Genomic DNA, 57340 nt, shown 5'->3' on the forward strand with positions numbered 1-57340 from the left:
CTGCGCGCCGGGGCCGCCGGCCCGCCCGAGCCGCTCGCCGCCCGGGTCGCCCCGCGCGCGGGCCACGCCGAGGCCACCCTCGATCTCTCCGCCGCGTTCCCGCCCGCGACCGAGCGCGACTTCGGCAACGGGCTCACGAACGTCGTCGCGATCTACGTCTCGGTCGTGCCCGACGGCGCCCGCGCCCCGGCCGCGCTCTACGGGCGCGTGGTGGAGATCCTCTTCGACGTCTGGGAGGAGACGTACGCGGTGACCGTGAAGGACCCGCGCGCGCCGCAGGGCGTGCACTACGTGCTGCCGGACTTCGCGGCGCTGCGCCGCTTCCTCTCCGAGGCGCGCGGCGTCGACCTCGGCCCGGTGCAGGCGCTGCCCGTTGCGCCCTACCACCTCGAGGCGCGCGTCGAGGTGAACCCGGTCTCCCGCGAGCAGCTCCAGCGCACGCGCGAGTACATCGCGAACCCGGCCGCCGGCACCCGCACCTCCGGCGGAACGCGCAGCGTGCTCGGCGCGGTCGCGAGCTTCCTGCTACGCGAGCCCGATCCGGGCAGCGACGTGCACCTCTTCCGCTCGCGCACGTTCGCGCCGGGTGCCGCCGCGACGGGAGCGGGCCGGTGAGCGGCGCGCGCTCGCTGTTCCGCCGCGCGGCCGGCGTGCTGCGCGTCTCCCGGTTCGAGGCGAAGATCGCGGTCGCCCTCGTCGTCTCGGCGACGCTGCCGCTCCTCGGCGCGCTCCTGCTCGCCGGGAAGCTCGCCGAGGAGAACCTCGCGCTCGGCCTCGACCCCCGGGTCGTCGAGCGGCTCGAGGCGGTCCCCGCGCTGTACGGCGATCTCTTCCAGGCCCGCAAGCAGCTCTACGCCGAACAGGCGCGCTCGCTCGCGCGCGGGCTCCCCCAGGACCGGAGGCGGACGCGGGCCTACCTCGAGTCGGCGCTCGCGCGGACGCCACGGCTCAGGCGCGTGGCGCTGCACGCCGCGGACGGCGCGGTCGTCGCCGAGGCCGAGACGCAGGCCGAGAACCCCGAGGGCGAGTGGCGAGAGGCGCCGGCGCGGGTGGCGCTCCCCGGCGGCGGCCGGCTCGACTGCACCTTCGCGATCGAGGCGCGCTACTTCGCCGAGCTCGGCGAGGCGCGCGAGGTCGGGGAGCTCGTGCAGGGCGTCGACGCGCTCCGCTCGGAGATCCGCCGGAGCTACGTGCGCGCGTTCGCGCTGCTCCTCGTCGCCTGGGCGGCGGGCGCGGCCGCGATCGGCATCCTGCTCGCGCGCCGCACCACCCGGCGGGTCACGCGGCTCGTCGAGGCGGTCCGCCGGCTCGCCGCGGGCGATCTCGCGGTCCAGGTCGATCCCGGGCGCGCGAACGACGAGGTCGCCGGGCTCGCGCGCGCGTTCAACGCCATGGTCCGCGAGGTGCGGGAGAGCCGCGACCGGATCGTCTACCTCGAGAAGATCTCCGGCTGGCAGGACGTCGCGCGGCGGCTCGCGCACGAGATCAAGAACCCGCTCACGCCGATGAAGCTCGCGTTCCAGCAGCTCGAGGCCCGCTGGAAGGCGACCCGGCTCCGGGACCCCGACTTCGGCAAGCTGCTCGGCGAGGCGGGCGAGATCGTGCGCGAGGAGATCGGCACCCTGCAGCGGCTCGTGGACGAGTTCTCCGCGTTCGCGAAGCTCCCGGAGGTGAAGCCCGAGCCGGCGGAGCTCGGCGCCTTCGTGAAGGAGTTCCTCCGCACGAGCAAGCAGCTCGGCGCGGCCGCCGAGCTGTCCGTCGTGAAGGCGAGCGGGTCCTGCCCGGTCGCGCTCGACCGCCAGCTCATGCGCCGCGTGCTCACGAACCTCTGCCAGAACGCGATCGACGCGGCACGCCCCGCGCGCGCCCGGATCCACCTCGGCATCGCGCGCACGCGCCAGCGCGCCGTGCTCACCGTCGCGGACGAGGGGCCCGGCATCGACCGGGACCTCTGGGATCGGATCTTCGATCCGTACTTCACGACGAAGGGGGTGGGCGGGACCGGGCTCGGCCTCGCGATCGTGAAGAAGATCATCCTCCAGCACGGCGGGGAGATCCAGGTCGGCGATCGCCCCGGCGGCGGCGCATCCTTCTCCATCGCCCTGCCGCTCGCGCCGGAGGCGAAGAGCGCGGCGTGACCGGTTCAGCTCGAGCGCGCGACGCTGTAGCATCCACCGCATGGCATACGATCTCGGCGGCAAGGTCGCGCTCGTCACGGGCGCGACCGCGGGTTTCGGGGCGGCGTGCGCGGAGGCGCTCCTCGGCGCGGGCGCCCGGGTGGTCGCGACGGGCCGGCGCGAGGACCGGCTCGAGGCGCTCGCCGCGAAGGGCGGCGACCGGGTCCACACGGTCGTGCTCGACGTGCGCGACCGGGGGGCGGTCGAGGCGGCGATCGCGGGCCTCCCCGCGAGGTTCGCGGCGATCGACGTGCTCGTGAACAACGCGGGGCTGGCGCTCGGGCTCGAGCCCGCCCAGCGCGCGTCGCTCGACGAGTGGGAGACGATGATCGCCACGAACTGCACCGGGCTCGTGACCGTCACGCGCGCCGTGCTGCCGGGGATGGTCGAGCGGAACCTCGGGCACGTGGTGAACCTCGGCTCGGTCGCGGGGAGCTACCCGTACCCGGGCGGCAACGTGTACGGCGCGACGAAGGCGTTCGTGCGGCAGTTCTCGCTCAACCTGCGCGCCGACCTCCTCGGCACCGCGATCCGGGTGACGTCGATCGAGCCGGGGATGGCCGAGACGGAGTTCTCGGTCGTGCGGTTCGGCGGTGACGCCGAGCGCGCCAAGAAGGTCTACGAGGGCGTGACCCCGCTCTCGGGCGCCGACGTGGCCGACGCGATCCTCTGGTGCGTCACGCGCCCCGCGCACGTGAACGTGAACGCGCTCGAGCTCATGCCCGTGCAGCAGGCGTTCGCGCCGTTCTCGGTGAGCCGCAGGTAAGCCCGGTAGAACGGGACGGCGCCGCGCGGCCGAGCGGCCGGCGGCGCCGTCCCTTCGGGGCTCGAGCCGTCCGCCCCGCTACTCGCTCGCCTCCGCCCCCTGGGTCTCGGGGTAGCCGATCTCGTCCGCGAGCGGCTGCAGCTCGCGGCGGAGCTTCTCCAGGGCGCGGATCTCGAGCTGGCGGGCGCGCTCGCGCGAGAAGCCGAAGTGCTGGCCGAGGTCGCGCAGCGTCTCCTTGCCGTCGCCCATGATGCGCGCCTCGACGATGTGGCGCTCGCGCGGATCGAGGCGGCTCATCGCCTCGTTGACGCGCCGGTTCACGATCGCGTCCTCCTCGACGCGGGCGAGCTCCTCGTCCTGCGGGCTGGCGTCGGCGGGGGTGAACTCGAGGTGCGTGCTCGTCCCGTCGGCGACCGGGGCGTCGAGCGAGAGGTCGCGCCCCTCCATCCGCTGCTGCATCTCGACGACGTCGCTCGCCCGGACCCGGAGCTTCTTGGCGACGAGGTTCACGTCGATGCCCTCGGACTCGAGGCCGGCGCCGGGCGTCACGCGCTCGATCTCGTGCCGGGTGCGGGCGAGCGAGAAGAAGAGCTTCCGCTGCGCCTGCGTGGTCCCGATCTTCACGAGCGACCAGGACTTGAGGATGTGGTTCTGGATGTACGCGCGGATCCACCAGACGGCGTAGGAGATGAGCCGGATCTCCTTGTCCGGGTCGAACTTCTGCACGGCCTTCATGAGGCCGATGTTGCCCTCCTGGATGAGGTCGGCCATGCGGAGGCCGTAGGAGCGGTACTCGAAGGCCACCTTCACGACGAAGCGCAGGTTCGCCTCGACGAGCCGGTGGGCGGCGCGCGTCTTCCCTTCGTCCCGGAACTCGCGGGCCAGGCGGCGCTCCTCTTCGACGGTGAGGAGGGCGACCTTGTTGATCTCGCGGAGGTACTGGTCGAGGGTGCTGCTCGCGGCCGTCGTTCGATTCATCGTTCCTGCCTCCTGGTGGCGTCGGTGATGTCGCGTCCCGGCATCGAGCAACTGGCGTGCCGGGTACGATGTCCCCTGTTTTCGGCGCAAATACGGGAGATGCCGCGCCGCCGGGGCAGACGCAGACTGTAAGAACGAACGCGGTCGCCCGGTTCGAGGTCGGTAAGCGCGACAGGGGCGGCCAGCCATGGGCGCGAGCCTCCGCCGGCCACGGCGGCGCTTGCTCGCGCGCTCGCGCTCCGAGCGTCCTCGAGGAAAAGATGGCCTTCCGCCTCGGCGCGGGGCAACGGCTCACGAGAGGCCAGCCGGCGGTGCGAGCGCGGCCTGCTGCCCTGCCGCCCTGCGCCGAGAAGGCACCGATGGCCGCCCGTTTGCCGCGGGAGCAACTTGCAGGGAGGCCCGGCACGGAGCGGGCGACCATGACCGGCGAGACCATCTGGCCTGGGCGGCCCCACCCGCTCGGCGCGACCTGCGACGACGAGGGCACCAACTTCGCGGTCTACGCGCGCGAGGCGGACGACGTGGATCTCTGCCTCTTCGATCCCGCCGATCCCGCGCGCGAGGTCCGCCGCGTGCGGCTCACGGAGCGGACGGGGCACGTCTGGCACGGCTACCTTCCCGGCGTGAAGGCGGGGGCGCTCTACGGCTACCGCGCGCACGGCCCCTACGAGCCGGAGGCGGGCCTCCGCTACAACGGCGCGAAGCTGCTCGTCGACCCGTACGCCCGCGCGATCTCCGGCGAGGTCGATCTCGAGGGCCCCATCTTCTCGTACCGGCACGACGCGCCCGAGCAGGACCTCGCCCTCGACGAGCGCGACAGCGCCGCGGCGGTCCCGAAGGCGGTCGTCGTGGGAGCGGGCTTCGACTGGGGCGACGACCGGCCGCCGCGCACCCCGCTGCACCGGAGCCTCATCTACGAGGTGCACGTGAAGGGCTTCACGGCGCGCCACCCCGAGGTCCCGCCGGAGCTGCGCGGGACGTACGCGGGGTTCGGCTCGCCGCCGGCGGTCGCCCACCTGCAGCGGCTCGGCGTGACGGCGGTCGAGCTCCTGCCGATCCACGAGTACCTCGACGACCCCTTCCTGCGCGCGAAGGGGCTCACGAACTACTGGGGCTACTCCACCCTCGGCTTCTTCGCGCCGGAGCAGAGGTACGCCCGCGGCAGCCGCGGCGAGCAGGTGACCGAGTTCCGCGAGATGGTGAAGGCGCTGCACGCGGCCGGGATCGAGGTCATCCTCGACGTGGTCTACAACCACACCTGCGAGGGGAACCACCTCGGCCCGACGCTCTCGCTGAAGGGGCTCGACAACCGCAGCTACTACCGGCTCGTCGAGGAGTCCCCCCGCCACTACTGGGACGCGACCGGCTGCGGGAACTCGCTCGCCACGACGAACCCCCAGGCGCTGAAGCTCGTCATGGACTCGCTGCGGTACTGGGTCGAGGAGATGCACGTCGACGGCTTCCGCTTCGACCTCGCCGTCACGCTCGCCCGCGATCCGGAGCTCTTCGACGAGGCGTCCCGCTTCCTCGTCGCCGTCCACCAGGATCCGGTGCTCGCGCAGGTGAAGCTCATCGCCGAGCCGTGGGACCTCGGGCCGGACGGCTACAAGGTGGGCGCGTTCCCGGTGCGCTGGTCGGAGTGGAACGGCAAGTACCGCGACGTCGTGCGCCGCTTCTGGAAGGGGGACGAGGACCTGGCGAGCGAGATGGGCTACCGCCTCACCGGCTCCGCCGACCTCTACGAGGGGGCCGGGCGCAAGATCTACGCGAGCGTGAACTTCATCACCGCCCACGACGGCTTCACGCTGCGCGACCTCGTCAGCTACGGCCAGAAACACAACGAGGCGAACCTCGAGGACAACCGCGACGGCGCCGACGACAACCACTCCTGGAACTGCGGCGCCGAGGGGGAGACCGACGACCCCGCGATCCTCGCCCTGCGCGACCGGCAGATGCGGAACCTCATGGCGACGCTGCTCGTCTCGCAGGGCGTCCCGATGATCACCGCCGGCGACGAGATGGGGAAGACGCAGGGCGGGAACAACAACGCCTACTGCCACGACGACGAGGTGTCCTGGCTCGACTGGAACCTCGACGAGCGCAGCCGCGCGTTCCTCGCCTTCGTGCGCAAGCTGGTCGGGCTGCGGATGCAGCAGCCGGTGCTGCAGCGGCGCCGGTTCTTCCGCGGCGGCCACCCGTGGGACTCGTCGCTCAAGGACCTCGCCTGGTTCCGCCCCGACGGCGGCGAGATGACCGAGGAGGACTGGCAGAAGCCGTTCGCGAAGTCGGTCGCCTTCCTCCTCGGCGGCGACCAGATCGCGACCCCGGACGAGCGGGGCGAGCGGATCACGGGCGACTCCCTGCTCATCCTCCTCAACGCCTGGCACGAGCCCGTCACCTACGTCCTCCCCGACGTGGACTGGGGGCAGGAGTGGGAGCTGCTCGTGGACACCGCCGGCGCGAGCGAGGAGAAGCACGAGCACCTGAAGGCGCGCGGCACGGTGCCGGTCGAGGCCCGCTCCCTCGTGATCCTCTCGCGCCCGGCCGACCGCTGACGCGGCGCGCGAGGAACGCCGTCCCTGCGGCCGTGGAATCGCGCGGCGGCCGCAACAGGGCCTTATAATCCCTGCCCCATGGACGCGACGAAGCCGACCGTGCTCGTGGTGGACGACGAGCGCAACATCCGCCGCACGCTGCGCATGGTCCTCGAGGCGGAGGGCTACGCCGTCTCGGAGGCCGAGAGCGCGGAGGACGCGCTCAAGATCCTCGAGGGAGAGCCGGTCGATCTCGGCATCTTCGACATCCGCCTGCCCGGCATGGACGGGCTCACCCTGCTCTCCCGTGCGCGCGAGCTGTGGCGCGACCTGCCGGTCGTCGTCATCAGCGGTCACGCCGACACGAGCGACGTGGTGGACGCGGTGAAGCGCGGCGCGACCGACTTCTTCTCGAAGCCGGTCGATCGCGATCGCGTGCTCGTCTCGGTGAAGAACGCGCTCGCCCGGCGCTCGCTCGAGGAGAAGGTCCAGGTCCTCGCCGCCCGCGAGCGGAAGTTCCAGGACGAGATGCTCGGCGAGAGCCCGGCGATGCGGCGGCTGCGCGAGGACATCGCCAAGGTCGCCCCGACGAGCGGGCGCGTGCTCGTGCTCGGCGAGTCCGGCACCGGCAAGGAGCTCGTCGCGGCGGAGATCCACAGGCAGTCGAAGCGGGCGCAGGGGCCGTTCGTCAAGGTGAACTGCGCGGCCATCCCCTCCGAGCTCATCGAGAGCGAGCTCTTCGGCCACGAGAAGGGGAGCTTCTCCGGCGCGGCCGCGCGGCGGCGCGGCCAGTTCGAGGTCGCCCACGGCGGGACCCTGTTCCTCGACGAGATCGGCGACATGAGCCTCTCGGCGCAGGCGAAGGTGCTCCGCGCGCTGCAGACCGGCGAGATCGTGCGGGTCGGCAGCGAGCGCGCCCTCAACGTGGACGTCCGCGTCATCGCCGCGACGAACAAGGACCTCGAGGCCGAGGTGCGCGAGGGGACGTTCCGCGAGGACCTCTTCTTCCGCCTGAACGTGGTGCCGCTCGTCTCGCCGCCCCTCCGCGAGCGGCTCGAGGACGTGCCGCTCCTCGCCGAGCGCTTCTTCCAGCTCGCCGCGCGCGAGAACGGGACGCGCCCGAAGGCGATCGACCCCGAGGTGTACGACCGCCTGCGCGCCTACCGCTGGCCGGGCAACGTGCGCGAGCTCCGCAACGTCTGCGAGCGGATGGTGATCATGAGCGGCGACCGGATCACGGCCGCGGACGTGCCGGAGAGCGTCGGCCCGCGCCAGGCCGCGGCGCCCGCCGCCGGCGCGTCGGACCTGTCGCGCTACGGAGAGGTCCCGCTCCGCGAGCTCCGCGATCTCGTCGAGCGCGACTACATCCTGAAGAAGCTCGAGGAGCACGACTGGAACATCACGCAGGCGGCCCAGGCGCTCGGCGTCGAGCGCACGAACCTGCACAAGAAGATCAAGCAGCACGGGCTCTCCCGCGCGGGGCGGGGCGCGCCCGCGGCGGAGCCGGACGGCGACGAGGGGTGAGCGACCCCGTGCGCCCGGCCCACGCCATCCCCGGCCTCCCGCCCGAGCCGCCCCGCGCGCCCGAGTCCGAGGAGCGCGTCGCGCGGCTCGGGCGCCGCTCCCCCGGCCGCCTCGACGAGGTCCTCGCGCTGTGCCGGCTCTCCGCCGATCCCGACCTCGCCCTCGCCGGCGTCGAGCGGTACCTGGACGGCGCAGGCGAGCTCCCGGCGGACCGTGATCTGCTCGAGGCGCTCGTCCTCCTCGCCGGCTCGTCGCGCATGGTCCCGGCGCTCCTCGCGCGGGATCCGCGGCTCCTCCGCCGCGCCGCGCGCTCGCCGTTCCTCGCTCGCGAGCGCCCGGAGGCCGACCTGCACCGGCTCCTCGCCCGCGCGGTGCGCCGGCTCGATCCGGACGACGTCCCGGGCCTCCTGCGCCTGCTCCGCGCGCTGCGCGCCCGCGAGATCGTCCGCATCGCCCTGCGCGATCTGCGGCGCGCGCGGGTGAAGGAGGTCACCGCGGAGCTCTCCTCCCTCGCGACCGCCTCCCTCGACGCGGCGATCCGCTTCCACGACCGCCGCCTGCGCGCTCGCCACGGCCCGCCCGCGGGGCTCGAGGATCGCGAGCCGGGCGCGGGCTTCTGCGCCATCGCGATGGGGAAGCTCGGCGCCCGCGAGCTCAACTTCTCGTCCGACGTCGACCTCATCTACGTCTACGACCGGGACGGCCAGACCGGCGGCGAGCGGCCGGTGACGCACTTCGCCTACTTCGCGAAGCTCGCCGAGCTCGTGACCGAGGCGATCGCGAAGCCCACCGAGGACGGCTTCGTCTTCCGCGTCGACCTGAACCTCCGGCCCGACGGGCAGAACGGGCCCATCGTCAACAGCGTCCGCGCCGCCGAGCTCTACTACCAGTCGTTCGGCCGCACCTGGGAGCGGAACGCGCTCGTGAAGGCGCGCCCCGCCGCGGGCGACCTCGCGGCGGGCGACGAGCTCCTGCGCCAGCTCGAGCCGTTCGTGTGGCGGCGCAGCCTCGACCTCGACGTGCTCGCCGAGATCCAGGCGATGAAGGCGCGCATCGACGCGCGCGCCGGCGCGGAGGGGAAGGACGACCTGAAGCTCGGCAAGGGCGGCATCCGCGAGGCCGAGTTCTTCGTCTCCGCGCTCCAGCTGCTCCACGGCGGCCGCGCGGACGGGAAGGCGCTGCGGGAGCGCGCGGTGCTGCCCGCCCTCGACCGGCTCCTCTTCGCCGGCGTCGTGCCTGCGAAGGACGGCGACGTGCTCGCCGACGCGTACCTGTTCCTGCGGCGCGCGGAGCACCGCGTCCAGATGGTGGAGGGCGCGCAGACGCACCGGCTCCCCCCCGCCGGCGAGCGGCTCGGCCTCGCGCGCGGGATGGGCTACGCGACGGAGGAGGCGTTCGAGACCGCGCTCGCGGCGCACCGCGAGCGGGTGGCGAGGCTCTTCGGCGGGCTCCTCGGGGCGGCGGCCGAGGAGGCGCCGCTCGACCCGGAGCTCGCGCTCCTCGCCGACCCCGACGTCGAGGCCGCGCGCCGGGCCGAGATCGCCTCCCGGCGCGGGCTCGTCGACCCGGACCGCGTGCTCGCCGCCATCGACGCCATGGCCCGGCGGCGCACGCCCTTCTCGCCCCACGGCGACCCCGCCGCCGCGGTCGCGCTCCTCGCCGACGCGCTCGGCACGCCCGATCCCGACCAGGCGATCTCGCACCTCGCCGACTTCGCCGCCGCGCTCTCGAACCCCGGGCCGTACTTCCGCATGCTCGCCGAGCACCGGCGCGTCGCCCGGCTCCTGCTCTCCCTCTTCGGCACCTCCGACTTCCTCTCGAAGCGGTTCCTGCGCCACCCGGAGCTCATCGACCTGCTGCTCCGCCAGGATCAGGTCCTGCTCGAGAAGGACGCGGCCCGGTTCAGCGCCGACCTCGACGAGCGGCTCGCCGCGCTCCCGGCGGACCTCGAGCCGGACGACCTCCTCGAGCGCCAGCTCGGCGAGCTCCGGCGCTTCAAGAACGAGGAGATCCTGCGCGTCGCGATCCACGACATCGCGGGCACGATCGACCTGCCCGCCATCGCCCGCCAGCTCTCCGACCTCGCCGAGGTCTGCCTCGAGCGCTGCCTCGAGCTCGCGGAGGGCGAGGCGCGCGCGAAGGGGGTGCTGCCCCCGTCGCGGCTGTGCGTCGTCGGGATGGGCAAGCTCGGCGGGCGCGAGCTCGGCTACCACTCCGACCTCGACCTCGTGTTCCTCTACCGGGGCGGCGGAGGCGAGCACCACACGGCCTACTCGCGGCTCGCGCAGCGCTTCATGTCCTTCCTGCAGATGCCGCTCCGCGAGGGCCGGCTCTACGCCATCGACACGCGGCTCCGCCCGTCGGGGAACCAGGGCGCGCTCGTCATCGGCACCGAGGGGTTCACGCGCTACCACATGGGCGACGCGCTCCCGGGCGGCGGGGCGCGCGACGGCGCCGCCGGCCCGGTGCGGAGCCAGCTGTGGGAGCGGCAGGCGCTCCTCCGCGCGCGGCACGTCGCAGGCGATCCCGCGCCCTTCGCCGAGATCGAGGCGCAGGTCATCGTGCCGGCGGTGTACGGGCGCCGCGAGGATCGCGCGGAGCTCGCCGCCGAGATCCGCCGCATGCGGGAGCGGATGGAGAGCGAGCTCGCGAAGGAGGCCTCGCGCGGCAAGAACCCGAAGACCGGGCACGGCGGCCTCGTGGACGTCGAGTTCGCCGCGCAGTTCCTCCAGCTCGCCCACGGCCACGCGCACCCGGAGATCCGCACCGGCTCCACTCCGGTCGCCCTCGAGCGGCTCCGGGCGGCCGGGCTCCTGCGCGAGGCCGAGTTCGAGGCGCTCGCCCGCGGCTACGACTTCCTGCGCCGGGTCGAGCTCCGGCTCCGCATCGTGCACGACTTCGCGATCGACCACCTCCCCGAGAGCGGCCCCGCGCTGCACCAGCTCGCGCGCCGGCTCGGGTACTACGGCCCCGCGCCCGGCGACCGGTTCCTCGCGGACTACGCGCGCACCACCGGCGCCGTCCGCCAGGCGTTCGACGCCGTGGTGCGCTGAGCCGTGGTGCGCTGACGTGGGCGGGCGGCGGGCGTCCGGGCCGGTCTTCGTCGCCGGAGCGGACTCGTCTACAATCCCGCCGCCTTGCCCTCCGACGACGCCCTCGACGCGCTGCACCAGGACCTCCGGCCCTTCTGCGAGGCGGAGGCCGTGCTCGTCCGCGACGTCGTGTCGAGCTCGCCCTGGCTCTCGGAGCCGGACGAGGCCGCGCTCCGCTACGCGCTCAACCTCGCGCGCACCACGCTCGTCCGCGCGCCGGACGGCGGCGACGTCGATCTGGGTGGGCTCCTCGCCCCCTTCCGCGAGGACGTCCGCGCGCTCGCGCTGCCCGCGTTGCTCGGCAAGGGCGGCATCGACCGCGGCGAGCTCGCCCGCGTCTTGCCCGGCCTGGCGCTCCACGCGCGCGCCTGGCGCGGCCGCGCCGCCGCCGCGTTCGCGGGCCGGCTGCCGCCCGAGGCCATCGACCGGGAGGTCTGCGAGAAGGCGCTCGTGCTCGTGGCGGGCGGCGGCGGCGGCGTCGCGTGGTCCTACCTCGGCGCCTTCGCGCTCCTCGAGCAGTACGGCCTCGTGCCGCGCCTCCTCGCCGGCACGAGCATGGGCGCGGTGCTCCTCCTCTTCCGCGCGCGACGCCTCCGCTGGCACCCGGGCGACGTCGACGAGGCGATGCGCTCGCTCTCGTTCCGCTCGATCTTCCGCTTCCTCCAGACCGGCTCGCGCTACGGCCTGCCCGCCGCGATGCGGCTCTACCTCCGCGCCGCCATCGGCGAGTTCCTGCGCGGCCCCGACGGCCACCCGCTCACCCTGGGCCAGCTCGCCGTCCCGCTCGTCGTCGCCGTCACCGGCATCCGCAACGGCGCCCTCCCGCGCGACCCGAGCTACTACGAGCACCTCCTCGACCTGCACGGCCGCGAGGCCCGCCCCCACGTCGTGAAGCGGATGATGTCGGAGGCGTTCCAGGCGGTCGCCGAGCTCATCGTGCAGCGGGACCGCTTCGCCCGCGTCTACCTCGGCGGCGACGACGGGACCCGCGCGTTCGACGCCATCGACGCGGTCGGCTTCTCCTCCGCGCTGCCGGGCGTCATTCACTACGACGTGCTGCGCGACGACGAGCGCATGCACCGGCTCCTCGCCGAGCTCTTCGAGCGCCACGATCTGTTCCGGCTGGTGGACGGCGGCCTCGTCGACAACCTCCCCGCGCGCGAGGCGTGGGTCAACGTGCAGCGCGGCGCCATCGGCGCGCGGAACGCGTTCGTGCTCGCGCTCGAGGGCTTCGGGCCCAAGATCACCCAGCCGCTCTGGTTCGGCCTCGAGCAGCTCGCCGCCCAGAACGTGGCGCGCAACCGCCCCTTCGTGCACCACCACCGCTCGTTCGCGCAGGTGCTCTCGCCGGTGGAGGTCGTGCCCTCCGAGCGCGCGCTCCAGCGGGCCATCCAGGCGGGCAAGGCCGAGCTCCACCCGGACATGCCGTTCATAGCGCGCATGTGCCGGCCCTTCCCGCCGCTCGCGGCCTGACGGCGGCGTCCGCCTCGGGGCCCGCCCCGGCCCTTGAAACGCCCCACGCCGTCGGGCATGTTCGACCCTCCACCATCGCTAAAGCGGGAAGGCCGGCATGATCAAGGCGGACAAGATCTGGCTCGACGGGAAGCTCGTCGCCTTCGAGGACGCGAAGGTCCACGCCCTCACCCACGCCCTGCACTACGGCATGGGCGTCTTCGAGGGCATCCGCGCGTACCGCGGAGCCGACGGCCGCCCGGCCGTGTTCCGGCTGCGCGAGCACGTACAGCGCCTCTTCGACTCCGCGCACATCGTGCTGATGGAGATCCCATACTCGGTCGAGCAGCTCGAGCAGGCCTGCGTCGAGACGCTCAAGGCGAACAAGCTCGACGCCGGCTACCTCCGCCCGCTCGCCTTCTTCGGAGCGGGGGCCCTGGGCGTCGGCGCGGTGAACCCGGTCCAGGTCATGGTCGCCGCCTGGCCGTGGGGCGCCTACCTCTCGGAGGAGGGCATGAAGCGCGGCATCCGCGCGAAGGTCTCCTCGTTCACGCGCATGCACGTGAACGTGAACATGGTCCGCGCCAAGATCTCGGGCCAGTACGTGAACTCGTTCCTCGCCACCCGCGAGGCGGCCCTGAGCGGCTTCGACGAGGCGATCCTCCTCGACACCGAGGGCTACGTGGCCGAGGGCGCGGGCGAGAACATCTTCATCGTGAAGAACGGCGTGCTCCAGACGCCGCCGCTCTCGTCGCCGGTCCTCGCCGGCATCACCCGCGACACGGTCCTCCGCATCGCGCGCGACCTCGGGATCCCGGTGCGCGAGGAGAAGTTCACGCGCGACACGATGTACCTCGCCGACGAGCTCTTCATGACCGGCACGGCCGCCGAGGTAACCCCGGTGCGCGAGGTGGACGGCCGCCGCATCGGCAAGGGCGAGCCCGGGCCGGTGGTGAAGAAGGTCCAGGAGACCTTCTTCCGCGCCGTGCGCGGCGAGGAGCAGCGCTACCGGGAGTGGCTCACGGCGTACTGAGCCTCCGCCTGACGGGCCGTCCAGGGACGGCCCCCCTCTCCGACGCCGCCGCGCGCTCCCGCCGGCGGCGTCTCCTTTTGGGGGTGCCTCGCGCCCGCGGCCGAGGCGGGGATCTGCCCCCAACAGGGCCCCGGCTCGAGCGCCCCGTCTCTCCAGCACAAGTCATCGGAATGGCGGCGATTTCTGAAGCTCGCCCCGACGAGGTACGGGCGACCGTACGAGCGCGCGGAACAAAACCGCCCGAAGGCCCGTTCCAACCGCCAGAGTCGATGTTGGGTTGACGATGGGCGAAGCCTTCGGCTAGATTGCGCGCGGCTTCCGGCCAGGATGACCTGAAAATCACCCCACAGTACAAGCACTTGAGGCTGGTCACCGGGCAACGTTCCCGGGGAGACCGCCGGGGCTCGAGGAGCACGACAAAATGCGGACCCGATACGTCGACATCGACGATCGCATGGAGGACCTCGCCGACCGGATGCAGAGCGCACCCGAGCTCGGCGCGGACTTCCTCCAGAAGTACGAGCTTTCGTGGCTGTACCACGAGAACGCGCTCGAGGGCGTCGTCTACACGCCCCAGGAGCTCGCGGCGGCGCTCGCGAACCAGCCGCTCGCGGACGCCACGTTCGTCACCGCCCTCTCGGCGCTGCGGAACCACAAGACCGCGCTCGATCTCGTCCGCGAGGAGGCGAAGGCCAAGCGGCCGAAGCTCACCCTCGCGCTCGTGAAGCGGCTCTACGAGACGCTCTGCGGCGGACCCGAGAAGACGCCGCCCGACTTCCGGAGGGACATGCCCCTTCACCGGGCGTACTTCCACGAGATCGCCCAGCCCGCCAAGATCCCCGCCGCCCTGGAGAAGGTCCTCGAGGCGACCGAGGCGTCGGAGTTCCGTCACCTCCACCCGATCCAGCAGATCGCCCGGCTGCAGCACGGCTTCATGCAGGTGTTCCCGTACACCGACCAGTCCGGCCGCATCGCCCGGCTGCTCGCGAACCTCCTGCTCGTGCACGCCGGCTACCCGCTCCTCCTCATCGTCCACTCCACCGATCGGCAGCGGTACTACGACTCGCTCCGCTTCGCGGAGGCGGTGCTCCGCGACCTCACCGTGGAGGCGCTCGACAACGCGCTCGAGCAGGCCGAGAAGTACTTCGCCGCGAACGTCCGGGCGAAGGCCGCCCGCTAGTGATGTTCTGGGGGGGGGGGGGGGGGCCCGCCCCCCCCCCGCGCGCCGGGCCCAGGCCGCCCCCGCGAGCGGCTTCGCCGATTCCGCGTTGCCGCCCCGGCGGCTCGCTTCGCTCGCGTTTAGCACCTCGGACATCGCTCGAGCAGCGCTGCGCCCGGTCGGGGAATCCCCCGACCGGGTGTCTTATTTCACGATCCGGAGGGGCTCGGAGGAGACCGGCGCGGCGACCATGCCCTCGGGCATGGCCCCGGAGTGCTGGCAAGGGTGCGCGTCTCTTGGGCTTTTCGTCCCGGCTGGGACGATCGGGGCGAGCATGGCGATGCCACGCCCGCCTATTGTATAGATGCGCGCCCCATGTTCCTCGGAGCCCACGAAGGCATCGCAGGCGGAGTGTCGACCGCCTTCTCCCGCGCCGAAGCGGACGGGGCCGATTGCCTGCAGATCTTCACGCGCAACGCGCGCGGCTGGGCGGCGAAGCCGCTCGAGGACGACGAGGTCGCGCGCTTCAAGGGCGAGGCCAGGCGAACGAAGCTGCCCACCGCCGCCCACTCCTCCTACCTCCTCAACTGCGCCGCGCAGGACGTCGAGATCCGCAAGAAGAGCTGGGAGGGGCTGGCCGACGAGCTCGGCCGCTGCGACCGGCTCGGGATCCCTTCGCTCATCTTTCACCCCGGCAGCCACGACGACGAGGCCGCGGGGGTCCGGCTCGTGGCGGAGGCCATCGAGCGCGCGCTGGACGCGGTCCCGGGGAGGTCGCGGCTGCTCGTCGAGACCACCGCCGGCCAGGGGACCAGCCTCGGCTGGCGCTTCGAGCAGCTCGCCGCCATCCGCGCGGCGGTCCCGGCCGCGCCGCGCAGGCGCGTCGGCGTGTGCGTCGACACCTGCCACCTCTTCGCGGCCGGCTACGACTTCGGCACCGAGGCGGGCTACGCGCGGACCTTCGAGGAGCTCGACCGGGTCGTCGGCCTCGCGCACGTGCGCGCGTTCCACCTGAACGACTCGAAGAAGCCGCTCGGGTGCCGGGTCGATCGGCACGAGCACATCGGAGAGGGGGCGATGGGGCTCGCCCCGTTCCGCCTCCTCGTGAACGACGCCCGGTTCGCGGACCTGCCCGGGTTCGTGGAGACCGAGTCGCGCTGGAAGGAGAACATCGAGGTGCTCCGCGGCCTCGTTCGTCGCCGATGAAGTCCCCCCATCCCATGCGCCACCAGAATGAAGAGCCGACTCGATCACGTGCGCGGCCGCCCGTGCAATCCGCCCGGATGACGCTCTACCCGCGCCATATCGCGAGCACGAAGGCGAAGCTCGACCGTCTCATCGAGTACGCCCGCTCCCACAAGCGCGCGCTGATCCTCACGCACGACAACCCGGACCCGGACTCCATCGCGGCCGGCGTCGCGCTCGCCCACCTCCTCGACAAGCTCGCCGGGGTCGAGGCGATCGTCGCCTACGGCGGCATCGTCGGCCGCGCCGAGAACCGCGCCCTCGTCCGCGTGTTGAAGCTCCCGGTCGTGCCGGTGTCGCGCGTCGTCTTCGACGAGTACGACCTCATCTGCATGGTCGATACCCAGCCGGAGCAGGGGAACCACTCGCTGCCGGCCCGCCACTTCCCCGACGTGGTGATCGACCACCACCCGGAGCGGCCCGACTCGCACCTCGCTCCCATCGCCGACGTGGGCGGCCCGCTCGGCGCGACCTCCACGGTGCTCGCCGAGTACTTCCGCGCGAGCGGGCTCGAGATGCCCGCCCAGGTCGCGACCGCGCTCTTCTACGGCATCAAGGCGGACACGCGCGACCTGGGCCGTCAGACCACGCAGATCGACGTGGACGCGTACCTGTGGCTGTTCCCGATGGTGGACAAGGAAGCCCTCGGCGACATCGAGCACCCGCGGTTGCCCGACGACTACTTCCGCCTCTACCACGTGGCGATCGAGAAGGCGCACGTCTACGAGGACGAGGTCGTGATCTGCGACCTCGGCGAGATCTACACGCCGGACATGGTCGCGGAGGTCGCCGAGCGGTTCATGTACCTCGAGGGCATGCGCTGGTCGCTCGCCTTCGCGGAGTACGAGGACCAGCTCTACTTCTCGGTCCGGACGGGCGACCGTCGCATGAACGCGGGCCGGCTCATCCGCGAGGTCATCGAGGCGATGGGCGGCTCCGCCGGCGGTCACGGGACGATGGCCGGCGCCCGGTTGCCGATGAAGGGGCTCTCCGGCGCGGCGAAGAAGCGGCTGCGGGAGGAGGTCGTCCGGAGCTTCCTCGACGCGTTCGGGGTGAGCGCCCGGAAGGTCCGCAGCCTCGTGTGATCCGCGGTGGCGCCCCGGCGGGCTCGCTTCGCTCCGCCCGGTCGTGAATCACGCATGATCTACCTCGATCACAACGCCATCACGCCCATGCGCCCCGAGGCGATCGCCGCGGTGCACGCGGCGCTCGAGGTGTTCGGGAACCCGAGCTCGGTCCACGCCGCGGGCCGCGCCGCCCGCGACGTCCTCGACCGCGCCCGCGGCCAGGTGGCGGCCGCGCTCGGGGCCGCGCCCGCCGACCTCGTCTTCACGAGCGGCGCGACCGAGTCCGCCGCCCTCGCGATCCGCGGCGTGCTCGGCACCGCGCCCGCCGGCCGTCGCCGGCTCGTCGTCACCGCGGTCGAGCACCCCTGCGTGCTCTCGCTCGCCCGTGCGCTCGAGCGGAGCGGGACGCCGCTCACGGTCGTGCCGGTGGATCGCCGCGGCCTCGTCGATCCCGAACGGTTCCGCGCCGCGCTCGGGCCGGACGTGGCCCTCGCCTGCGCGATGCGCGCGAACAACGAGACCGGCGTCCTCCTGCCCGTCCCGGAGCTCGCCCACGCGGCGCGCGACGCGGGGGCCCTCTTCTTCTGCGACGCGGTCCAGGCGATCGGAAAGATCCCGCTCGACGTGCGGACGCTCGGCGCGGATCTCGTGGCGCTCACCGGCCAGAAGTTCGGCGGGCCCCGCGGAGCCGGCGCGCTGTGGGTGACCCCCGGCCTGCCGCTCGCGCCGCTCGGCGGCGGGGAGCAGGAGCGCGGCCGCCGGCCGGGCACGGAGAACCTGCCCGGCATCGCCGGGCTCGGAGCGGCCATCGAGGCGGCCTGTGCGCGGCGCGAGGAGGAGGCCGCACGGGTGGCGGCGCTCCGTGACCGCCTCGAGGCGGGGCTCCTCGCGGCGGTGCAGGGCGCGCGCGTGAACGGCGCGGACGCGCCGCGCCTGCCGGGCACGGCCTCGCTGACGTTCGAGGGCTGCGACGCCGAGGCGCTCCTCATGGCGATGGACGTGGACGGCCTCTGCGCGAGCGCGGGGTCGGCCTGCCACTCCGGGTCGACGAAGCCGTCGGGCGTGCTCCTCGCGCTCGGGCTCTCCGAGGCGGAGGCGCGGAGCACGATCCGCTTCTCGCTCGGCTGGACCACGAGCGCCGCGGACGTCGACGCCGCGCTGCGGATGGTCCCGCCGCTCGTGGCCCGCATCCGCGCCGCGATCCCGGCGGCCTGACGCGCCGGGGCGCGGCGTCACGCCCCGAACAGCCCCCGCACCACCGCCGCGATGGCGAGCTCGGTCCCCACCGCGCGGTCGTAGCGGAGGGCGAGCTCGGCGGCGACCTCGGCCGCGCTCTGCCAGCGCTCGTCCGGATCGGGCGCGAGGCAGCGCAGGACGAGCGCGTCGAGCTCGAACGGCAGCTCCGGCCGCACCTCCGACGGAGCGCGCAGGCGGCCCGCGAGGATCCGCTGGCCGACCTCGTTCACGTCCTGCCCCGGGAACGCGGGCGCGTTCGTGAGCAGCTCGAAGAGCACCGCGCCGAGGGCGAACACGTCGGTGCGCGGCGCGGGCGGCTCGCCGCGGATGAGCTCCGGGGCGAGGTAGTGCACCTTGCCGACCGCCCCCGGAGCGCGTCCGACCGCTCCCGCTGCGCGCGCGACGCCGAAGTCGCCGAGCTTCACCGCGCCGAGGCGAGAGACGAACACGTTGGAGGGGGAGACGTCGCAGTGGACGACCCGGAGCGGCGCGCCGTCCTCGTCCCGCCCCTCGTGCGCGTGGGCGAGCGCGCCCGCCACGACGTGGCCCACGTAGCAGCCGAAGTCGACGGGGAGGAGGATCCCCCGCGCCGCGCAGCGCGCGAGCACGTCGCGCAGGTTCCGCCCGTCCACGTACTCCATCGCGATGAAAGGCGCGCCGCCGGCGACGCCGGTCTCGAGCACCTCCACGATGGCCGGGTGTCGGAGCCGGCGCGTGACCGCCGCCTCCTCGGCGAGGAGCGCGACGTGCTCGGGGTCACGCGCCAGCTCGGGGAGGAGGCGCTTCAGCGCCACGGTGCGTCCGGCGTGCGGGCCGCGCCGGGCGACGGCGCGGTACACCTCGGCCATGCCGCCACGTCCGACGAGCGCCTCCACCGCGTAGTCGGCGAGCTCCGGCAGGACGCTCACGCGCGCCACCCGGCGGCGCGAGGCGCCGCGCCGGTGTAGGTGCAGCCGAGCGTACGAAGGGGTGCCCGCACGGGGTGATTCTACCCGTGGAGGCTGACGTCACCGCTTGACACTCCTCGCTCGGCCGCCTACGATCTGATTCGTAAAAACACTGCGCGTTCCGCGATGTTAGCTCTTTTTCTTGATCTAGATCTGCCCCTGCCGAGCTCGTGCTTGGGCCCCGCGTCGTTTGGGCCGACTTTGTGCCAAAGCGGAGCGCCCGCCCTCGTCCATGAGCAAGCTCCCAGCAGCGAGGGAGAAGCCTACGGACGCTGGTGCACCGGGTGCCCCACCTGTAGAAATACAGGTCCAAGCAACCGGGCCACACGGCTCTACGCGGGGGCTCTTTTTTTGCCCGCGGAGGCAGCGCTGAGCGGAACGCGCGAGATCGGGGCGAGCGAAGAGAAGCGCGCCCTCCGCGCCGCTCTCGTCGCCGCCCGCCGCGCCGTCCCCCCTGCCGAGCGGCTCGAGAAGTCCCGCACCATCGCAGCGCGGCTCGACGAGGTCCCCGCCTTTCGCTCGGCGCGCATCATCGCCCTCTACTCCGGGCTCGGCGCGGAGGTCGATACGGGCGCGATCGCCGCCCGCGCGCTCGCCCGCGGCGCCCTCCTCGTCTTCCCTCGCGTGGTCCCCGGCGATCGCCGCCTCGCCTTCGGGCGCTGCGCGCCGGACGCGCTCGCGTCCGGCTCCCTCGGCGCGCTGGAGCCGCCCGCCGACGCGCCCGAGGTTCCGCGCGAGGCGGTGGACCTGGTCCTCATGCCGGGCGTCGCGTTCTCGGCGGACGGTCACCGGCTCGGCCGCGGCGGCGGCTACTACGACGCCACCCTCGAGTCGATGCCGCGCGCCGTTCGCATCGGCCTGGCCTTCGAGCTCCAGGTCGTGCCCGCCCTGCCGTTCGAGGCGCACGACGCGCGCCTCGACGCGCTCGTGACGGAGGAGCGCACGCTCCTGTTCCGCCGAGAATCCCGTTGACGCGGGACCCTCCCGCTTGCGACACCTCCAACCTTGAAGGTCCTCTTCCTCGGTGACGTCTTCGGAAAGCCCGGCCGCCAGGCCGTGCAGCGGCTCGTCCCGCGCCTCATCGCGCGGGAGGGGCTCGACCTCGTGATCGCGAACGCGGAGAACTCGGCGTCGGGCGTGGGCGTCACGCCGGACACCGCCGAGGAGCTCCTCGCCGCCGAGGTCGACCTCCTCACGAGCGGCAACCACATCTGGTCCAAGCGCGAGATCGTGCCGTACCTCGAGCGCCCGGACGCCCGCCTGCTGCGCCCGGCGAACTATCCGCCCGGCACGCCGGGCCGGGGCCGTGCCGTCGTGCGGACGCCCGACGGCCGCCGCCTCGGCGTCGTGAACCTCGAGGGGCGCGTGTTCATGCGCTCGCTCGAGGATCCGTTCCGGGTCGCGGAGGAGGAGATCGCCGCCCTGCGGGCCGAGGGCGTGAAGGCGATCCTCGTCGACATGCACTGCGAGGCGACGAGCGAGAAGAACGCGATGGGCCACTTCCTCGACGGCAGAGTCTCGGCGGTGCTCGGCACGCACACGCACGTGCAGACCGCCGACGCGCGCGTCCTCGCCGGCGGCACCGCCTTCGTCACCGACGTGGGGATGTGCGGGCCGTGGGACTCGGTCATCGGCGTGAAGAAGGAGCTCGTCGTGGAGCGCTTCCTCACCGCGCGCCCCGTGCCGTTCGAGCCGGCGAAGCGCGACGTGTGGCTCCAGGGCGCCATCCTGGACATCGACGAAGACAGCGGCCGCGCGCGCGCCATCGCGCGCGTGCAGGAGAGGCTCGAGGAGACCTAGGCGATGGACCCCAACGCGAAGCTCAGGAGCGCGACGCCGGACGAGCAGTTCCAGGAGGTCACCCGCGCGGCGGTGGACCTGCACCTCGAGAAGGACCTCCGCGCGCGGCTCCAGAAGGCGTACGACACGGGCGTGCCGCTGCGGGTGAAGACGGGGTTCGACCCGACCGCGCCGGACCTGCACCTCGGCCACACGGTGCTCCTCTCCCGGATGCGCCGCTTCCAGCAGTTCGGCCACACCGTCATCTTCCTCATCGGCGACTTCACCGGCCTCATCGGCGATCCGACCGGCCGCAACAGCACGCGGCCGCCGCTCACGCCCGAGCAGCTCGCGGAGAACGCCGAGACCTACAAGAAGCAGGTCTTCAGGATCCTCGATCCCGCCGTGACCGAGGTCCGCTACAACTCCGAGTGGCTCGGCAAGATGGGCTTCGCCGACGTCATCCGGCTCGCGTCGCGCTACACGGTCGCGCGCATGCTCGAGCGCGACGACTTCAAGAAGCGCCACACCGGCAACATCCCCATCAGCGTGCACGAGTTCCTCTACCCGCTCGCGCAGGCGTACGACTCGGTCGCGCTGAAGGCGGACGTCGAGCTCGGCTCGTCGGACCAGCTCTTCAACCTGCTCGTCGGCCGCGCGATCATGCCGGACTACCAGCTCGCGCCGCAGGTGGTGCTCACCGGCCCGATCCTCGAGGGGCTCGACGCGAAGCTCGATCCCATCTCCGGCCGGATCTCCGGCAGCAAGATGTCGAAGTCGCTCGGCAACTACGTGGGCGTCGCCGAGGCGCCGGAGGAGCAGTTCGGCAAGCTCATGAGCGTCAGCGACGACCTCATGTGGCGCTACTACGAGCTCCTCTCCGACCGGACGAGCGCCGAGATCGGCGCGCTCCGGGCCGGGCACCCGAAGGACGCGAAGATCGCCCTCGCGAAGGAGATCGTCACCCGCTTCCACGGCGCGGACGCCGCGCGGCGGGCGGAGGAGCACTTCGCGCAGGTGCACGCGCGGCGCGAGGTGCCGGACGAGGTCGAGGAGCGGTCCGTCGCGCTCGACGGGCAGCCGAGCCTCCCGCTCGCGCGCCTGCTCGCGGACGTGAAGGTGGTCGCCTCCGGCAGCGAGGCGCGCCGGCTCATCGCCCAGGGCGGCGTGTCGGTGAACGGCGAGCGCGTGTCCGACGACAAGGCCACCCTCGGCGCGGGCGAGTGGCTCGTGAAGGTCGGGAAGCGCCGCTTCGTCAGGCTGAAGCTCGCCTGAGGCTGCCTCTCACCCGTTGAGCGACGCGCGGATCACCGCGCGCGCGTCTTCGGCTTCGTCTTCGGCTTGGGCTTCGCGGCCGTCTTCCGCGGCGGCACCGCGGGGCGCTTCGGAGCTGGCTTCGCGAGGGGCTTCGGCCTCGACCTGGCGGTCGGGATCGGCTTCGGGGTCGGGGTCGGGGTCGGGGTCGGGGTCGGGGTCGGGGTCGGGGTCGGGGTCGAGGTCGAGGTCGGGGTCGAGGTCGGGGTCGAGGTCGAGGTCGGGGTCGAGGTCGGGGTCGAGGTCGGGGTCGGGGTCGAGGTCGGGGTCGAGGTCGGGGTCGAGGTCGGGGTCGCGGTCGGGATCGCTGCTCGCCGGATCCCCTTCCCCAGCACGTACACCTCGTAGCTCGACTCGCGCACCGCCTCCGGGCGGATGACGTGCACCTCGTCGAAGCGCGCCTGAAGCTCCTTCTTCAGCACGGGGAACTCCCCGCCCATGAAGACCTTCGCGACGAACGCGCCGCCGGGGGCGAGCGTCTTCTCCGCGACGGAGAGGGCCATCCGCACGAGCTCGAGCGAGCGCGCCTCGTCGGTGATCTTCACGCCGATGGTCTTCGGCGCCATGTCGCTCGTGACGAGCTGGAACGGGCCGGCGTGCAGGGCGCGGATCTTGTCGAGCGCGTCGGGCGCGAGCAGGTCCACCAGGGCGGTCTTCACCCAGGCCTTGCCGAGGCGGCGGATGGGCTCGAGGTCCACGCCCACCGCGACGCCGGTCTCGCCCACCTCGTCCGCCAGGATCTGCAGGAACCCGCCGGGCGCGGCGCCGAGGTCGAGGACCGCCTGGCCCTTCCTGAGGAGGCGGTGGCGGCGGAGGATCTCGTCGATCTTGAAGGCGGAGCGCGCGCGCAGCCCCGCCTTCTTCGCCTTGCGGTAGTAGAAGTCCTTCGGATCGTAGGGCTTGGCCATGTGCTCGATTTGCCGCCCCGGGGCGGCGGCGGGTATCCTGCGCGCTCTCGCAGAGCAGTCAAGCCGACATGTCCCGGACCAAGACCGCCCTGCTCTGCGCCGTCGCCCTCACCGGGCTCGCCGCCACCGTCCGCTCCTCCCTCCGCGTGCGCTCCCTCGAGGCGGAGCTCCAGTCCGCCCGCATCGCCGGGCAGGCGGAGGGCGCCTCGTTCGTCGAGACGCTGCGGGGCGAGCACGCGGAGCGGCAGCGACTCGCGTTCGACCGCCGCCGCGATGTCGCCCTGGCGCTCGCGGGGGCCCGCCGCGACCGGCTCCTCGGGGCCCTCGCGATCGCCGCCGCCGCGCTCGGCCTCGGCTCGGGACGCGTGCTCTCGCGGCTCGCCGCGGAGGTCGAAGAGGACCGTCGCCACGTCCGCGCGGACGCGGAACGCGGACCGAATCGGTCCTGACCGCCGGCAAATGTCGATTGGAAAGGTCTGGATTTTCCCCAGGAAATTCGCGGGCCCACGCTTGACTCACCGAGGTCGGGCGGGGCATAACGCCTCTGCAACCCACCGCCTCGCAAACGGCGAAACGAGAGGATCGAAGAGATGGCCCTGAAGATCACGGAAGAGTGCATCAACTGCGGCGCGTGCGAGCCCGAGTGCCCGAACACGGCCATCACGCAGGGCGATGACCTCTACATCATCGAGGCTGCGAAGTGCACCGAGTGCAAGGGCCAGAACGACGCGCCGGCGTGTGCCGCGGTCTGCCCGGTCGACTGCTGCGTCTCCGCCTAAGCGGACTCAGACGGCGGTGACCCCGCGCCGGCCCGTCCCCAGGGGACGCGCCGGCGCTTCGCTTTTGGAAGGACGGCCCGGGCGGGCGCCAGGACGCTCCGGGCGCTTGGAGTATCCTGTCGCGCACCGGGCGGCGGACGGCCCGATGGACCCGCGCGGCCGGCGCCGCACCAGGAGCAGAGCATGGCGACCAAGATCACGGACGAGTGCATCAACTGCGGCGCGTGCGAGCCCGAGTGCCCGAACAGCGCGATCACCCAGGGCGAGGACATCTACGTCATCGACCCGAACCTCTGCACCGAGTGCGTCGGCTTCCACGGCGAGGAGGCCTGCGCTGCGGTGTGCCCGGTGGACTGCTGCATCCCGGACGAGGAGAAGGCCGAGACCGAGGAGCAGCTCTACGCGCGCCTCGCGATCGTCCACCCGGACAAGCAGTTCCCGCCGCTCGCCGAGCTCACCTCGGCGCTGTCGCGCTTCCGCAAGTAGCGCGGGCGCTTCGGCCCGGGAGTCTCGAACGCCCCGCCCGCCTCGCAGCGCGCGGGGCGTCGTCGTCTTAGGTGGATCCACCCTGAGGAGGCATCGATGGAGACGCTCACCGGTGGCCGGCTCGTCGCCCGCATGCTGCGCAAGGAGGGGGTGACGACGGCGTTCACGCTGTCCGGCCTGCACGTCGCGCCCATCTACGCGGGCTGCGTGGACGAGGGCGTCCGGCTCGTCGACACCCGCCACGAGCAGGCCGCCGCGCACGCCGCCGACGCCTGGGCGCGGCTCACGCGCGGCGTGGGCGTCGCCATCGTCACCGCGGGCCCGGGGGTCACCGACGCCGTGACCGGCGTCGCGAACGCCTGGGCGGCGAACGTGCCGCTCGTGCTCCTGGGCGGCGCCGCGCCGACCTTCAACCAGGGGCGCGGATCGCTGCAGGAGATGCCGCAGGTCCAGCTCTTCGCGGGCATCACCAAGTGGTCGGACCGCGTCCCCTCCGCGGACCTCGTGCCGAGCTTCCTCGCGAAGGCGTTCCGCGTGGCGCGCGCCGGGCGGCCGGGCCCGGTCTTCCTCGAGCTGCCCTGGGACGTGCTCTCGAACGGCGCCGACGAGGCGCTCGCCGAGGCGCAGACGCTGTACCGCACCGACGCGCGGATGCCCGGCGACCCGCGCAAGCTCGACGCCGCGCTCGCGCTCCTCGCCCGCGCCGAGCGGCCGGTGCTGCTCGGCGGCTCGTCGGTCTGGTGGGACGACGGCGTGGACGCGCTCGCGCGGCTCGCCACGCGCAGCGGGATCCCGGTCTACCTGAACGGCATGGGGCGCGGCTGCCTCCCGCCCGACCACCCGTCGGCGTTCCAGCTCTCGCGCAAGGAGGCGCTCGCGCAGGCGGACGTGGTCGTCGTCGTGGGCACGCCGCTCGACTTCCGCGTCGGCTACGGCACCGAGCCCACCTTCGCCCCCGGCGCCCGCGTCGTGCAGGTGGACGTGGAGGGCGCCGAGATCGGCCGGAACCGTCCGGTCGAGGTGGGCATCGTCGGCGACGCGCGGAGCGTGCTCGAGGCGCTCGAGGCGGGCGCGAAGCTCGCGCCGGGCGCGGCGGGGTGGCGGACGTTCCTGCGCGAGAAGGAGACCGCCCGCGCGGAGAAGCAGCGCGCGTACGAGGAGAGCGACCAGCGGCCCATCCACCACTTCCGGCTCGCGAAGGCGCTCGACCGCGTGGCGTCTCGCGCGGGCGACGTGACCTTCGTCGGCGACGGCGGGAACGTGGTCGCGGTCGCGGCGAAGGTGCTGAAGGTGCGGAAGCCCGGGCGCTGGCTCGACCCGGGCCCGCTCGGCTGCCTCGGCGTCGGCGCGCCGTTCGCGATCGCCGCGAAGCTGCTCGCGCCGGAGCGACCCGTGTGCGTCGTCCAGGGCGACGGCGCGTTCGGCCTGAACGGCTTCGACTTCGAGACCGCCGTGCGGTTCGGGCTGCCGATGGTGGTCGTCGTCGGGAACGACGCCGCCTGGGGACAGATCCTCGTCCCGCAGCGCGGCCTCTACGGCGACGACCACGCGGTCGCGACGAAGCTCGCGCCCACCCGCTACGACCGCGTCGTCGAGGCGTTCGGCGGCAAGGGCGAGCACGTCGACGACCCGGCCGACCTCGAGCCCGCGCTCGAGCGCGCGTTCGCCTCGGGGACGGTCTACTGCGTGGACGTGGCGATCGATCCGGAGGCGGCGGCGGCGAGCGGGGCGGCGGGGTACGCGATCTAGGAGTTGGCTTCGAGCCCGGGACCGCCGCTGCCGCGTCGGTTCCCTGCGGAGGTTGGCGATGGGACGCAAGGTGAAGCTGGACCGGACGACGGCCGCGGTGCTGGTGGTGGACGTGCAGGAGCGGCTCACCCCGGCGATGCCGGAGGAGACGCTCGAGCGGCTCGTGAAGTACGCGCGCGCGACGATCGGCGCGGCGAAGGAGCTCGGGCTGCCGGTGCTCGCGACCGAGCAGTATCCGAAGGGGCTCGGCCGGACGATCCCGGAGCTCCGCGAGCTCCTCCCCTCCCCGCCCCTCGAGAAGACCCGCTTCTCCTGCGGCGCCGACCCTGCGTTCGCGGCCGCGCTCGAGCAGACCGGCCGGAGGCAGGTGATCATCGTCGGGATGGAGACGCACGTGTGCGTGTTCCAGACGACGCGCGACCTCGTGGCGATGGGCTACGAGGTCCATGTCTGCGCCGACGCCGTGTCGAGCCGGACCGAGGAGCACCGCCGCGTCGGCCTCGAGCTCTGCCGCGAGGTGGGCGCCATCGTGACCACCGCGGAGACCGCGATCTTCGACCTGCTGCACGAGGCCGCGACCCCCGAGTTCCGGAAGGTGGCGCCGCTCGTGAAGTAGCCCCGCGGCCCCGGCCCGGACTCGCCGCCTGCCCTCCGTGCGCCGCAGGCGGAAGCCTCCCCGCCGCCCGCTCGCCCGTCAGCGCCAGGGAGCGGGAAGCCGGTTGACCGTGTCCGGTCGCGGTGCTACGTATCCGCTCCCCGCAGTTCCCGGGGCGTAGCGCAGCCTGGTAGCGCACTTGCTTGGGGTGCAAGTGGTCGCTGGTTCAAATCCAGTCGCCCCGACTCTCTGAAGGCCCCGGAGTTCCTCGCGAAAGCGATCGGCTCCGGGGCCTTCGCTTTTTCGGGTGAGCGGCTGCGGGTTGCGCCCAGGTTGCGCTTTGGCCGCCGCTGCGGGCCGAGCACGCTGCTCAACGACTCCCGCCGGCCCTACATGCGCGCGCGACACGGTTCGTGAACCACGTTGGCGTGCGTCGCGTTCAGTGCGAGGGTGTTCTCGATGAGGCCAGCCTTCCAAGCCGTGCTGTGGTGGGAGCGGCGGCGAGTCGTCTTCAACCTCGCGCTGCTCGTGACCGGCATGGTGTCGGGAGCGACGATGGTCGCCGTCGGTGGGCTCATGGTCGAGCCCGGACAGGACTTCATCGAGCCCACGCTGCTCTTCGTGGGCTCGGCCGCGTTCGCCGTCGTGGCGAATGCGTTCTACTGCGTCGGGTGGATCAGCGAGCTCCTCTGGAGCGGCGGCGATCCTTCCCGCACGGCCCCGTTCCGCGGGCGCGTGTTCCGGCACGGGACGCTGTTCCCCGTCGCGGTGACGCTCCTTCCCGCGCTCGTGACAGCCGCCTTGTGGGTGGTCTTCTAGGTGATCGCGCGGCGGCGGTAGACGCGCCACCCGGCGACGAGCTTCGAAGACACCGCCGAGGTGGGCCCTGCGCGAACTGCAGATGGGGGCGGACGCGACGATCTCGCCGCTTCGCTCATCGCGACCATGTGACACAACCTGGCGGTCGCGACGCTTCCGGCGGCCCGCCGTCGAACGCCGTGACCTGCGCGACACCTCCGCGGCAGTCGTACGTGATCAGCCGGTCGACGTAGACGTCGCCAACGAAGCCGCAGACGAGGAGCCCGTCCGTCGAGTCGATGAACTTCGGGCCCTCGCACGAGTACGTCGGCTGGCCGCACGCGCTGCGAACCTGGGTGCGAGTCGCGCCGACGCTGACGACGCAGGTCCCTCGCTCCTGCGGGACCGTCCACCGCGCGTGCGCCCAGATCCACGGCGGGAATGCGATGCTTGCGTAAAGCGCCGCTGCGACCACAAGCAGCCTCTGCCACCTCCGGCGCGCGAGCCGCCAGACGAGCACACCAGCCACGAGCGCGGCGAGGAGGGCGACGCTGTAGAGCATCACCTTGTCGGACTCGGATCGACACGACGCCTCGGCGCACAACCGCGCCGGGCAGACGGAGGCGACCGTGAAGCCGATCAGGCCGGCGGCGAAGAGCGAGTCGAGGCGCTTCAGCGCGGCAACGGCAGTCCGGGCGATCAGCATGGAGAACTCTGCGTCAGAGCGTAGCAGCCGGCGACGTTCGGGTCGCCTCATCGCTCTCCGACAGCGGCACGCCTCGTCGCACCTTCCGCCAGTGAAGGCTCGCGGTTGCCGGCCGAGCACCGTGAGGACGACCCGAGCCCTCGCGCGCAGACCGAGAGCGCGACCCGTCCCGACCGGACCCGTCCCGACCGAGAGCACCCGTCCCTACCGAGAGTACCGCCGCGCGAACCGCCGGCCATCCCGCGGCCGTGCGGAGGCCCCGACCGAGAGTACCGCCGCGCGAACCGCCGGCCATTCCGCGGCCGTTCTCGCATCGCGTAATCGTCTGTGATGACAAGGACGGGCGCGGCACGGCTCCTGCCTGCCCTCGCCGCGTGACCCCGCCTCGTCGCGTTTTGCCCGGAACCACCTACCTCGTGACGCGCCGCTGCTCGGAGCGACGCTTCTTCCTGCGGCCGAGTCGGGTCGTGAACGAGATCTTCCTCTACGTCCTCGCGGTCGCCGCGCGCCGCTACGGCGTCTGCGTCCACGCGGTCTGCGTCCTCTCGAACCACGCACATCTGGTGGTCACCGACTCCGAGGGCCGGCTCCCCGCGTTCATGCAGTACCTCGACTCCCTCGTCGCGCGGGCAGTGAACGCGTCCCTGGGGCGCTTCGAGGGCTTCTGGGCGACCGACGGCAGCTACAGCGCGGTCGAGCCGCTCGATCCGGCCGACGTCGTCGCCAAGACCGCCTATGTGCTCGCGAACCCGGTCGCCGCCGGCCTCGTCCGCCGCGGCGCCGAGTGGCCGGGCCTCTGGACCGCCCCCGCCCAGCTGGCGGGCACGAAGCTCTCGGTGCGGCGCCCCAAGGTCTTCTTCGACCCGAAGAGCCATTTGCCGGACGTCGCGGAGCTCGAGCTGACCGTCCCTCCCGGTTTCGCATCGGCGGAGGACTTCCGCGCGCTCGTATCGGAGGCGCTCGACGGCCTCGAGGCAAAGCACCAGGAGGAGGCCGCGTCGGAAAAGCGCAGGTTTCTCGGAGCTGCGCGCGTCCTCGCCCAGAACCCGTTTTCGCGTCCGCAGCCCGGCGAGCCGCGCTTCGGGCTCAGGCCGCGGATCGCCGCCCGCGACAAGTGGAGGCGGATCGAGGGGATCTTCCGTTTGAAGACGTTCCTGCGGGAGTACCGACAGGCCTGGACCGCGCGGCAGTCGGGCGCGTCCGACGCGAAGTTCCCGGCGGGCACCTACCTCCTGCGCCTCATGCACGGCGTGCTGTGCGCCGGCGCCGCGTAGACCGCTCCGCGCTCCATCAAGTCGATGAGGAACTCGGTCGCGATCGCATCCGGCGTCGCCGTGTGCGCGGCGTAGTGCCGACGATCGTCTGGCGTCGTCCGAGCCGCTTGGCGATCGGTTCGAGCGGTACTCACGGTCACTCGGTCTCGCGAGCGGTCTGTTCCGCACACCAGAGAGTCGGCCCTTAGGGTTCGCGAGCGGAGCCCGCGCCGGGCCCGGCCGATTACTCTCGGGCAGGGCCCCGGGCGACGTTCACCCCGCCGTCCGGGGTCGCGGCCACCCTCGAGCGCCGGGAGGGCCGCGGTGCGCCGCGTGGTCCGACCTGGGCACGGTCGCGACGATCGAGCCGATGGCGATCAGCACCATGAGCGCGTTGAACAGCAGGGCGGCGCCCGCCGCGAACCTGACCTGAACGTTGTCCGTTCGTCCCATGAAGATGCCAGCCAGAGGCGTGAAATCCTGCTCGTGGGCGAGGCCGGTGAACAGGGCGCCGGACAACGCGACGCCCAACGCCGCGCCGAGCGACGAGGCCATCTTGTAGATTCCCGAGGCGCTCCCAGCCTTTTCTTGCGGAACGTTCGATAGGGCGGCATCGGTGGACGGTGTCGCGTAGAGGCCGAGGCCGACGCCGAAGAGCGTGAACCCGACGAATGCCACGGCGATGTACTGCCGTGCCAGGAGGAAGGTGAACGTCGTGAGGACGATGCCGAGGGCGGTGATCCAGCAGCCGAGCAGCATGGGCCTTCTCGGGCCCCACTGCTGCAGGAGCTTCTCGCCCACACGAATCGTGGAGAGGATCGCCACCAGGTACCCGGCGGTCATCAGGCCGGACTGCAGGGACGACAACCCGGCCTCTTGCTGAACCAGCGTCAGGGCCACGAGGAGAGTCCCGGCGGCGCCGTTCAGCAAGAAGTTCGACAGCGTCGCCCCGGTGTAGGTCGTGTTCGAGAATAGCCGCAGGTCGATGAAGCCGTGGGAGCCGCGAGCCTCGATCCGCAGGAATGCGATCGTGCACACGACGAACAGAGCCGACAGCAGCTGCACCGACGGGCTCGTCCAACCCAGGGCGGATCCCTGCCCCATGACGACGTTCAGGGAGACCATCGCGCCCACGAACGCGAGGAGCCCGGGCCAGTCGAAGGGGCCGTGCGTGGCGGACGCGGCCTTGCTCTCGGGCGTGCCCCGGATGAGCAGGAAGCTCGCCGCCGAAACCGCGATGGACATCCAGAAGATCCAGCGCCAGCCCAGCGTGGAGGCAACGAGGCCGCCGAAGAGCGCGGACAGGCCCGAGCCACCCCACGAGCCGATGGACCAGTAGCTCACCGCGCGTTGGCGCTCCTTCCCCTCGAACCTGGCTTTTAGGAGGGCGAGCGTCGCCGGCATGATGCAGGCGGCGGACAGGCCCTGGATGATGCGCCCGGCCATCAGGAACGCCGCCGTGCCGCGCGGGGAGATGGCGATGAGCAGCGAGCCAACCACGCTGAAGGCCAGCCCGACGTAGGTCAACTTCACGCGACCGAGGCGGTCCGCCAGCCCGCCCGCGACGACGATGAAGATCCCCGAGAAGAGGGCGGTGATGCTGACGGCGATGTTGCTCGTGCCCTCCCCGATCCCGAGCCCGTCGCGCATGGCCGGCGCGACGTTCAGCGTGGTCTGGGCGAACAGCCAAAACGTCACAACCGCCAGGACGATCCCGATGACGAGCGAAGCGTCCCAACCGCCCGCGAAAGGTCGGCTACTGGAAGAGATCGAACTCGCCATGGCGATAGACCCGACCAGCCTTCATGACGAAGTCCACCTTGCGGGTCACGGCGATGTCCTCGAGAGGATCACCCGGCATGGCGACCAGATCGGCCTTCATGCCGGGGGCGATCACACCCAGATCGTTTCGCAGCAAGAGCGCGGCGGCCTGACTCGTACCCGCCTTCAATGCGCGGGCGGGGGAGAGGCCCGACGCTACCATCGCCTGGAACTCGAGGATGCCCTCGCTGAACGGAAACATCCCGCAATCCGTCCCGAGCGCCACATCGACCTTGCTCCGTGCAATACGCCGCTGCGCTTGCTCGATCGCGGCAACATCGCGGCGAAACTTCCAAACCGCCTGATCGGGAAGCTTGCCTGCTTCGAGGAGCGCCTTGTCCTCCTGCGTCATCTGCATGGTGGGCACGAGGAACGCTCCAGCCTTCTCGGCCATCGCGACTCCTTCGTCGTCGATGAGGTAGCAGTGCTCGAGGCTGCGGGCGCCTGCACGCAGTGCTTGCTTGCACCCGTCCGCTGCCCCGGTGTGCACGGCGAGCGGCATCCCGAGTTGCTGGGCGGTCTGCCCGAGGGTCTGCATCTCGTCCTCGAACCAGGTCACTCTGGCCGGATCGTCGCCGGCGCTCATGTAGCCTCCTGTGTTCATCGTCTTGATCCAGTCGCCGGAGAACGCACGCTCCATCCGGACCAACTCGCGAATCCTCGCGGGAGAATCCGCAACCCGAGACGTCTCAGTGTGGCAACGGCACGGAAGCATCCCCTGCAAGTCGCCGTGGCCCGCGGTCGAGCTGATCATGTGGGCGGCCACGATCAGGCGCGGCCCCAGGGCTAGACCCCCGTCGATCGCGTCGCGCAGATCGATCGTGGGCCATCCCGGATCCAGAACCCCCAGATCGCGGAGCGTCGTGAAGCCGTAGCGCATGTACTGCTGGGCGTGGCGAAGTCCCGCGAGCGCCTTGGTCGACGCGCGCTGAAGGGTCTGGCGCGCGAGATTCAGGCCATCTACGCAGAGATGAACGTGCGTATCGATGAAACCCGGAGCTACGGTGCGGTCGCTCAGATCGTAGATCTTGGTGCCGGCGGAGCGGCGGGCCGAGCGGGAGAGCTCGGCGATCGTGTCATCCTCAATCACAATCTCGGTGGGCCCGAGCAATCGGTCATCGCGACCGTCGAACAGATCTCCGCAGATCACCACAGTCGTCGTCATCGGACGCCCCAGAGGTCCTGAAGGTCCCTGATTGCGACCGCGGCGCCGAGGATCGCGGAGGAGGATCCTTCAACCTTCAAGAAGGATGAAGCGAGGCCGCGCACACGCCAAGGCATCCCATCGCGGGACCTGATGCGGCGCTCGCCGGCCACCGGTGGAGGAGCGCGGCGCCTCTTCGCAGCCACCTTCCGAGGGCCACCGCACGGTCGGCCCTCATGTTCGAGGAGCTCCGTAGCGCCGGGGGCAACCGCCGTGTCGGTGCGCCGGCAGTCAAACGCTCGGCGCTCCGCACGGAGCGCTTGCACGTAACCATCGGGTTAGATAGCCTCCTGGTTAGATGCCAGCAGACGCGTTGAGCCTGACGTTTGCCGCGCTCGCCGACCCGACGCGGCGAGCGATCCTGAAGCGGCTGGCCGCCGGGACCGCGAACGTGAAGGAGCTGTCGCGGCCCTTCGACATGAGCGGTCCGGCGGTGTGCAAGCACCTGCGTGTGCTGGAGCGAGCCGGGTTGATCCGGCGCGGTCGCGAGGCGCAGTCGCGGCCGTGCCAGCTCGAGCCCGCGCCGCTCAAGCAGGTCGTCGCCTGGGCGGAGGGGTACCGCGCGTTCTGGGACGCGGGCTTCGACCGCCTCGACGTGTACCTTCAGAAGGCGCACGCGCAGCGCCGGAAGGAGGTGCGCGATGCCCGCCGCCGGAAGCGCTAGCGACCTACTCGACGAACGCGAGTTTGCGGTCCCGCGCGAGCTGGTGTTCGAGGCCTGGACCGTGGCGGAGCACTTCGCGCGCTGGTTCGCTCCGCACGGCGTCGACGTTCCGCTGTGCGAGATGGATGCGCGCCCCGGCGGCGCGCTCCGCTTCCATCATCGGTTCGCCACCGGCGAGCTGGTGTCGATCAAGGGCGTGTTCGACGAGGTGATCGCGCCGTCCCGGCTGCGCTTCACGTTCACGTTCGTCGATGCCGATGACCGGCCGAGCGCGCCGCCGGTGTTCCCGGAGTGGCCGGTCGGCGTCCACATCGTGATGACCGTCGAGCTGTACGCGACACCGCGCGGCACGCGCATGACGGTTCGCCAGCGCGTCGCGGAGCCCGAGGCGGCCGGCACCCCGCCGGTGGTGCGCCACCACAAGCTCGCCGGCGAGGGCTGGCGTCAGACCGCCGAGCGGCTGGTCGAGTACCTCGAACACAGGAGCACGCGATGGCCAGGCTGATCTATGCGATGAACATCTCCCTCGACGGCTACATCTCCGATCGCGACGGCAAGTTCGACTGGTCCGTGCCGACGCCGGAGCTGTTCGCGGCCTTCAACGACCTCCAGCGCCCGATCGGCACGTACCTCTACGGCCGCCGCCTGTACGAGACGATGGCCGTCTGGGACACCGCCCATCTCGAGCCCGGCGGGCCTGCGTTCATCCCCGGCCTGGGCGAGCTCGAGCGCGAGTTCGCGACGATGTGGCGGGCCGCGGACAAGGTCGTGTTCTCGACGACGCTGGCGCGCGCGTCGACCCCGCGCACGCGCATCGAGCGCGCCTTCGAGCCCGACCAGGTGCGCCGGCTCAAGGCGACGAGCGAGCTCGACCTCACCGTCGGCGGCCCGCACCTCGCGGGGGCGATGATCGCCGCGAACCTCGTCGACGAGCTCCAGGCGTTCATCCACCCGATCATGATCGGCGGCGGCCATCCCTGGCTGCCGGGCGACCTCCGCGTTCCGCTCGAGCTCGTCGGCGAGCGCCGCCTCGGCCGCGTCGTTCACCTGCGCTATCGACCGAGCTAGTGCACGCGGTCGATCCCCTTGCGCAGCGACGTGCCGGCGAGCACCGGCGCCCCGGGACAGACGAGGCCCTCGAGGTCCAGCTTGCGGCGGCCGAGCTCGTCGAACACGCGGACCGCGCCGGTCGCCGGATCGGCGAACGTGACCCCGGCGAGGAACGAGGACAGCTGGCCTCGGTGCCGGGCGTGCGCGGCGAGATGTGGACGAACACCGTGTTGGTCTCCTGGGCCGCGTGGCAGCCGTTGCACGTGTTGAGCGCGAAGTGATGCCGGGCGCTGGGATCGCTGCCGGGCGAGAACCACGTGCCGAGGTCGTTGAACACGGCCCCGGCCTGTAACGGCTGGCCCGCGAAGACGAGCGGCACTTCGAGCGCCGCCCGTACGATCCGTGGTCGGCGTACGGTCAGTCCAAGACCGCCAACGCTCTCTTCGCCGTCGCGGCGACCACGCGCTGGCGCGACGACGGCATCACCGCGAACGCGCTGCACCCGGGCGCCATCCACACCGCCCTCCAGCGTCACGTCTCGGAGGAGGAGCTGGAGCGCCTCCGGCGGTCCATGGGGGGAGCGCAGACGATCCCGTGGAAGACGCCGGAGCAGGGCGCGGCGACCTCGGTCGTGCTCGCGACGTCCCCGCAGCTCGAGGGGCTCGGCGGGCGCTACTTCGAGGACTGCAGCGAGGCGCTGCCCAACAACCCCGGGACGCGCACCGGCGTCGCCCCGTGGGCCCTGGATCCCGAGGTGGCGGCGCGGCTCTGGACGGTGTCCGAGCACGCGGTCGATCGCGCGTAGTCACCTCACAGCAAAGGAGAGACTCGAGTGACCACCCGACAATGCCTGTGGAGCCTGGGCGAGCGGCTCCTCGGCTCGAATCGGTGAACGGAAGAAGACCGGCCAGTATGCAAACCCCTCCCGTACCACCTGCGCCGAAGCACGGCGATCGAGGACCTGCCATGCCTCTCAACCACTACCTGACGCTCGGCCGCTCGGGGCTCCGGGTGAGCCCCCTCTGCCTCGGCGGTATGACCTTCGGCGAGGATCTCGGCTGGGGCTCCACCGTCGAGGAGTCCCAGCAGATCATCGATCGATTCATCGAGCTGGGCGGCAACTTCATCGACACGGCGAACTTCTACACCAAGAGCCACTCCGAGAAGATCATCGGCGACCACGTCGGCCGGCACCCGTCGCGCCGCGACCGGCTCGTCATCGCCACGAAGTTCAGCGGCAACCTCTACCCCGGCGACCCGAACGGCGGCGGATCGAGCCGGAAGTCGATCGTCTCGGCGTGCGAGAACTCGCTGCGGCGCCTCCAGACCGACTACATCGACCTGTACTGGCTGCACAACTGGGACGTCCACACGCCGATCGAGGAGACGATGTCGGCGCTCGACGCCCTCGTGCGCGCGGGCAAGGTGCGCTACCTCGGCGTGTCGGACACGCCGGCCTGGAAGGTGGCCCAGGCGAACGTGCTGGCCGGGTTCAGGGGATGGTCGGCGTTCGTCGGGCTCCAGATCGAGTACTCGCTCCTCGAGCGCACCGTGGAGCAGGAGCTCGTCCCGATGGCGCTCGAGCTCGGCCTCGGGATCACTCCGTGGTCGCCGCTCAAGAGCGGCGCGCTGAGCGGGAAGTACACTCGCCGCAACGCCGGCGAGGTCAAGCAGGACCGCAGCCAGTTCCTCGAGCCCTTCCTCAACGAGCGGACCTACGCCCTCGTGGAGGAGCTGGAGGTCGTCGCGCGGGCGCACGAGAGCACCGTGGCGCGCGTGGCGCTCGCGTGGGTGCGCGGGAAGCCCGGGGTGACCTCGACCATCATCGGCGCGCGGCGCCTCGCGCAGCTCGACGACAACCTGCGATCGCTCGAGCTCGAGCTCACGCCGGACGAGCGCGCCCGGCTCGACGCGCTCACCGCGCCCACCTTCGGCTTCCCGCAGAACATGCAGCCCATCTTCCCTGCCATCCACAACGGCGGGACGACCGTGAACGGCGTCTACGCACCGCCCTCGCCGTTCGGGCTGGTGTGGGGCGACGAGCCCTACTGACGTTGGGAGCGGCAGCGTCGTAACGAGCAGGGTGCGCACCGGCCCGCGACGCCTCTCACCGAAGGTTACGGCCCGACATGCACATCGGTCACGCCCGAGATCCCGCTGTTCCAGACGTCCCACCACCTGAACGTGGCGCCGGCGTCCGTCGAGACGCCCAGCTCCGAGCTCCCGCCGACCCAGATGGCGCTGTCCGGCGTGACGAGGAGCGCCTTCGGGTACGTGCCCGCCGTCGCGGCGAGCGCCGTGAAGGACGCGCCGCGGTCGGTCGAGACCTCGACCTGCCGACCGTCGGCCACGTAGACGTCCCCGCTCGACGCGATGAACACGTCCGCGACCGTCGAGGGATAGGCGATCCCCGCCGACTCCGTGCGGAGCGCGAACGAGGTCGCGCCGCCGTCGTTCGAGACCGCGAGGCCGCCGGACGTCGCGACGTAGACGTCCTGGCCGGAGAAGGCGATCGCGTTCGGCAGGTTCGGGTACATGGCGATGCGCGGCCCGAAGGTCTGGCCTCCGTTCGTGGACTTCCAGACCTCCCCCGACGTGCCGTACCAGACCGTGCTGCCGCTGGCCGCCACGCACTCTCCGGAGTTGCCGTTCAGCCCCGCGTTTCCGCTCGGCGGGTTCGTCCAGTCGTTCGCACCGGTCCGGAGATCGAACGTGCTTCCCCCGTCGTACGAGATGGACAGCCCGTAGGACGTCGCGACGTAGAGCTTCCCCGTGCCGACGTCGAGGAAGAGGTCCTCGGGCGTGGTCGACTTGAACGGCCCCTGCCCGGCGAGCGTGTACGCGCTCCGGAACACCGGCCAGGTGCGGCCGCGATCGCGGGAGATCGCGATCCCACTGTAACCGCCGCCGCCGACGAGCGCGTAGAGCTCGGTCGCGTTCCCGGTGATGCGTTCGATCCCGCCGGTCAGGTCCGCCGGCGCGAACGTGACGCCCGCGTCCGTGGAGCGCCAGAGGGAGGGAGCCGCGCCCACCCAGACCGTGCTGCCCTCGGCCAGGATCGCCGCTGGCGCCGGGTCGTGCTCGGGGATGCCGATGGAGCGCGCGGTGAACGTGGCGCCACCGTCCGTCGACGTCGCGAAGCTCTTGCCTCCGCCCGACAGCGGGCTCGTGGCGGCGTGGACATGGGTACCGGAGACGGCGACGCGGCGCACGTCGTTGGTGTCCAGGCCCTGTGCGGTCGTTCGGAGCGCGCCGAAGCCGTCGCCGCCGTCGGTGGAGATCGCGAGGCCCACGTCCGTGGCGACGTACACTTTCGTCCCGTCGCAGGCGACGTGGTGGTTCGCCGTCGCGCCGGCGGCCGCGGTCACCGTCGTCCACGTGACGCCCGCGTCATGCGAGACCTCCACCCCGCCGGAGTGCGTCGCGTAGACGTCGTCGCCGCAGGCCGCGACCGAGGTGAACCAGACGCCGTCGGCGTGACGAAGCGAGCTCCTCATCCGGTCGTGCGACACGAGCAGCCCGGAGCGCGTTCCGACGAACCCATGCCGATCGGAGAGCGCGATGGCGGTGACGGAGTCCCGGTCGTAGATCCCGTAGTGCCGCTCGTCGAACGACGCACCAGCGTCGCACGAGACGAAGAGGCCCCGGTCCGTGCCGACGTAGATCCGGCTCCCGAAGGCCGCCGCGGCGGTGAGCTGAGACGGCGCGCCATCGCTCGCGCGCACCGTGAAGTGGTGCCACGTCGCGCCGTCGTCGTCGCTGTAGGCGAGCCTCCCTCCGAGTCGGCGATAGAGGCGGCCGCTCGCGCGGTCCCGGAACAGCTCCAGGGCCTCGCCGATCATTCCCGTCGACACCCAAGCCGTCGGGACCCTCCCCGCGCCGCGGAAGAGGTCGCCGCCACCCGCGACGTAGACGAAGCCGTCGCCGGAGACCGAGTAGTCGTTCTCGCGGATGACCTCGACGTGCCCGACCGCGTCCTCGGCCCGATACCGGAGGACCGTCTCGCCGGGCCCGGCGTGGATCGGTCCCGCTGTCGCGCCCTGCACGATCGTGCCGGTTCCGCCGTCGAAGCTCGGGATGGAGCCGTCCGTGGTGTAGACGATGCGCTCACAGCCGGAGCCTGCGCCGTCGAAGCAGGTCAGGGTCACGTCCTGCGCGGTCGCGTACGCGCCCGACGCCACGCTCGCCGTCGTTCGTGGCTCGTCGCAGTCGGCGGCGGTGGTGAAGGACCAGGTGGTCGGCGCCGGGAGAGCGTTGCCGGCGAGATCGGTCGCGCCCGAGACGGTGAGCGTGTACGCCGTGCCGCACTCGAGGAGTTCGGCGGGCTGGGCGGTCGAGGTCCGCGTGGGCTCGTCGTAGCTCGCGCCGCCTGGCGCCGCGGGGACCGCCACGATCGCGCCCCGGAGGGCGCCGTCATCGCGCATCGGCTCGTCGAACGTGACGTGGAACGGGGTGTCTAGCCGCACGCCGATCGCGCCGTCGGGCGGGAACACCGAGGCCACCCCCGGTGGATCGGTGTCCATCACGTAGGTCTCGCTGCGAGGCGCCTCGGCATTGCCCTGCGCATCGACGGAGAAGAACCGCAGCGTCAGCGAACGGTCCACCGTGATCGGCGCGACGTACGCAGGAGACGCGGCCGTCGGGTTCGAGCCGTCCACCGTGTAGTGCGTGACGCTGCAGCCCGTACCGCCCACGTCGTCCTGGCAGACGAGGGTCACCTGCCGCGGGAAGCTGTAGAAGCCGCCCGGGGGCGTCGCGGTGGTGGTCGGGGGAATCGTCTCCGGCGTCGCCTGCGTGGTGAAGACGAAGAACCGAACCGGCCCGACCTCGCCGTGAGCGCCTCGGAGCGCGGTCGAGAGGCTGACCGAGTAGGTCGTCGAGTACGCGAGCGGCTGGGCCGGATCGATGACGATCGCCGCGCGCGACGCGTCGTAGGTGATCGCGGCCGGGACGGGAGCGCCCCAGAGGGCGAGGGTGGCCGCGCCCGGGATGCTCGCCGGGTCGAGGCAGGTGTTGTAGCGGATCACCAGGTCGCCGTTCACCGCGACGCCGGTCTGGCCGGGGTACGGCGTCGAGTCCGCGATCTCCAGCGCGGTGGCGCGCGGGAGCGGACAGGCGCCGCTCGCGGGGCCGCCCTCCTCGCTCGATCCGCCGGAGCACGCCAGGGTGGCGGCGAGGAGGGCTGTGAAGGTCGCGCGGCGCGCGCCCGGGGTGGCGGTGGCGGGGCTCATGCGTTTCTCTCGCGGTGATGAACGTGTGGTGGACGTCTTGACTGCACGACCAGTGACGACCGCGGCCAGGAAATCATCTCGCCGGCCGGATGTCATGCGGTTGCGGCTCGAGGAGGGCCCAACGGCTGCGAGACGTCCACGCTCGGCCGTTACCCCCAGCGTCCGCCCCGCGTCGGCAGGGAGGCAGGAGGGACAAGCCGCCCTCGGCCGGGGTTACTGCCGACCCGAAGGCAGCAACGCAGCAAGCGCGAGACAGCCAAGACCAACGCAAATCAGGATGAGACCTGGCCGAGTGAACGCGCCCGTCATCGCGACTCTCTCGAAGAGGCTCTGCGTGAGGGCCTTCGGACTTACGCGGGGGAATGGCAGCGCCATTACTCCGATCCCGGCAACGCAGATGCCCAGGACTAGCAGGATCCGTTTCGCGCGTGTCACACGAACAAGCATACCGGGCATCTACAAGCGCCGGACTACTTGTTGAGACGTGCCGGGCGGTCGTTCTCCGACCGAGAGTAATCGCCAGAACCTCAGGACGCGGCGCGGGACTCTCCTGACGCGAAGCATCGGAATCCACAAAGACCTTCCGTGATAGGCATGACGCACAGACGACGCCGCCTCGCGCGTCATTGCGTGCGACCGGATTACTCTCGGCATGTCCGCCCACCAGCGTCGGCCCGTCAGGCTTGGCGAGCCGACCGCGCGCCGGGGCCCGCCCGATTACTCTCGGGCAGGGCCCCCCGATCGATGCCGATTCCACGCGCACGGACAGTGAGTCCGCGCCAGGCCGCCGCATGCGTCTGAGTCGCCCCCAGACGCAGCTCGCCGTCGCGAGGGCCGAGAGGGATATGCTTTGGCGAGCCCTGCCGCGCGGACCGCTGGTCGGGCTAATAGACGTGCGGGACAGACCACGCAAGAAGGAGGCAGAAATGACACTTCTAAGGCGTCAGTGTCTCCTAATTTCGGCCGTGGCATCAGTCTTGATCGCGGGCCACTGCCCCCCCGGAACAGATGGACAAATTGGCAGCGGATCTCAAGAAGTACCAGACTATGTATGGATGTCAAAGCGCCGAATCGGTGTGCAAGACGTATAACGCGGGAACACCTAGCGTGAGTAGCCCTTCATCCTCAGGAGTGTGTACGGACGGTCAGTCACCGCCACAGTGGGGCTGCTGCCAGGGCATGGAGTGCCTTATGGCGAATTTCGTCAAAAACGATCACATACAAGTTCAGGCACTACTGGATCCTACGCACCCCGCCAGCATCTTCACCAACAATTTTCCGCAATGGAAGGTCACATTTCTGAAGACCGCAACGCTATTCAGCGTGACCAAGAATTCCGCGGGCAAGCCCGTCTGCACCTTATCCGATCCCGGAATCAATGGCGTGTACCAACCAGACAGCGTCGTCGTAATCACGATTGACGGGAAGGTTCTCTCATACGAGGTGTGCGAGATTGGTTTACAGATTAACGGAACCAAATACTACGAGCACTTTGCATCCGATGCGCCTCCCGGGAACATTCAGCCGGGGTGCGTAGGATGGGTGGAGTGTGTAACACAGTGATCACGAAAGCGGCTCCCCGCGTCGTGGGGACGGAAACCGGCGCCCGCGCGAAAGCAACTTGCGTCACGGTTCGGAAATAGCGCGCTTCTCATGCTGGCGCCAACGGGACGGTTGCCTGCGCTGCGGGTTCGACATGCCGACCCCCCTCGACCAGACTACCCGCGGCGCAGACATAGCTGCTTAATCGGCATCCACCTCGCGAGGGGCGGAAGCACTCAGCTGCCGGGGAGCAATCCGGCGCACGACCGCGGCGCTTTGCGAGCGCGCCGCGCGAGCACGCATCCGCCAAAGCCAGAGAAGCTGCGCGATCCTTCCAAGGCACCGCGCCTACGGCGCGGGCGATCTTTCCGCGCCGGAGCGCCTGGATCGCAGCAGCGATTCCCCGACCGAGGGTAATCGCCAGAACCTCATGACGCGGCCGCGGAACTCTCCTGGCGCGAAGCATCGGAATCCACGAAGACTTTCCGTGATAGGCCTGACGCACAGACGACGCCGCCTCGCGCGTCATTGCGTCCGACCGGATTAGTCTCGGTCAGGTCCGCACAGCTTCAAGCGCCCGATCGACTTGCGCGGCATCGGAACCTCCGCGCTCCGCTCCAGGACGCAGCAGCTCGGGCAAGTCGCTTCCTCCGGGACAGCGTCGCGTCGATCCGGCCGACCGCGCCGCATAGGTCGACGCCGCGGATGAGCAGGTGGATCACCGGGCCACGCCATGCCAGCGAGCGACGGAGCCTTGGTCCCCGTGCTCGCGGTAGTGAAGGCTCCCCGCACGGGTGAAGAAGCGTGCTCGCCGCACCGACACACGCCTACCCGGTCCGTATGCACGTTCGGCGAATCTTCACGCTGGGTAGCTGTTGGTCTAAAATGGAGCATGCGACCCTTTGTCGTGCGTACCCCGGGAGCGCCGGAACGGTTGGCTCCCTCCTGATCGTCTTGCGCTTCCGGGGTCCGCTTCCTCGCAGGTCTCATGAACCTCGACAAGCTGGCGCTCCGGATCGAGAGACTTCGCGTCGCGCGGCGCGTACGGTTCGACGAGCTCGCTGCCGCGATCGATCTGACGGCAGGGAGCCTGCGGAGCCGGATGCTCGGCGACATCGCCTTCAGCGAGACCGAGCTGTGGTCGATCGCGTGCGCGCTCGAGGCGCCAGCCGGGTGGCCGGAGCGCGAGCCCGCCGAGCTTCCAACCGGCCGCATCGCGCTCACCGCGCCGACGCCTCGGCGATCCGCCTCACGGCAGGTGCCGAAGTAGTTCGGCGTGGTCGCGCGGGACCTGCACGGCGGGCAGACGGTCGGCGGGCCCTTCGGCGTCGTCGTCGCGCCGCAGCGCCGCGCCTGCGCCTCGCGACTTGCCGTGCAAGGCCGGCCCGCGACCGGCAGCGGGGCGCGGCGGGGCGGGGCGGCAAGGGCATTTCATGTGACCTTGACTAACATCAATTCCGCCTTATGATGCGTCCATGACCGTTGCAGCTCCAGCGGGAGCGACAGGGAACCGGCGCGCGCGCGCGAAGCCGGCTCGCAAGCGGGCATACCGGATGGGCGCGCGCGCGGCGGCAGCCGCGGCCACGCTCGAGCGCATCCGCGACGCGGCGACGGGCCTCTTCTCCGAGCTGTCCTACGACGAGGTGAGCCTGGAGGCGGTCGCTCGACGCGCTCGCGTCTCCCTCCCGACGATTCTGCGCAAGTTCGGCTCGAAGGACGCGCTCTTCGTGGAGTGCGCTCGCGCCATGAACGAGCGCGAGCAGGAAGCCCGCAAGGTGGTCCCCGGGGACGTGCGGGGAGCGGCCCGGATGCTGGCGCTGCGCTACGAGCAGCTCTTGCCCCTCTGGCGTCACCTGGGTCTCGAGGAGCGCTTCCCCTCGGTCGCCGAGGTCATGGCGGGGGTCCGCGAGCGCCACCTGGCCTGGCTCGCGGACGCGTTCGCGCCCTTCCTGTCGCCGCGTCGTGGGAAGCTTCGCGCCCGCCAGCTCGCCGCGCTCTTCGGCGCCACCGAGATCTACCTGTGGTGGACCTGGAGGACGCACCTCGGCCTCGACGCGCTCGAGGCCGAGCAGACGATGTTCGAGGTCCTCGAGGCGCTCGTGGTGCGCTGGGCGGAGGGCGCGAAGGAGGAGCGCCGATGAGCGAGCCTCTCCGCTTCCTCTTCGCCACGTGGGACGGGGGCGGCAACGTCCCCCCCGAGCTCGGCGTCGCCAGGCGTCTCGTCGAACGGGGCCACGCGGTGCGCGTGCTCGGGGATCCCACGCTGGCGCACGCGGCGCACCTCGCCGGAGCCGAGCACCGCTCCTGGGTGATGGCGCCACACCGCGACAGCGCTCGCCCCGAAGACGACGTCATCAAGGACTACGAGAGCGCCAATCCCGTCGCGATGAGCCGCGACTTCGTCGAAGGCTTCGTCGGGCGGCCGGCGATCCACTGGGCCGAGGCTTCTTCAAAAGATCGGTCCGCGCGACGAGGACTGGGCGGCGGTCGCCTACGTATGGAACGACGACGGCTCGGACGCGATCGCCCGGCCCGCGGGCGTCTCGAACGTCCGCGGGACACGTCACGACGTGCCGTCGGCCGCGGAGTGCATGGCGTGCCACGGCGGACGCCGGAGCCGCGTGCTGGGATTCTCCGCAGTCCAGTTCTCCTACGAGGCGGGCGCCGGACAGCTCGATCTCGCCGATGTCATCGCGCGCGGCTGGCTGTCCTCGCCCCCGTCACGGCGCATCGCCGTGCCCGGCACGGCCACGGAGCGCGCGGCGCTCGGCTACCTGCAGGGGAATTGCGCGCATTGTCACAATCAGGCGAGGCCCGCGCGCAGCGGCTCGAGGTGCTACGACCCCTACAACTCCCTGGACTTCTGGCTGCGCGCCGATGGATCCGGCTCGCCGGCCGAGACGCCGACGTACCGTTCGGCCGTCGGCAACGTGATCCAGCCAGGCGACGCCAGCAGGAGCAGGCTCCTGGACCTCGTCGCGCATCGCGCGAGGGGGCGGCAGATGCCACCGCTCGCCACCGAGGAGGTGGACGAACACGCGGTCCGCCTCCTGCGAGAGTGGATCGACGACATGCGGTGGTCGAGGTCGCCCATCCCATGAAACACAAGATCGTTCCGGAATCGCTTGCCGAACGGCTGGCCCTGTGGGCCGGAAGGGTCCCCGTTCCGGTCGTGGACACCCTTTTCCCGCTGGTGAAAGCACGCTCCCTCATGGCGGCGGAGCGGCTGGGGATCTTCGAGGCGCTGCGAGACGAAGCGCTGCCGCCGGCTGCCCTCGCGAGCAGGCTGGGCCTGGACGAGGACTGCCTTCGCTTGCTCCTGCGCGTCCTCGCGGCGTCCGGCTACCTGCAGGAACGCGGCGCCCGTCACCGGCTTTCGCCCATGGCCCGCAGGACCGTGATCCGCGGGGGCGCCCAGGAATCGTCTGCCTTCCTCCGAGGGGGCCTGCGAACCCCCAGTACGATTGGCCCTCGACCCCGGGGACGGCCCTCCCTCATCGGGAGATCGTTGACCGACCTTCTCACGGTGCGTCATGCTCGCCGGACGCTCGGTCGATCGAGACGACGCGGCCCGGAGTCATGCTCATGGACGCACCCCACCCCACTCCCGACCTGGGCTGACCTGCGGCGGAGAACAGCGATGTGCATTGCCGTCTACCTCTCGTCGCCGTCTCCCCTGCCGCTGGTGCCGTGGCGTGAGGAGAACCCCGGCTTCTACGTCGACGAGGTGCAGGGCGACGACGCCGTGCACTCCCACTTCACGTGGCCGAACGTCTACTACGCCGGCTCGCACGAGGGCTGCGGGTGCGGGTTCGCGTACAACCAGATGCCCAACCACTTGCAGGAGCCGGACGACGAGGTGCGCCGCCGCGCCTCGGTCGCGGCGTTGCGGCAGTACGTGACCGAGGCGACCGCCGTCGGCCCCGTGCAGCTCTATGCCTGCTGGGAGAGCGAGCAGGCGCTTCCTGAGAAGGACCGGCTCGCGGCCTCGCCCGACGTTCTGGGCGGCGAGTCGTTCGACTTCGTGCAGTTCAGGATGCTGGAGTTCCCCGGGACGCGCTCGCGCGACCGTACAGCAGCTGGGCAGCAGGATCGTCGGTGAGCACCTGATGCGCGCATGGTGTCGGCGCCGGCGCCGGCTGCGATGTCTCGAACGTGACCTCGCTAATGGCGAGGGCTTCGTTGGCGACTCTCGCAGCGCAGACGCCGCGCCCTGCGGATCCTCGCAGACCGCGATTCGCTCGCCGCCCGGCAGCGGGCTGTCGAGGCGAAGCCGCCGAGCGGGCCCTGCCTCAGATTCTGCCGTGATCGCCCGCGGCGCCGGCCCGCTCGCGGGTGTCCGCGAGAAACGCGTGAATCGTCGCGATGACCTTCGCGCCCTCTCCGACCGCCGCGGCGACGCGCTTCGTCGAGCCCGCGCGAACGTCGCCGATCGCGAAGACTCCATCGCGGCTCGTCTCCAGCTCCTGGCGGCCCTTGGAGACGTCCGCCCCTGTTCGCACGAACCCTCTGGGATCGAGCGCGACGCCTGACCCGGACAGCCACGACGTGTTCGGGTCCGCACCGATGAACAGGAACAGATGACGGATCGGTCGGCGCGTCTCCTCGCCCGACGGCGCCTGCCGCCAGCGCAGGGTCTCGAGGACGCCGCCCTGTCCTTCGATGGCGACGACCTGCGTCTGGAGCAACACCTCGATGTTCGCCGTGGCGGCGATACGGTCGACCAGGTAGCGCGACATGCTCGCCTGCAGGCTGCTCCCGCGCGCGAGGAGCGAGACCTTTGGGACCTGCGCCGCCAGGTAGACCGCCGCCTGTCCCGCGGAGTTGCCGGCACCGACCAGCGCTACCTCCTGTCCAGCGCAGAGCTTTCTCTCCAGCGGCGAAGCCCAGTAGTGGATGCCCGAGCCCTCGAACGTCGCGAGGTTCTCCAGATCCAGACGGCGATACCTGGCGCCGCTGGCGATGACCAGGGTGCGGGCCCTGACCCGTTCACCGTTCGAGAGACCCAGCTCGAACCCTCCGTCGACGTCGGCCGTGGGCTGCAGCCTGACGACCTCATCCGGTATCGCCATCTCGGCGCCAAACTTCTGCGCCTGGTTGAAGGCCCGGGCCATGAGGGCCATCCCGGAGACGCCGGTCGGAAACCCGAGATAGTTCTCGATCCGTGCCGACGCGCCAGCCTGGCCGCCGAACGCGCGACAATCGAGCACGAGGACGGACAGTCCTTCCGATGCTCCGTACACCGCCGCGGCGAGACCCGCCGGTCCGGCGCCGACGATGGCGACGTCGTAGACCTTCCTCGGATCGATCGGCTGGACCAGGCCGAGGCACCCGGCGAGCTCGACCTCGCTCGGATTGCGAAGGACTCGGCCGTTGGGGCAGAGCACGATCGGCAGCTCGGACGCCGCGACGTGGAAGCGCTCGACCAGCGCCCTGGCGGACGGATCTTCATCGGGATCGAGCCGCTGATGCGGGTGCCCGTTGCGGGCGAGGAACCCCGCCAGGCGCAACACGTCGCCGCCCTCCGCAGGCCCGACGATCACCGGTCCGCTGAGACCGCTCTCGAGCAGGCCGACGCGCCGCAGGATGAGCGCACGCATGATGCGTTCCCCGACCTCCGCCTCGGCCACGAGCACGTCCGGTATTCTGCGCGAAGGGATGAGGAGCGCCTCGACCGGCCTCGTCGCACGTGCATCGACCAGCGAGGGACGTCCCGAGAGCTGGGCGAGCTCGCCCATGAACGAGCCCGGGCCGTGGAGGACGATGGCCTCGTCGTGCCCGAGCACGCTGTGCTGGGTGATCGCAACCTCGCCCGTCAGGATGACGAACATGCCCGGGCTGACGTCGCCGGTCGTCACGAGGCGCTCGCCCGCGCCGTAGGCTCGTGCGGAGCCGAAACGCCGCAGCCGGTCGATCTCGGCGGGATCGAGCCTCGGGAACATCTGGTCGTACCGGCTCTCGATGACCGATGCCATGGTGGGCCTCCTCAGGGGCGCGGCCACCCCGGGTAGCATTGACGTTGTCTGAATAGCGTCCCGCGCGCTGGCCTCTCGTGTAATGGCGAGCGGGCGAGCGGTGTTCGCCGGGTTGCGCGAGGGCGCAGCGCTCCAGCCGCGCGCGTGATCGTATTCGAGCTCTACGAGGCGCGTAGCCCTCGCCGGTGACGCCCGGAACCTCCACCGGGCGCGCTCGCAGCACGCATCGGCGGGGCACCCCATCGATAGACCCTGGAATCCCGCGCCCCTCGGCCGCTCGGCTCGCCCCTCGAGCCCCCTCGCTGCGCGTTGATGTCGCTCCACAGAGGGCGCACGCTCTCTCGGGAGGTCGTCACCGGGAGGAGCATATGACGCGCTGGATGGCGGTGGTTGCCTCTGCGCTCGTACTCGCGTGCTCTGGGGATGGCGACGGCGCAGGGCGATCGAACGGCCCACCGAACACGGTCTCGCTGACGGTCCACCGCTCCGGAGAATGCACCGGTGTCGTCAGCAGCGAGCCGGCAGGACTGTCGTGCACCGACGCGAGCTGCAGCGGGACGTTCGCGGCCGGGACGACGCTGACGTTGATCGGGACGCCTGATCCCGGATGCCGATTCGACGGGTGGAGCGGCGCCTGTACTGGACTCGGGCCCTGCACGATCGTGCTCGACGCGTCCGCCACGGCGACGGCGACGTTCACCCTCCGGTTCGACCAGGACGGCTTCCTGGCGGACCTGCTGGACGCGCCGATTCCGGTCGAGGACACGATCCCGTCCGCCCCGCTGCGCAGCACCTGTGCGACCCGGACGGTGAACGGTCCCGGAAACGAGGCGTTCGGCGGCCCGGTTCCGTGCGTCAGCGGGTTCTGCCTCGAGAATGCACCGGGCTCCACGTGGCTATGGGCGATCGCGGGAGCTTCTCGATCGAGCCTCTGGGCCGTAGGCGAGGGCGCGCTGCTGCACTACGGCTCCCGCTGGGACACGGCGTGCGGGCCGCTCGACGGCTGGATACTTTACTCCGCGTACGCCAAAGACGATCGCGACGTGTGGGTCGCCGGCCAGGGGACCATCGGCCACTTCGACGGAGCGTCCTGGAGCGCGACGCCCTCCGACCCCGGCTGGCGGGTGTTCGAGATCTTTGGCGACGCACGAGAGGCGTTTGCAGCCTACTCCGGGACCACGAGCGGCATCCTCCGCTGGAATGGCGCGGGATGGGCGCCGAGCTACGGCGGCCCGTCCGCGTCTGGCCTCTCGGTGTGGGGTGACGGAGCGGGCCGCGCCTGGGGAACGGACGGTGGACTTCTCGTCACGTGGGACGGGACGCGTTGGACCCATTCCGTCCGGCCTTTCAACCTGAACGACCTCTGGGCGCCCGCGGGTGGGGAGCCGTGGTTCGCCGGTTTCACCTTCCGCGATCCGGAGTGGTGGATTCACGACGCTGCGGTCTGCACGCTCGAGCGCGGCGCTTACCTGTCGGTCCCCTTGCCGCCGGGATACCGGGAGGCGAACTGGGTGCGCGGAAGCGCATCCGACGACGTCTGGGTCAACGCCTGGAGCACCGAATCCGGGGCAGAAGGCGTCATGCTGCGATGGGATGGCGCTGCGTGGACGATCGTCGCGTCGCCGGGAGAATCGTATCCGCCGCTGGTTCTAGCGCGAGACGAGGCGTGGCTCGTGCAAAACGCGCGCGACCCCGGCACGGTCCGGAGCGTTCCTCGTGTGATGCGCTTCGACGGGACGCAGTGGACCACCTCGCTCGAGTTGGAGGCCCCCAGCTTGGCCGCAGCCGTGACGGCGTCTGGCGCGGTGTGGGCCGCCGCCGAGGACGGGCTCTGGCGTTTCGATGGTACTCGCTGGACGAGCATGCACGGCCGGCTCGGCTACTCAGCGCACCTCGCGAGCGACGGGTTGCGCGTCTGGGCAGCCGGCTACGATGGCGGTGGCTCCAGCACCGTCGCCGCGTGGGACGGCTCGCAGATGACGACGTTCCGTCTCTCGGGCGACGCTACCGCGCTCTACGCAACAGGTGGGCACGCGTGGCTCGCGACCGCGGGGTCGACGAGGGACGGTGCGAACGCCAGGGTGCACCACTGGGACGGCGTGTCCTGGACCGAGCTCGACACCGGAACGCCGATGTACGTCCACGCCCTCTGGGCGTCCGCTCCCACCGACCTCTGGGCCGTCGGAGTCGTCTATCCGGCGACGTGGACCTCTCTGACGGGCATCATCGCGCACTGGGACGGCGCCGCGTGGGTGCGTCGCGAGATGCGGGATTACGAGCTCCGGTCGGTGTGGGGCTCCGGCGCTCGTGACGTCTGGGTGAGCGGCGACACGGCCTATTGCACGAAGTGCCCGCAAGTCGAACCGGATCCGCTGCTGCTGCGCTGGAATGGCAACAAGCTCGCGAAGGTCGCGAGCCTCGCTTTCGAGGAGCTCGCCGGCCGGAGCGCCAGCGAGGTCTGGGGTATCGCAGCGGAGCAGCGCTCAGGGAGCGCGGACCGGACTGCCGTGCTCCATCGCTTCGACGGGACGCGCTGGTCCGCGACGGCTCGCCTGGACCCGCCGTTCCGGCCGTATCGGCTCCATGCGGCGCCGGACGGTACGCTGTGGGGCGTGGATGGGGGGCCGCCTCCTGCGGCGCGCGCCGCCTCCTTCTCCTTAGTGCGCCCCGAGGCTCGCCGAGGGTCGCGACGCTCCGGGCCCCGGCGCGGGAGCTTCGGTGCAAGTTTGCGGCTGCACGGCGAGCTCGCTCACGAGGGAAAGCCGCCCCGCAATCATCGGACGAACGCAGCGCCGCTTCGTCGGCGGTGAACAGCGGAAGACCGCTGGACGCACCCGCTGAATGCTCGGCGTTTGCCGAGCCCTCGGCGTGAAGGCTCCGTCTCGAACGACTCGCCGCCGTCGCGGACGCGCGCCGCGATCGCGCGTCGCGCACGAGATCTCCGCGGAAGCTTCGCGGACCGTGGAGTGGGCACGAACGTTGCTCGGCGCGGCGAAGAGCGGCGGGTCGATCCGCGGAGGCTCGAAACAGCAAGAAGGAGGATGTCATGTCGGCATCACCGTCGATGCCCGGCCGGCGCAGCTCCGGTGCGCGCCCGGTGACCGCGAGTGCCCTCGGCGCCCTGCTGCTCGCGGGCGTCGGCTGCACCCGAATGGTGTCGGCCGCGGACGGTGACGCCTCTGCCGCCCCCGGCGTCGGGAACCCCATGTCCACCGGACTCGAGATCCGCCCCTTCCACGTCCACGTCCCGGACGCGGCCCTCGTAGATCTGCGCAGACGCATCGCCGCCACGCGGTGGCCGGATCGGGAGACGGTCACGGATCCGTCGCAGGGGGCTCAGCTCGCCAAGCTGCAGGGGCTCGTCCAGTACTGGGGCAGCGGATACGACTGGCGGAAGGCGGAAGCGAAGCTGAATGCGTTGCCGCAATTCACGACGAACATCGACGGGATCGACGTCCACTTCATCCACGTCCGTTCCCGTCACAAGAACGCGCTTCCGGTGATCATCACGCACGGTTGGCCGGGCTCCGTGCTCGAGCTCATCAAGGTCATTGGCCCGCTCACGGATCCCACCGCGCACGGAGGCCGCGCCGAGGACGCGTTCGACGTCGTGATCCCGTCGGTGCCTGGCTACGGCTTCTCCGGCAAGCCGACGGGCACCGGCTGGGACCCCGACCGCATCGCGCGGGCCTGGGCGGAGCTGATGAAGCGCCTCGGATACAACCGCTACGTCGCCCAGGGTGGCGACTGGGGTGCTCCCATCTCCAGCGCGATGGCGCGCCAGGCGCCGGCAGGATTGCTTGGCATCCACCTCAACCTGGCGGCGACGGTGCCGCCCGAGGTGGAGGCCGCGCTGGCCAGCGGGGGGGCCGCGCCGGCGGGACTCTCCGAGAACGAGCGCGCGGTGTTCGACGCGCTCGCCGCATACCGCAAGGCGGGGAGCTCGGCCTACTTCGTGATGATGACCGCGCGGCCGCAGGCAGTCGGGTACGGGCTGACGGACTCTCCGGCCGGGCTCGCGGCATGGATCCTCGTGCATCCGGGGTTCGCGCAGTGGACGTACGGCGACGCTCCCGGGAAGTCCCCGACGAAGGACGACGTGCTGGACGACATCACGCTGTACTGGCTGACGAACAGCGCGAGCTCGTCGGCGCGACTTTACTGGGAGAACCGGGGGCGTAGCGTGACGGGCGCCGCTGCGCAGAAGACCGCCGAGATCTCACTCCCCGTGGCCATCACGGTCTTTCCGGAGGACGTCTATCGGCCCCCGGAGACCTGGGCCCGGCGCGCCTATCGCAACCTGATCTACTTCCACGAGGTCGACAGGGGGGGACACTTCGCGGCGTGGGAGCAGCCAGAGCTCTTCGCAGCAGAGCTCCGCGCGGCGTTCAGCCCACTGCGCGCCTCCGCCACCAACGTCGCCCGTCCGTGAGCCCCACGAGCGCGCAGGCTCGCGACCCTGGCACTCGCCGAATGCTCGGCATTTGCCGAGTTCTCGGCGTGGGACCCGGTCGCTCGCGCGACCCGGGACCCGACGAGCGGCGCGCCACGAACGCACGTGACGAACGAAACCTTCGCGGATCATCGCGGTACGGCGGAGGGCACGAATGTTGCTCCACGTTTGCGAGAGAAAGGTCTGAAGCCATGACTGAAGCCACACCACAGACGGGCAGTGACAGACCGCGTCCGGGCAGTGAGGAGACCGCCGATGTTCGTCCATTTCGCGTGAATGTTCCGGAGGCGGAACTCACGGAGCTGCGCAGGCGCGTCAAGGCGACGAGGTGGCCTCAACGGGAGCCGGTCACGGATCAATCCCAGGGCGTGCAGCTCGCGACGATCCAGGAACTCGCGCGCTACTGGGCGACGGACTACGACTGGCGCAAGTGCGAGGCGAAGTTGAACGCCCTTCCGCAGTTCATGACCGAGATCGATGGGCTCGACATTCACTTCATTCACGTTCGGTCGAAGCATGACGATGCGCTGCCGCTCATCGTCACACATGGATGGCCCGGCTCGGTCATCGAGCAGCTGAAGATCGTCGATCCACTCACGAATCCGACGGCGCACGGCGCGAATCCATCGGACGCCTTCCACCTGGTGATCCCGTCCTTGCCGGGCTACGGCTTCTCGGGCAAGCCGGCCACGACCGGCTGGAGCCCCGACCGCATCGCACGCGCCTGGGTGGAGCTGATGAAGCGCCTTGGCTACACGCGCTTCGCCGCGCAAGGCGGCGATTGGGGCGCGATGGTCACGGATGTCATGGGCACGCAGGCGCCTCCGGAGTTGCTCGGCATTCACGTCAACTGGCCTTTCACGGTTCCACCGGACATCGACAAGGCGGTCCAGACTGGAAACCCGCTGCCATCCGATCTCTCAGCCGATGAACGACGCGCGTGCGAGCAGCTGGACTTCTTCTACAAGCACGGGGTGGGATACGCCCTCGAGATGGCGAGCCGCCCGCAGACCCTCTACGGAATCGAGGATTCGCCCGTTGGCCTCGCCGCCTGGCTCCTCGACCACGACGCGCGCAGTTACGCGCTGATCGCACGCGTCTTCGGCGGTCAGACCGAGGGCCTCACGCGAGACGACATCGTCGACAACATCACGCTCTACTGGCTGACTCGTACGGCGGTCTCTTCGGGGCGCATCTATTGGGAGAACAAGTTCGCCTTCTTTGCACCGAAACACGTCGCCATCCCGGTCGCGGTGAGCGCCTTTCCTGACGAGGTATTGCAGACGCCACGGAGCTGGGCAGAGCGAGCGTATCCCAAGCTCATTTATTACAACAAGCTCGACAAAGGCGGGCATTTTGCGGCGTGGGAACAGCCGCAACTCTTTTCAGGGGAGGTTCGCGCGGGCTTCAGACCACTGCGGGGTGCGCAGGGCCAGCAGGAATCGCAGCGCACCGTGCACTGAGGCCGGCGTCGAAGGGGCGTGAAGACGTCGTTCGTCATGAGCGGCGCCGCGGCGGGCGCGCCCTGCGGGTGGCCGACGCCTGGGGGCACTCACCGCGCCCGCGACGAGGGTTCCGGGTCGGGCGCCGGCGTCTGCGCGGTCAGGCGGACTGTGCCCCGCTCGTGTCGCGCATCAGGATCTCCTGCGCCACGCTCGCGACGAGCCGCCCGCTGCGGTCGAACACGAGACCGCGCGCGAGACCCCGCGCGGACTGCGCGGACGGGGAGTCCATCGCGTAGAGGAGCCACTCGTCGACGCGCGCCCCGCGATGAAACCAGAGCGCGTGGTCGAGCGAGGCGACGATCATCGACGGCTGCCACCAGCTCCTGCCGTGCGGCCGCAGCGGCGCCCCCGCCAGCGTCGAGTCCGACGCGTACGCGAGGATGCACCGGTGCAGCCGGGGATCGTCGGGAAGCCGGTCGACGGCGCGGAACCAGGCGGCCTGGCGCGGCTCACCGGGAGCGCGGCGGAGCGGATTCTGCGGCTCCACGGGCCGGAACTCGATCGCCCCGGGAGTGCGCATCGCCTCGGCGATCCGCGGCGGTACGGGACCCGCGTCGGCGAGCCAGCGCTCGGCCAGCTCGGGGTAGCTCGCGAGCGCCTCCGGCGGCGGCACCTCCGGCATGGGCGCGGCGTGCTCGAGGCCGGGCTCAGGCGTCTGGAACGACGCGATCATGGAGAGGATAGGCCGCCCGTGCTGGATGGCCTGGATGCGCCGCGCGGAGAAGCTCCGCCCGTCGCGGATCCGCTCCACCTGGTAGACGATGGGTGCGGTCACGTCGCCGGGCAGCAGGAAGTACGCATGGAGCGAATGCGGCAGGCGACCGTCCACGGTGCGCTCCGCGGCCACCAGCGCCTGGCTGATCACCTGTCCCCCGAAAACCCGGGGCGAGCCGAGGTGTCTCGATTCGCCCCGGAACAGGTTCACCTCCAGCTGCTCCAGATCGAGCTGCCGGATGAGCGCGCTCAGCGACGGGTCCATTCGTCCTCTCCTTCCCGAGCGCCGAGCATACTCGACGGCGCCGCCTCCGCCTGGATCGCGCCCCACGCGGATCAGCCAGGCAGGCCTCGCGCGCGCGGGCAGCCGACCCAGCAGCGCCGCGTTCATCCTTCTTCACGTTCCCGACGCGCGCCGCACACGGCCGCTCGTCACGATGCCTTGCGTGGACTTCACGGAGGCTTCGCCCATGAGCTCGTTCCTGTCCGGCGCCCTCGGCGCCATCGTCGTTCTCTTCGCCGCCGGCCTCGCCCGCGCAGCGGTCTTCCGCCGCTGGCGGCGCCGCGCCCCCGCCCACGCCGCCCGGCTCCTCCGCCGCATCGGCGCGACCCCGGACCAGGAGCGCGCCGTCCGCGCCGAGCTCGACGCGCTCTCCGAGGCGTTCCTCGCGCTCCGCGCCGACGCGCGCCCGCTGCGCGGCGATCTCGCCGACCTCATCGTCGCGCCCGCGCTCGACGCCGCGCGCGTCGGGGAGATCATCGACGCGCGGCTCGAGCGCGCCGCGGCGCTCCGGACCCGCGTCGCCGAGGCGATCGCGCGCGTCCACGACGTGCTCGATCCGGGGCAGCGCGAGCGGCTCGCCGCGCTCGTGCGGCACGGTCCGCGGCGGCACGGCTGCGGCCGCATGCGCAGCGCGCACGCGTGATGGCGCCCGCGGAACGTCCCCGCGACGGGCAGCCGGCTGCGCTCGCGTCTACGCCCACACGACCTCGAGGAGCGTGCTCGGCCGGCTGCTCAGCGCCGCGCGGAGGCAGCGGAGGTAGCGCCGCGACGGCGCCCAGGTCCGGGAGGGCGCTCCATGAGACGACCGTGCGGGTCATGGCGCCGTGCGTACCACGATATGACACGGCGTGGAGTGTCGCCGCCGTCGCCGCCAGCTACCGCCGCTACCCGCCCGCGGTGGTTGCAGCGCATCCGTGGATGCGCGAGATGCCGCCGTTTTGCCAGCGACTCATCATCGCACGGCGAGTCCGAGCGCGTTGATCAATCCGAATCATTGAGCGAACGCGCAGATCGCCAGCGCCGTCGCCTGTCGCGTCACTGTCCCCTCATTGTGAACCATCACGTTCCACCCATGGTCGATGATGTTACCGCGTCCATCGCTGGGTTCGGAGGAGTACACCTTCACGTCATCCGGAGTCTCCACATTGAAGCCTCCGCCGAGCACCTTCTTCCCTGCCGGACACTCTACATGAACGTCGGCGACCGATCCGGCAGGCAGAAATTCCTGGTGCGCCACGATCTCGTAGCCCGACACCCCGCTACCCTGGGGGCCCTGGATGTTCCAGTCCAGCGCTAGCTCCTGTGGGCGACAAGCTCTGGATGCGACGACCATGTGGATCTCGCCGCTGCTAGGATTCACGCAGGCGTGGATCACACTCGCGTCCCCACCATCCGCACGCGCGACCCATGGTAGCGCCGCAAGAACGGCGAGCATGATCGCTCCAACAGCCAAGCGTCGCCACCACGTCGTCGTAACGTTCGCAAACACGGTTCGTCCTCCATCCCGGAATGTGTGGGTCGGCAACACGAAGGGTGCGGGTCGACGACGCCCGCGGTCAGCCGTTCAGAAGGGTCCGCTCTCCCGGGATCGGTCGGACGGGTGAACCAGAGGTGGATACCCTCTCCACTGAGCGGTAAGCGAGCGAGCGCAACTACGGCACACCTCCTGCTCTGGATCATCGCGGGTGGGCTCGGTTCGAATGCCCCACTTGAATCGGGTTCATCGAGATCGGCCGCGGCAGACCGTGGACTTGGAGGTCCGCGATGCCCGCCACGACCTGCGCGCAACCTCGGGCAGGAAGGAGTCCTGGGCGGTCCGTCGGCTGGCTCCGTCCGGCATCGCTCGCATGGAAGCGGACCCTCGAACACGTCACCGCATGACCACGGGTCAGTCGACGCGCCCTGCGGTACCTCTGTCCCCGATACGCCGGAACAACGGGGCACCGCGTGAGAGCGGGACGCCGGTCGGCAGCGCGTTCCAACCGAACCGGCTTTCCAGCGGTGGCGCTTGAAGGCGCGTCCGGAGGTCCTCCGACGTCGCCGGCAGGAACGGCGCCAGCTCGCGCGCGATGACGTGCAGCGCCTCGAGCGCCGTCCTCAGCGTCGCTGCGGCGCGCGCGGCGCGTCCTTCGCGAGCGTGTTCCCAGGGTGCAACCGTCGTCACGTACCGATTCGTCGCGTCGACGAGCCGGAAGACGGCCGAGAGCGCCTCGTCCAGGGACAGCCGTTCGACGGCCGCGTCCACTTCCGAGCACAGCGTCAGGGCTGCTTCTCGAAGCTCCCGGTCTTCCGCGAGCTCCACGCCGGGAGCGGGTACGTGCCCGCCGCTCACCTTCTCCACCAGCGCCAGGATCCGGCTCGTCAGGTTTCCGAGCCCGTTCGCGAGCTCCGCGTCGTTGGCCTGGTGGAACCGCGCGATGCTGAAGTCGCCGTCGCGCGCCGTCCGGATGTGCCGGAGCAGGAAATACCGCACTGCGTCCGCGCCGTACTGCGCGATGAGAGGAGCCGGATCGATCGTTCGGCCCGACTTGCTGATCTTCTCACCCTCGAGGGTGACGTACCCGTGCACGAGCAGGTCCGTCGGCCACGGCAGCCCCGCCGACTCCAGGAACGCGGGCCAGTACGCCGCGTGGAAGCGCGAGATCCCCTTGCCGATGACGTGGACGCGCTCGCCCTCACCACACCAGAAGACATCGAGGTGGCGCCGATCGCTCCCTCTGTACCCCAACGCCGCGATGTAGCCGCAGAGGGCATCGAACCAGACCCAGATCACCTGTGACGGGTCGCCCGGGACGGGGAGCCCCCACCCTCTCGCGCGCGCGGCCGACCGCGACACCGAGAGGTCGCGCACAGGGCCGCGCAGGAACGCCAGGGTCTCCTCGCGCGCCCCGTCGTGGACGATGCGCAGCCTTCCGCCCTCGATCGTCCCCCCCCCGACGGCAGGAACCGCCCCGGCGTGACCACTCGACGCGATCAGAGCGGAAGGCCTCGCACCGTCGCGGGGGTCCATGCGCGCCGACGGCGCCCGAGCCGCTCCTCCGCGGTCTCGCCGTCGTAGGCGACCGGCACGGGGCGCTGCGTGAGCGCCTCACGGGCCTCGAGCACGTTCGCGTTGAGGGTCGCGAACGTGGCTCCGTCGATCGTGCTCACCGCCGCGACGTACACGCCGCACGTGCGGCAGACGAGGAAGTCCGAGGTGCGCAGACCGAACCGATAGCGAGAGACGTCCCCGGCATCGCGTATCCGCACCTCGAGCGAACCGGCCGGATCCGTCACCGCGAGCGCACCGTGCCGGCGGCAGAACGTACATCCGCACTCGCG

The 57340-nt window shown here is 71.3% G+C and carries 46 protein-coding genes, 1 tRNA gene and 2 pseudogenes (1 of these 49 cut by a window edge); 37 read left to right on the forward strand and 12 right to left on the reverse strand.

Features of this window, described 5'->3' with window-relative positions:
- The 3 genes from MNY62_RS04520 to MNY62_RS04530 all read left to right on the forward strand — a co-directional run.
- Nucleotides 1–615 (forward strand): hypothetical protein (locus MNY62_RS04520; RefSeq protein WP_242342914.1); only part of this gene is annotated, 615 nt, incomplete at its 5' end.
- Complete coding sequence (locus MNY62_RS04525) at nucleotides 612–2138, forward strand: sensor histidine kinase (RefSeq protein WP_242342915.1); 1527 nt, start codon at nucleotides 612–614, stop codon at nucleotides 2136–2138. The genes MNY62_RS04520 and MNY62_RS04525, both read left to right, overlap by 4 nt.
- 40 nt (nucleotides 2139–2178) lie before the next feature.
- Nucleotides 2179–2943 carry an SDR family oxidoreductase gene (locus tag MNY62_RS04530; protein ID WP_242342916.1) on the forward strand — a complete coding sequence of 255 codons (765 nt, stop codon included), beginning with the start codon at nucleotides 2179–2181 and terminating at the stop codon, nucleotides 2941–2943.
- A 78-nt stretch (nucleotides 2944–3021) separates the two neighbouring features.
- On the opposite strand, the gene MNY62_RS04535 is transcribed toward MNY62_RS04530, so the two are convergent.
- On the reverse strand, nucleotides 3022–3921 hold the full coding sequence (locus MNY62_RS04535) for an RNA polymerase factor sigma-32 (RefSeq protein ID WP_242342917.1): 900 nt from the start codon (nucleotides 3919–3921) through the stop codon (nucleotides 3022–3024).
- A 419-nt stretch (nucleotides 3922–4340) separates the two neighbouring features.
- Between MNY62_RS04535 and glgX the strand changes: the two genes are divergently transcribed.
- The 9 genes from glgX (at nucleotide 4341) to MNY62_RS04580 (ending at nucleotide 18242) form a co-directional block, all read left to right on the forward strand.
- Nucleotides 4341–6476, forward strand: a complete 2136-nt coding sequence (gene glgX / locus MNY62_RS04540; protein WP_242342918.1) for a glycogen debranching protein GlgX — start codon at nucleotides 4341–4343, stop codon at nucleotides 6474–6476.
- 78 nt (nucleotides 6477–6554) lie between these two features.
- Nucleotides 6555–7979 (forward strand): sigma-54-dependent transcriptional regulator, encoded by a 1425-nt coding sequence (locus MNY62_RS04545; protein WP_242342919.1) that lies wholly within the window; start codon nucleotides 6555–6557, stop codon nucleotides 7977–7979.
- Entirely contained in the window at nucleotides 7976–11032 is a 3057-nt protein-coding gene (gene glnE / locus MNY62_RS04550; RefSeq protein ID WP_242342920.1) for a bifunctional [glutamate--ammonia ligase]-adenylyl-L-tyrosine phosphorylase/[glutamate--ammonia-ligase] adenylyltransferase, read from the forward strand. The genes MNY62_RS04545 and glnE overlap by 4 nt, the downstream gene beginning before the upstream one ends.
- An 84-nt stretch (nucleotides 11033–11116) precedes the next feature.
- Nucleotides 11117–12544 carry a patatin-like phospholipase family protein gene (locus MNY62_RS04555; RefSeq protein ID WP_242342921.1) on the forward strand — a complete coding sequence of 476 codons (1428 nt, stop codon included), beginning with the start codon at nucleotides 11117–11119 and terminating at the stop codon, nucleotides 12542–12544.
- A 97-nt stretch (nucleotides 12545–12641) separates the two neighbouring features.
- Nucleotides 12642–13556 carry a branched-chain amino acid transaminase gene (locus MNY62_RS04560; protein WP_242342922.1) on the forward strand — a complete coding sequence of 305 codons (915 nt, stop codon included), beginning with the start codon at nucleotides 12642–12644 and terminating at the stop codon, nucleotides 13554–13556.
- Between the two features lie 421 nt (nucleotides 13557–13977).
- A complete protein-coding gene (locus tag MNY62_RS04565) occupies nucleotides 13978–14736 on the forward strand; it encodes a Fic family protein (protein ID WP_242342923.1) in 759 nt (252 codons plus the stop codon).
- 354 nt (nucleotides 14737–15090) lie between these two features.
- Nucleotides 15091–15921, forward strand: coding sequence for a deoxyribonuclease IV (locus MNY62_RS04570; RefSeq protein ID WP_242342924.1), 831 nt, complete (start codon nucleotides 15091–15093; stop codon nucleotides 15919–15921).
- On the forward strand, nucleotides 15918–17045 hold the full coding sequence (locus MNY62_RS04575) for a DHH family phosphoesterase (protein WP_242342925.1): 1128 nt from the start codon (nucleotides 15918–15920) through the stop codon (nucleotides 17043–17045). Before MNY62_RS04570 ends, MNY62_RS04575 begins: the two co-directional genes overlap by 4 nt.
- A 54-nt stretch (nucleotides 17046–17099) precedes the next feature.
- Nucleotides 17100–18242, forward strand: a complete 1143-nt coding sequence (locus MNY62_RS04580; RefSeq protein ID WP_242342926.1) for a cysteine desulfurase family protein — start codon at nucleotides 17100–17102, stop codon at nucleotides 18240–18242.
- 17 nt (nucleotides 18243–18259) lie between these two features.
- On the opposite strand, the gene MNY62_RS04585 is transcribed toward MNY62_RS04580, so the two are convergent.
- Nucleotides 18260–19171: a serine/threonine-protein kinase gene (locus MNY62_RS04585; protein ID WP_242342927.1), complete on the reverse strand. Its 912-nt coding sequence runs from the start codon at nucleotides 19169–19171 to the stop codon at nucleotides 18260–18262.
- Between the two features lie 390 nt (nucleotides 19172–19561).
- On the opposite strand from MNY62_RS04585, the gene MNY62_RS04590 reads away from it, so the two are divergent.
- The 3 genes from MNY62_RS04590 to tyrS are packed head-to-tail and all read left to right on the forward strand — an operon-like array spanning nucleotide 19562 to nucleotide 22264.
- Nucleotides 19562–20182 carry a 5-formyltetrahydrofolate cyclo-ligase gene (locus tag MNY62_RS04590; protein ID WP_242342928.1) on the forward strand — a complete coding sequence of 207 codons (621 nt, stop codon included), beginning with the start codon at nucleotides 19562–19564 and terminating at the stop codon, nucleotides 20180–20182.
- 33 nt (nucleotides 20183–20215) lie between these two features.
- The gene (locus MNY62_RS04595; RefSeq protein WP_242342929.1) at nucleotides 20216–21010 is read left to right on the forward strand and encodes a TIGR00282 family metallophosphoesterase; all 795 of its coding nucleotides are present in this window, start codon (nucleotides 20216–20218) and stop codon (nucleotides 21008–21010) included.
- Nucleotides 21011–21013: 3 nt separating this feature from the next.
- Nucleotides 21014–22264 (forward strand): tyrosine--tRNA ligase, encoded by a 1251-nt coding sequence (gene tyrS, locus MNY62_RS04600; RefSeq protein WP_242342930.1) that lies wholly within the window; start codon nucleotides 21014–21016, stop codon nucleotides 22262–22264.
- Between the two features lie 332 nt (nucleotides 22265–22596).
- Here tyrS and MNY62_RS25630 read toward each other — a convergent pair.
- Nucleotides 22597–23211, reverse strand: a pseudogene (locus MNY62_RS25630) (SAM-dependent methyltransferase); the annotation flags it as partial.
- Nucleotides 23212–23279: 68 nt separating this feature from the next.
- Between MNY62_RS25630 and MNY62_RS04610 the strand changes: the two are divergent.
- The 7 genes from MNY62_RS04610 (at nucleotide 23280) to MNY62_RS04640 (ending at nucleotide 27639) form a co-directional block, all read left to right on the forward strand.
- A complete protein-coding gene (locus tag MNY62_RS04610) occupies nucleotides 23280–23660 on the forward strand; it encodes a hypothetical protein (RefSeq protein ID WP_242342932.1) in 381 nt (126 codons plus the stop codon).
- Nucleotides 23661–23801: 141 nt separating this feature from the next.
- Nucleotides 23802–23990: a YfhL family 4Fe-4S dicluster ferredoxin gene (locus tag MNY62_RS04615; protein ID WP_242342933.1), complete on the forward strand. Its 189-nt coding sequence runs from the start codon at nucleotides 23802–23804 to the stop codon at nucleotides 23988–23990.
- 183 nt (nucleotides 23991–24173) lie between these two features.
- Entirely contained in the window at nucleotides 24174–24476 is a 303-nt protein-coding gene (locus MNY62_RS04620; protein WP_242342934.1) for a YfhL family 4Fe-4S dicluster ferredoxin, read from the forward strand.
- Nucleotides 24477–24572: 96 nt separating this feature from the next.
- Nucleotides 24573–26225 carry a thiamine pyrophosphate-binding protein gene (locus MNY62_RS04625; protein WP_242342935.1) on the forward strand — a complete coding sequence of 551 codons (1653 nt, stop codon included), beginning with the start codon at nucleotides 24573–24575 and terminating at the stop codon, nucleotides 26223–26225.
- 58 nt (nucleotides 26226–26283) lie between these two features.
- On the forward strand, nucleotides 26284–26841 hold the full coding sequence (locus MNY62_RS04630; protein ID WP_242342936.1) for a hydrolase: 558 nt from the start codon (nucleotides 26284–26286) through the stop codon (nucleotides 26839–26841).
- 150 nt (nucleotides 26842–26991) lie between these two features.
- Nucleotides 26992–27065 (forward strand) — tRNA-Pro (locus MNY62_RS04635).
- Nucleotides 27066–27279: 214 nt separating this feature from the next.
- Nucleotides 27280–27639, forward strand: a complete 360-nt coding sequence (locus MNY62_RS04640; protein WP_242342937.1) for a hypothetical protein — start codon at nucleotides 27280–27282, stop codon at nucleotides 27637–27639.
- 115 nt (nucleotides 27640–27754) lie between these two features.
- Here MNY62_RS04640 and MNY62_RS04645 read toward each other — a convergent pair whose 3' ends face one another.
- Nucleotides 27755–28375 carry a hypothetical protein gene (locus tag MNY62_RS04645; RefSeq protein ID WP_242342938.1) on the reverse strand — a complete coding sequence of 207 codons (621 nt, stop codon included), beginning with the start codon at nucleotides 28373–28375 and terminating at the stop codon, nucleotides 27755–27757.
- A gap of 323 nt (nucleotides 28376–28698) precedes the next feature.
- Between MNY62_RS04645 and MNY62_RS04650 the strand changes: the two genes are divergently transcribed.
- Nucleotides 28699–29598: a hypothetical protein gene (locus tag MNY62_RS04650; protein WP_242342939.1), complete on the forward strand. Its 900-nt coding sequence runs from the start codon at nucleotides 28699–28701 to the stop codon at nucleotides 29596–29598.
- Nucleotides 29599–29850: 252 nt separating this feature from the next.
- Here MNY62_RS04650 and MNY62_RS04655 read toward each other — a convergent pair whose 3' ends face one another.
- Both MNY62_RS04655 and MNY62_RS04660 read right to left on the reverse strand, forming a co-directional pair.
- The gene (locus tag MNY62_RS04655; protein WP_242342940.1) at nucleotides 29851–31359 is read right to left on the reverse strand and encodes an MFS transporter; all 1509 of its coding nucleotides are present in this window, start codon (nucleotides 31357–31359) and stop codon (nucleotides 29851–29853) included.
- Nucleotides 31334–32563 (reverse strand): amidohydrolase family protein, encoded by a 1230-nt coding sequence (locus tag MNY62_RS04660; protein ID WP_242342941.1) that lies wholly within the window; start codon nucleotides 32561–32563, stop codon nucleotides 31334–31336. The genes MNY62_RS04655 and MNY62_RS04660 overlap by 26 nt, the downstream gene beginning before the upstream one ends.
- Before the next feature lie 337 nt (nucleotides 32564–32900).
- On the opposite strand from MNY62_RS04660, the gene MNY62_RS04665 reads away from it, so the two are divergent.
- From MNY62_RS04665 to MNY62_RS04685, 5 genes are all read left to right on the forward strand, one after another.
- A complete protein-coding gene (locus tag MNY62_RS04665; RefSeq protein ID WP_242342942.1) occupies nucleotides 32901–33266 on the forward strand; it encodes an ArsR/SmtB family transcription factor in 366 nt (121 codons plus the stop codon).
- Complete coding sequence (locus MNY62_RS04670; protein ID WP_242342943.1) at nucleotides 33244–33771, forward strand: SRPBCC family protein; 528 nt, start codon at nucleotides 33244–33246, stop codon at nucleotides 33769–33771. Before MNY62_RS04665 ends, MNY62_RS04670 begins: the two co-directional genes overlap by 23 nt.
- Nucleotides 33759–34334 carry a dihydrofolate reductase family protein gene (locus MNY62_RS04675; RefSeq protein ID WP_242342944.1) on the forward strand — a complete coding sequence of 192 codons (576 nt, stop codon included), beginning with the start codon at nucleotides 33759–33761 and terminating at the stop codon, nucleotides 34332–34334. Before MNY62_RS04670 ends, MNY62_RS04675 begins: the two co-directional genes overlap by 13 nt.
- Nucleotides 34335–34887: 553 nt before the next feature.
- On the forward strand, nucleotides 34888–35121 hold the full coding sequence (locus MNY62_RS04680; protein WP_242342945.1) for an SDR family NAD(P)-dependent oxidoreductase: 234 nt from the start codon (nucleotides 34888–34890) through the stop codon (nucleotides 35119–35121).
- 161 nt (nucleotides 35122–35282) lie between these two features.
- Complete coding sequence (locus MNY62_RS04685; RefSeq protein WP_242342946.1) at nucleotides 35283–36368, forward strand: aldo/keto reductase; 1086 nt, start codon at nucleotides 35283–35285, stop codon at nucleotides 36366–36368.
- Nucleotides 36369–36433: 65 nt separating this feature from the next.
- Here the strand turns inward: MNY62_RS04685 and MNY62_RS04690 are convergent, their stop codons facing one another.
- Complete coding sequence (locus MNY62_RS04690; protein ID WP_242342947.1) at nucleotides 36434–39547, reverse strand: Ig-like domain-containing protein; 3114 nt, start codon at nucleotides 39545–39547, stop codon at nucleotides 36434–36436.
- A 2530-nt stretch (nucleotides 39548–42077) separates the two neighbouring features.
- On the opposite strand from MNY62_RS04690, the gene MNY62_RS04695 reads away from it, so the two are divergent.
- The 5 genes and pseudogenes from MNY62_RS04695 to MNY62_RS04710 all read left to right on the forward strand — a co-directional run bounded on the left by MNY62_RS04695 (nucleotide 42078) and on the right by MNY62_RS04710 (nucleotide 45191).
- Complete coding sequence (locus MNY62_RS04695; RefSeq protein WP_242342948.1) at nucleotides 42078–42359, forward strand: hypothetical protein; 282 nt, start codon at nucleotides 42078–42080, stop codon at nucleotides 42357–42359.
- Nucleotides 42360–42564: 205 nt separating this feature from the next.
- Nucleotides 42565–43230, forward strand: a complete 666-nt coding sequence (locus MNY62_RS04700) for a TetR/AcrR family transcriptional regulator (protein WP_242342949.1) — start codon at nucleotides 42565–42567, stop codon at nucleotides 43228–43230.
- Nucleotides 43231–43710: 480 nt separating this feature from the next.
- Nucleotides 43711–44190 (forward strand): hypothetical protein, encoded by a 480-nt coding sequence (locus MNY62_RS04705; protein ID WP_242342950.1) that lies wholly within the window; start codon nucleotides 43711–43713, stop codon nucleotides 44188–44190.
- Nucleotides 44187–44468: pseudogene (locus MNY62_RS25765) on the forward strand (methyltransferase family protein); the annotation flags it as partial. The gene MNY62_RS04705 and the pseudogene MNY62_RS25765, both read left to right, overlap by 4 nt.
- A 261-nt stretch (nucleotides 44469–44729) precedes the next feature.
- The gene (locus MNY62_RS04710; protein WP_242342951.1) at nucleotides 44730–45191 is read left to right on the forward strand and encodes a hypothetical protein; all 462 of its coding nucleotides are present in this window, start codon (nucleotides 44730–44732) and stop codon (nucleotides 45189–45191) included.
- A gap of 190 nt (nucleotides 45192–45381) precedes the next feature.
- Here the strand turns inward: MNY62_RS04710 and MNY62_RS04715 are convergent, their stop codons facing one another.
- Nucleotides 45382–47091, reverse strand: coding sequence for an FAD-dependent oxidoreductase (locus MNY62_RS04715; RefSeq protein ID WP_242342952.1), 1710 nt, complete (start codon nucleotides 47089–47091; stop codon nucleotides 45382–45384).
- A gap of 341 nt (nucleotides 47092–47432) precedes the next feature.
- Here MNY62_RS04715 and MNY62_RS04720 point away from each other — a divergent pair, with 341 nt between their 5' ends.
- From MNY62_RS04720 to MNY62_RS04730, 3 genes are all read left to right on the forward strand, one after another.
- Entirely contained in the window at nucleotides 47433–49874 is a 2442-nt protein-coding gene (locus MNY62_RS04720) for an InlB B-repeat-containing protein (RefSeq protein ID WP_242342953.1), read from the forward strand.
- 236 nt (nucleotides 49875–50110) lie between these two features.
- Nucleotides 50111–51496 carry an epoxide hydrolase family protein gene (locus tag MNY62_RS04725; protein ID WP_242342954.1) on the forward strand — a complete coding sequence of 462 codons (1386 nt, stop codon included), beginning with the start codon at nucleotides 50111–50113 and terminating at the stop codon, nucleotides 51494–51496.
- A gap of 212 nt (nucleotides 51497–51708) precedes the next feature.
- Nucleotides 51709–52980 carry an epoxide hydrolase family protein gene (locus MNY62_RS04730; RefSeq protein WP_242342955.1) on the forward strand — a complete coding sequence of 424 codons (1272 nt, stop codon included), beginning with the start codon at nucleotides 51709–51711 and terminating at the stop codon, nucleotides 52978–52980.
- 139 nt (nucleotides 52981–53119) lie between these two features.
- On the opposite strand, the gene tesB is transcribed toward MNY62_RS04730, so the two are convergent.
- Nucleotides 53120–54001 (reverse strand): acyl-CoA thioesterase II, encoded by an 882-nt coding sequence (tesB, locus tag MNY62_RS04735; protein WP_242342956.1) that lies wholly within the window; start codon nucleotides 53999–54001, stop codon nucleotides 53120–53122.
- A 205-nt stretch (nucleotides 54002–54206) separates the two neighbouring features.
- Here tesB and MNY62_RS04740 point away from each other — a divergent pair, with 205 nt between their 5' ends.
- Nucleotides 54207–54662 carry a Spy/CpxP family protein refolding chaperone gene (locus MNY62_RS04740; protein ID WP_242342957.1) on the forward strand — a complete coding sequence of 152 codons (456 nt, stop codon included), beginning with the start codon at nucleotides 54207–54209 and terminating at the stop codon, nucleotides 54660–54662.
- Nucleotides 54663–55010: 348 nt separating this feature from the next.
- Here MNY62_RS04740 and MNY62_RS04745 read toward each other — a convergent pair whose 3' ends face one another.
- From MNY62_RS04745 to MNY62_RS04755, 3 genes are all read right to left on the reverse strand, one after another.
- Nucleotides 55011–55508 (reverse strand): hypothetical protein, encoded by a 498-nt coding sequence (locus MNY62_RS04745; RefSeq protein WP_242342958.1) that lies wholly within the window; start codon nucleotides 55506–55508, stop codon nucleotides 55011–55013.
- Between the two features lie 399 nt (nucleotides 55509–55907).
- Nucleotides 55908–57029, reverse strand: coding sequence for a methionine--tRNA ligase (locus tag MNY62_RS04750; protein ID WP_242342959.1), 1122 nt, complete (start codon nucleotides 57027–57029; stop codon nucleotides 55908–55910).
- Nucleotides 56993–57340: the 3' portion of a GFA family protein gene (locus MNY62_RS04755; RefSeq protein WP_242342960.1), read on the reverse strand. It continues 81 nt past the right edge of the window; 348 of the gene's 429 nt are visible here — the last part of the coding sequence; its start codon lies beyond the right edge, outside the window; its stop codon occupies nucleotides 56993–56995. Before MNY62_RS04755 ends, MNY62_RS04750 begins: the two co-directional genes overlap by 37 nt.

The sequence above is a fragment of the Anaeromyxobacter terrae genome, assembly GCF_022690685.1.
GTDB lineage: Bacteria > Myxococcota > Myxococcia > Myxococcales > Anaeromyxobacteraceae > Anaeromyxobacter > Anaeromyxobacter terrae.

Bases quoted from the DNA above. Each gene is read 5' to 3' on its own strand.
- MNY62_RS04535 (WP_242342917.1), bottom strand. From the start codon at position 3,921: ATGAATCGAACGACGGCCGCGAGCAGCACCCTCGACCAGTACCTCCGC.
- MNY62_RS04565 (WP_242342923.1), top strand. From the start codon at position 13,978: ATGCGGACCCGATACGTCGACATCGACGATCGCATGGAGGACCTCGCC.
- MNY62_RS04750 (WP_242342959.1), bottom strand. From the start codon at position 57,029: ATGGACCCCCGCGACGGTGCGAGGCCTTCCGCTCTGATCGCGTCGAGT.
- MNY62_RS04730 (WP_242342955.1), top strand. From the start codon at position 51,709: ATGACTGAAGCCACACCACAGACGGGCAGTGACAGACCGCGTCCGGGC.
- MNY62_RS04545 (WP_242342919.1), top strand. From the start codon at position 6,555: ATGGACGCGACGAAGCCGACCGTGCTCGTGGTGGACGACGAGCGCAAC.
- MNY62_RS04685 (WP_242342946.1), top strand. From the start codon at position 35,283: ATGCCTCTCAACCACTACCTGACGCTCGGCCGCTCGGGGCTCCGGGTG.
- MNY62_RS04630 (WP_242342936.1), top strand. From the start codon at position 26,284: ATGGGACGCAAGGTGAAGCTGGACCGGACGACGGCCGCGGTGCTGGTG.
- MNY62_RS04690 (WP_242342947.1), bottom strand. From the start codon at position 39,547: ATGAGCCCCGCCACCGCCACCCCGGGCGCGCGCCGCGCGACCTTCACA.
- MNY62_RS04670 (WP_242342943.1), top strand. From the start codon at position 33,244: ATGCCCGCCGCCGGAAGCGCTAGCGACCTACTCGACGAACGCGAGTTT.
- MNY62_RS04700 (WP_242342949.1), top strand. From the start codon at position 42,565: ATGACCGTTGCAGCTCCAGCGGGAGCGACAGGGAACCGGCGCGCGCGC.
- MNY62_RS04620 (WP_242342934.1), top strand. From the start codon at position 24,174: ATGGCGACCAAGATCACGGACGAGTGCATCAACTGCGGCGCGTGCGAG.
- MNY62_RS04645 (WP_242342938.1), bottom strand. From the start codon at position 28,375: ATGAGGCGACCCGAACGTCGCCGGCTGCTACGCTCTGACGCAGAGTTC.
- MNY62_RS04625 (WP_242342935.1), top strand. From the start codon at position 24,573: ATGGAGACGCTCACCGGTGGCCGGCTCGTCGCCCGCATGCTGCGCAAG.
- MNY62_RS04615 (WP_242342933.1), top strand. From the start codon at position 23,802: ATGGCCCTGAAGATCACGGAAGAGTGCATCAACTGCGGCGCGTGCGAG.
- MNY62_RS04530 (WP_242342916.1), top strand. From the start codon at position 2,179: ATGGCATACGATCTCGGCGGCAAGGTCGCGCTCGTCACGGGCGCGACC.
- MNY62_RS04740 (WP_242342957.1), top strand. From the start codon at position 54,207: ATGAGCTCGTTCCTGTCCGGCGCCCTCGGCGCCATCGTCGTTCTCTTC.
- MNY62_RS04680 (WP_242342945.1), top strand. From the start codon at position 34,888: ATGGGGGGAGCGCAGACGATCCCGTGGAAGACGCCGGAGCAGGGCGCG.
- tesB (WP_242342956.1), bottom strand. From the start codon at position 54,001: ATGGACCCGTCGCTGAGCGCGCTCATCCGGCAGCTCGATCTGGAGCAG.
- MNY62_RS04720 (WP_242342953.1), top strand. From the start codon at position 47,433: ATGACGCGCTGGATGGCGGTGGTTGCCTCTGCGCTCGTACTCGCGTGC.
- MNY62_RS04655 (WP_242342940.1), bottom strand. From the start codon at position 31,359: ATGGCGAGTTCGATCTCTTCCAGTAGCCGACCTTTCGCGGGCGGTTGG.
- MNY62_RS04560 (WP_242342922.1), top strand. From the start codon at position 12,642: ATGATCAAGGCGGACAAGATCTGGCTCGACGGGAAGCTCGTCGCCTTC.
- MNY62_RS04725 (WP_242342954.1), top strand. From the start codon at position 50,111: ATGTCGGCATCACCGTCGATGCCCGGCCGGCGCAGCTCCGGTGCGCGC.
- MNY62_RS04570 (WP_242342924.1), top strand. From the start codon at position 15,091: ATGTTCCTCGGAGCCCACGAAGGCATCGCAGGCGGAGTGTCGACCGCC.
- MNY62_RS04640 (WP_242342937.1), top strand. From the start codon at position 27,280: ATGAGGCCAGCCTTCCAAGCCGTGCTGTGGTGGGAGCGGCGGCGAGTC.
- MNY62_RS04660 (WP_242342941.1), bottom strand. From the start codon at position 32,563: ATGACGACGACTGTGGTGATCTGCGGAGATCTGTTCGACGGTCGCGAT.
- MNY62_RS04575 (WP_242342925.1), top strand. From the start codon at position 15,918: ATGAAGTCCCCCCATCCCATGCGCCACCAGAATGAAGAGCCGACTCGA.
- MNY62_RS04675 (WP_242342944.1), top strand. From the start codon at position 33,759: ATGGCCAGGCTGATCTATGCGATGAACATCTCCCTCGACGGCTACATC.
- tyrS (WP_242342930.1), top strand. From the start codon at position 21,014: ATGGACCCCAACGCGAAGCTCAGGAGCGCGACGCCGGACGAGCAGTTC.
- MNY62_RS04580 (WP_242342926.1), top strand. From the start codon at position 17,100: ATGATCTACCTCGATCACAACGCCATCACGCCCATGCGCCCCGAGGCG.
- glgX (WP_242342918.1), top strand. From the start codon at position 4,341: ATGACCGGCGAGACCATCTGGCCTGGGCGGCCCCACCCGCTCGGCGCG.
- MNY62_RS04695 (WP_242342948.1), top strand. From the start codon at position 42,078: ATGAACCTCGACAAGCTGGCGCTCCGGATCGAGAGACTTCGCGTCGCG.
- MNY62_RS04710 (WP_242342951.1), top strand. From the start codon at position 44,730: ATGTGCATTGCCGTCTACCTCTCGTCGCCGTCTCCCCTGCCGCTGGTG.
- MNY62_RS04665 (WP_242342942.1), top strand. From the start codon at position 32,901: ATGCCAGCAGACGCGTTGAGCCTGACGTTTGCCGCGCTCGCCGACCCG.
- MNY62_RS04610 (WP_242342932.1), top strand. From the start codon at position 23,280: ATGTCCCGGACCAAGACCGCCCTGCTCTGCGCCGTCGCCCTCACCGGG.